Here is a 57,671-nt window from a genome sequence, read left to right on the forward strand (position 1 = left end):
TGGCGTGCACCCGCACGTGGCCGCGCACGCCGTCGGCGTATTCGCTGAGCTCGCCCTGCATCTTCTCGAGGCTGTAGAGCACCGAGCGGGCGTGGTGCAGCAGGCTTTCGCCGGCCGGCGTGAGGTCGACGCCGCGCGCATGGCGGTAGAGCAGGGCGGTGCCGAGCGTGGCTTCCAGGTCGGACAGCCGCTTGCTCACGGCCGAGGCCGCAATGAATTCACGCTCCGCCGCGCGCCCGATGCTGCCCAGCTCGCACACGGCCACGAACAGCTGCAGCGACGTGAGGTCGATGCGGCGGGCAAAGTTGCGTTCGGAGGTGCTCATGGGGGCTCGGGCATCGCGTTTGGCGATGAGTTGGCTATTTTCTTCCTGTTTTCTAGCCGTTGCCATCGCGATGCGCGATGACCTCGCTGCCGGCTGGCGAGGAGGGACATGCCGAACGGGCAATAAAAAAGCTGCCCGGAGGCAGCTTTTCAGGGAGCGGAGGTTCCGCGCTCGGTCGATCAGCGAGCCGAGATCGGCTTCACGTCACGCTTGGGCGAGCCTTCGAACAGCTGGCGCGGGCGGCCGATCTTGTACTCGGGGTCGCCGATCATTTCGTTCAGCTGGGCGATCCACCCGACCGTGCGGGCCAGCGCGAAGATCGCGGTGAACAGCGGCACCGGGATGCCGATGGCGCGCTGCACGATGCCCGAGTAGAAGTCGACATTCGGGTAGAGCTTGCGCGACACGAAGTACTCGTCTTCCAGGGCGATCTTTTCGAGTTCCTTGGCGAGCTTGAACAGCGGGTCGTTTTCCAGGCCCAGCTCGGTCAGCACTTCGTTGCAGGTTTCCTGCATGAGCTTGGCGCGCGGGTCGTAGTTCTTGTACACGCGATGGCCGAAGCCCATCAGCTTGACGTTCGAGTTCTTGTCCTTGACCTTCTTGATGAACTCGCCGATCTTTTCCACGCCGCCTTCGCGCTGGATGTCGTACAGCATGTTCAGCGCCGCTTCGTTGGCACCGCCGTGGGCCGGGCCCCACAGGCACGCCACACCGGCTGCAATGGCCGCGAAGGGGTTGGTGCCCGACGAGCCGCACAGGCGCACGGTCGAGGTCGAGGCGTTCTGCTCGTGGTCTGCGTGCAGGATGAAGATGCGGTCGAGCGCGCGCTCGAGCACCGGGTTCACCTTGTACTCTTCGCACGGCGTGGCGAACATCATGTGCAGGAAATTGCCTGCATAGCTCAGTTCGTTCTTCGGGTACATGTACGGCTGGCCGACGGTGTACTTGTAGGCCATGGCCACGAGCGTGGGCATCTTCGCGATCAGGCGGATCGCAGCGATCTCGCGGTGCTCGGGATTGTTGATGTCCGTGCTGTCGTGATAGAAGGCCGACAGGGCGCCCACGAGGCCGGTCATGATGGCCATCGGGTGGGCATCACGGCGGAAGCCGCGCAGGAAGAACTGCATCTGCTCGTTGACCATCGTGTGGTTCGTCACGAGCTTCGTGAAATTGGCCTTCTTGCCAGCATCGGGCAGCTCGCCGTACAGCAGCAGGTGGCAGGTCTCTAGGAAGTCGCAGTTGGTCGCGAGTTGCTCGATGGGGTAGCCGCGATACAGCAGCTCGCCCTTGTCGCCGTCGATGTACGTGATGGCCGACTGGCAGGCGGCGGTCGACATGAAGCCCGGGTCGTACGTGAACATGCCGGTCTGTGCATACAGCTTGCGGATGTCGATCACGTCAGGGCCGATGGTGCCCTTGTAGATCGGCAGTTCGACGTTGTCGCCGCCATTGCTGAACGACAGCGTGGCCTTGGTATCGGATGCTTTCATTTCGGTTTACTTTCAGAGGAGGATTCAGGACGAAGGAGAGATTGCGGGACGCTGCGCGCCATCGGTACGCATCAGATGCAGCAATGCGACCACCTCGGCGCCGGCCCATTCGGGCTCGGGCTCCTTTCTGCGCAGCAAAAGGTCCAGGAGGTCGTTGTCCGACAGGTCCATCAATGTCTCCATCGCTCCCGCCTGACCGTTGGTCATGTGGGATTCGTGCCGCTCGAAGAAGCGGGCGATGAACAGGTCGTTCTCGAGCAGGCCGCGCCGGCAACGCCATTTCAGTTTGCTCAGCGCACGTTCGCTGAGCGGCTGCTGGAGTTCGTCGGCGGTTTGCATGGTGGTGTCTTGAAAGAAGGTCAGATGGCGCGACGCACCATCAGTTCCTTGATCTTGCCGATGGCCTTGGTGGGGTTCAGGCTCTTCGGGCACACGTCGACGCAGTTCATGATCGTGTGGCAGCGGAACAGGCGGTACGGGTCTTCCAGGTTGTCCAGGCGCTCGGCGGTGGCTTCGTCGCGGCTGTCGGCGATGAAGCGGTAGGCCTGCAGCAGGCCGGCCGGGCCGACGAACTTGTCGGGGTTCCACCAGAAGCTCGGGCAGCTCGTGGAGCAGCTCGCGCACAGGATGCACTCGTACAGGCCGTCGAGCTCTTCGCGCTCTTCGGGCGACTGCAGGCGTTCCTTCTCGGGCGGCACGGTGTCGTTCTGCAGGTACGGCTTGATCGAGTTGTACTGCTTGAAGAACTGGGTCATGTCGACGATCAGGTCGCGGATGACGGGCAGGCCCGGCAGCGGCTTGAGCACGACGGTGCCCTTGAGCGTGTTCATGTTGGTCAGGCAGGCCAGACCGTTCTTGCCGTTGATGTTCATCGCGTCGGAGCCGCAGACGCCTTCGCGGCACGAGCGGCGGAACGACAGCGTGGGATCCTGCGCCTTGAGCTTCATCAGGGCGTCCAGCAGCATGCGTTCGTGGCCGTCGAGTTCGACCTCGACCGTCTGCATGTAGGGCTTGGCGTCCTTGTCCGGGTCGTAGCGGTAGATCTGGAATGTGCGCTTCATCGTATGGACCTTGTAAATATTCTTAGAACGTGCGGACCTTGGGTGGCACCGATGCCACCGTCAGCGGCTGCAGCTTGACGGGCTTGTACGAGAGGCGGTTGTCCGCGCTGTACCAGAGCGTGTGCTTCATCCAGTTGGCGTCGTCGCGGCCCAGCGGTGCGACCGGGTCGTCCGCGGGACGCTCGTAGTCTTCCACCGTGTGGGCGCCGCGGCATTCCTTGCGGGCGGCGGCCGAGACCATGGTGGCCTGCGCCACTTCGATCAGGTTGTCGACTTCCAGCGCTTCGATGCGGGCGGTGTTGAACACCTTGGACTTGTCCTTCAGGCCGATGCCCTTGACGCGCTCGCGCACGGCGGCGATCTTGACCACGCCTTCGTCCATCGAGGCCTGCTTGCGGAACACGGCGGCATGCTGCTGCATGACGGCGCGGATCTCGCCGGCCACGTCCTGGGCGTACTCGCCGCCGGTGGAGGCTTCGAGTTCGTTCAGGCGCTGCAGGGTGCGGTCGGCCGCATCCTTGGGCAGTTCCTTGTGTTCCTTGAGCTTGTCGTTGAACTCGACGATGTGATTGCCGGCCGCGCGGCCGAACACCAAGAGGTCGAGCAGCGAGTTGGTGCCCAGGCGGTTGGCGCCGTGCACGCTCACGCAGGAGCATTCGCCTACGGCGTAGAGGCCGTTCACGATGGCGCTGTTGTCTTCGCCCTTCTGGATGACGACCTGGCCGTTGATGTTCGTCGGAATGCCGCCCATCTGGTAGTGGATGGTGGGCACCACGGGAATCGGTTCCTTGGTGACGTCCACGTTGGCGAAGTTGATGCCGATCTCGTAGACCGACGGCAGTCGCTTGTGGATGGTGTCGGCGCCCAGGTGGTCCAGCTTCATGTGGATGTAGTCCTTGTTGGGACCACAGCCACGGCCTTCCTTGATTTCCTGGTCCATCGAGCGCGACACGAAGTCGCGCGGTGCCAGGTCCTTCAGGGTGGGCGCATAGCGCTCCATGAAGCGTTCGCCGTTGCTGTTCAGCAAGATGGCGCCTTCGCCGCGGCAGCCTTCGGTCAGCAGCACGCCCGCGCCGGCCACGCCGGTGGGGTGGAACTGCCAGAACTCCATGTCCTGCAGCGGGATGCCCGAACGTGCGGCCATGCCCAGGCCGTCGCCGGTGTTGATGAACGCGTTGGTGGACGCACCGAAGATGCGGCCTGCGCCGCCGGTGGCCAGCAGCACGGTCTTGGCCTGCAGGATGTGCAGGTCGCCGGTTTCCATTTCGAGAGCGGTCACGCCGACCACGTCGCCTTCGTCGTCGCGGATGAGGTCGAGCGCCATCCATTCGACGAAGAACTGGGTGCGGGCTTCCACGTTCTTCTGGTAGAGCGTGTGCAGCATCGCGTGGCCGGTGCGGTCGGCCGCGGCGCAGGCGCGTTGCACGGCCTTCTCGCCGTAGTTGGCCGTGTGGCCGCCGAACGGACGCTGGTAGATGGTGCCGTCGGGGTTGCGGTCGAAGGGCATGCCGAAGTGCTCGAGCTCGTACACGACCTTCGGGGCTTCACGGCACATGAACTCGATCGCGTCCTGGTCGCCGAGCCAGTCGGAACCCTTGATCGTGTCGTAGAAGTGGTAGTGCCAGTTGTCTTCGCTCATGTTGCCGAGCGAAGCGCCCACGCCGCCCTGGGCAGCCACGGTGTGCGAACGGGTCGGGAACACCTTGGAGAGCACGGCCACGTTGAGGCCGGCACGGGCGAGTTGCAGCGAGGCGCGCATGCCGGAGCCGCCGGCACCGACGATCACGACGTCGAACTTGCGCTTGGTGATGTTTTCTTTTGTGTAGGTCATGGTGGGTCAGATCTTCCAAAGCACTTGAATAGCCCAACCCGCACAACCGACAAGCCAGACGATGGTGAAAACTTGCAGCACGAGACGGATGGCGACAGGCTGGACGTAGTCCATCCACACGTCGCGCATGCCGACCCACACGTGATAGAGCAGGGCAACGATCACGGAGAAGGTCAGGACCTTCATCCACTGTGCGGCGAAGATGCCGGCCCACAGGTCGTAGCCGATGGGGCCGCGCGAGAAGACCACCTGCGCGAGCAGGATGATCGTGAAGAGCGCCATCAGGGCGCCGGTGATGCGTTGGCTGAGCCAGTCGCGCAGACCGTAATGTGCGCCGACGACGATGCGCTTGGAGCCGTAATTCACAGACATGGTTGGCTCCTTCTCAGTACAGGCCGAACAGCTTGGCGCCGAGCGCCAGCGTGAGGATGATGCTTGCAGCCAGCGTGAAGATGGCCGAGCTGTGACCGAATTCCTTGGTCACGGCGGAGTGGCTCACGTCCATCCAGAGGTGACGCAGGCCGGCGATGAAGTGGTGCAGGTAGGCCCAGATGAGCGCCAGTGCGACGAGCTTGAAGAACCATCCCGGAGCGAAGCCGACGCCGATGTTGAAAACGGACTTGAATTTCGCGAACGAATAGTCAGATGACAGCGAGGTGTCGAACATCCAGATGATGAAGGGCATCAGCAGGAACATGATCACGCCGCTCACGCGGTGCAGGATCGACACGATGCCGGCCGGCGGCAGCCGGTAGGTCGTGAGATCGGTGAAGGCATTGATGTTCCGGAATTCGCGACGCGGCGGCCGGGGAGGAGTTGCAAGCTCTGTCATAGGGAGATGGCTTTCGTGGCTTTTGTGACTTGTTGGCTTGTTCTGAGAGCGAACGCTTTTGTTTCTTCTGCGGAATGCAAACAACGCAAAATTCTATTGCAATGCACCATCGCGCACTGGACGCGCAGGAGTCAACGCACTGCGGCAGTCGGATGCTCGCGATGCGAGGCTGCGTTGCGCGGGCTGAGTGTGCGCGTTTGTGCCCGCGCGGGCGAGGTTCTTCGGCGCCATCGGATCAGCCCAGCTGGTTGCGGTAGTGGTGGGTGTCGGTGCGGTACAGGCCGCGTCGCAGTTCCATCGGCATGTCGTGGTACGTGTGCGCCACGCGCTCCACGCTCAGCAGCGGCATCTGCAACGGCACGTCGAGCAGCTGGGCCTGTTCGGCATCGGGCAACACGGCGCGGATCTTTTCTTCGGCACGCACCATGCGCACGCCGAATTCGGTTTCGAACATCGCGTACATCGGGCCGGGCCACGCGCGCAGCCGGTCGGCCGTGAGGCCCTTGAAGGGCGCGCCGGGCAGCCAGAGGTCTTCGAGGATGGTTGGCACGCCCGCGTAGGCGAGCACGCGGCGCACCTGCAGCACGGCGTCGCCGGTGCGCAGGCTCAGTGCGCGCGCCACGTCGGCCGAGGCGCGCAGGCGCTTGCAGTCGACGATGGTGCGCTCGGCCGGGCCTTCGGCGCTCGGGCTGCCGGCGTCGGGCACGAGCTTCAGAAAGCGGTACTGCACATGCTGCTCGGCATGCGTGGCCACGAAGGTGCCCTTGCCCTGGCGGCGCACCACCAGGTTTTCGGCCGACAGTTCGTCGATCGCCTTGCGCACCGTGCCCTGGCTCACGCGAAAGCGTACGGCCAGGTCCATCTCGCTGGGGATGGGCTCGCCCGGCTTCCACTCGCCGGCCTGCAGGCTCTGCAGGATCAGGGTCTTGATCTGCTGGTAGAGCGGACTGAAGGACGGCGTCGTGGGCTCGTCGAGGGTGGAGGGCGTGTTCATGGCAGCGGTGGGGTGCGCCGTGGCGGACCCCCAGAGGATATCTTATATAAGACATAAGACGGCCTTTGTCGATTCGGCTTAAAATGCGGGCCGGTCCCGCGCCGCGGGAAAGCTTCCCCCCGCAGGACCGCTGGCGCCCCACGAGAGCGCAGCCCCGTTTCACTACCTTCTGGAGTCTTCCCATGAGCAAAAAGCCTGTCCGCGTTGCCGTTACCGGTGCCGCCGGTCAAATCGGTTATGCCCTGTTGTTCCGTATCGCTTCCGGCGAAATGCTCGGCAAAGACCAGCCGGTCATCCTGCAACTGCTCGAAATCCCCGACGAGAAGGCCCAGAAGGCCCTCAAGGGCGTGATGATGGAGCTCGACGACTGCGCCTTCCCGCTGCTGGCTGGCATGGAAGCCCACGGCGACCCGATGACCGCCTTCAAGGACGCCGACTACGCCCTGCTGGTCGGCTCGCGCCCCCGCGGCCCCGGCATGGAACGTGCCGAACTGCTGGCCGTCAACGGCGCCATCTTCACGGCACAAGGCAAGGCGCTGAACGCCGTGGCCTCGCGCAACGTGAAGGTGCTGGTCGTCGGCAACCCTGCCAACACCAACGCCTACATCGCCATGAAGTCGGCACCGGACCTGCCGCGCAAGAACTTCACCGCCATGCTGCGCCTGGACCACAACCGCGCTGCCAGCCAGATCGCTGCCAAGACCGGCAAGGCCGTGGCCGACATCGAGAAGCTCACCGTCTGGGGCAACCACTCGCCCACGATGTACGCCGACTACCGTTTTGCGACCATCAACGGCGAAAGTGTCGCCAAGATGATCAACGACCAGGAATGGAACGCCAACACCTTCCTGCCGACCGTCGGCAAGCGCGGCGCGGCCATCATCGAAGCACGCGGCCTGTCGTCGGCTGCTTCGGCCGCCAACGCCGCCATCGACCACATGCGCGACTGGGCCCTGGGCACCAACGGCAAGTGGGTCACGATGGGCATCCCGTCGGACGGCCAGTACGGCATTCCGAAGGACGTGATGTTCGGCTTCCCGGTCACCTGCGAAAACGGTGAGTACAAGCTGGTCGAAGGCCTCGACATCGACGCATTCAGCCAGGAACGCATCAACAAGACGCTCGAAGAACTCGAAGGCGAACGCGCCGGCGTCGCCCACCTGCTGTAAGTCAAGCAAATCGCCCGCATGCTCGACTGGAACCCCGCGCTCTACCGTCGCTACGAGGACGAGCGCACCCGGCCCGCACAGGAACTCCTGGCGCGGGTCCCGCTTGCCGAGGCCGCCCATGTGGTCGACCTCGGATGCGGACCGGGCAATTCCACCGAGCTGCTGGCACATCGGTTCCCCAAGGCGAAAGTCACGGGCACCGACAACTCCGAAGCCATGCTGGTCAGCGCGCGCGAGCGCCTGCCGGCGGCGCGCTTCGAGTTGAACGACATCGCGACCTGGGCGCCGCGTGAAACAGAAGCGCCCGATCTCATTTATGCCAACGCGTCCCTGCAATGGGTGCCGGATCACGAGACGCTGATCCCCCGCCTGTTCGACGCGCTGGCTCCGGGCGGCGTGCTCGCCGTCCAGATGCCCGACAACCGGCAAGAGCCTACGCACCGCCTGATGCGGGCGGTGGCGGCCGAAGCGCCCTGGGCCGAGCCCATCGGCGACGCCGACAAGCTGCGCACCTTGCTGCTGCCGCTCGGCGGTTATTACGACCTGCTGGCCGCGCGTGCGGCCCATGTCGATGTCTGGCACACCATCTACCAGCACCCGATGGCGGACGCCGCGGCCATCGTCGAATGGGTGCGCAGCACCGGGCTGAAGCCTTTCGTCGACCGGCTGCCGCCCGACCTGCAGGCGAGCTACCTCGCTGAATACGAACGCCGGGTCAACGAGGCCTACCCCGTGCGCACCGACGGCAAGCGCCTGCTCGCCTTCCCGCGCATGTTCATCGTGGCGCACAAGAAAAAAGACGCATGACCACCCAGACCGTCGCTCATCCCGCGGACGTGCTGCTCGGCGCCCAGGCCGGCGCCGTGACCCTGCCGGTATGCGACCACTACAGCGGCGTCGAAGCCCGCATGAAGAAGAGTCTCGCGCTCCAGGCCGAGATGGCCGAGGAGTTCGGCGCCTGCGTGTTCGATGTCACCCTCGACTGCGAAGACGGCGCCCCGGTCGGCGGCGAGGCGGAGCATGCCGCGCTCGTCACCGAACTCGCGCTGGCCGCGAAGCCCGGCATGCGCGTCGGTGTGCGCGTGCACCCGGTCGATCACCCCGCATTCGCTGGCGACGTGATCACCATCGCCGGTCGTGCGGGCGATCGCCTGAGCCACCTGATGGTGCCGAAGGTCGAATCCGTGGCCGATGTGTTGCAGGCTGTTGCGGCGCTCGACGCGGCCGATGCCGGCGCGCTGCCGCTGCACGTGCTCATCGAATCGCCGCTTGCGGTGCACAACGCCTTCGAGATCGCCGCGCATCCGCGCGTGCAGTCGCTGAGCTTCGGTCTCATGGATTTCGTGTCGGCGCATGCCGGCGCCATTCCCGCCGACGGCATGGGCGCGGCGGGGCAGTTCAGCCATCCGCTGGTCGTGCGTGCCAAGCTGGCACTGGCTTCGGCCGCGCATGCCTACGGCAAGGTGCCTTCGCATTGCGTGGTCACCGAGTTCAACGACACCGATGCAATGCGCACCGCGGCCCGCAAGGCGGCCACCGAATTCGGCTACACGCGCATGTGGAGCATCCACCCGAACCAGATCCGTCCGATCCTCGAGGCCTTCGCGCCCGACGAGGCGCAGATTCAAATTGCCACAAAAATCATTACAAAAGCCGCCGACGCGGATTGGGCACCGACACAAATTGATGGCACATTGCACGACCGCGCGAGCTACCGCCACTTCTGGCAGGTCCTGACGCGTGCCCACGCAACAGGGCGCGCGTTGCCCTCCGAGGCGAAAGCCTGGTTTGCATCGCGGTCTCCTGAAACCCACTGAATCAGCCTGAAGGAACCCCGCACATGAAAAAAATTGCCCTGATCGCCGCCGTTGCGCTGGCCCTGCCGTTCGCCGCCGTGGCGCAAAACGCCACCGCCACCAAGCCGGCCGCCGCCAAGTCTGAAGCCAAGAAGGCCCCGCCGAAGCGCCAGGTGACCCGCAAGGCGGCCAAGGCCGTCGAAGAAGTCACGCCGATCGCCGACGACACGAACATCGTGCTGTCCGAGTCCGACCTGGCCGTGGCGCAGCGCGTGTCCATCGGCAAGGCCCAGTGCGAACTCGGCGCCGACGTCACCGTCACGCCCGACGAGAAGAAGCCCGGCTTCTTCAACGTGACCACCAAGGGCCTGAAGTACCGCATGCACCCGGTCGAAAGCCGCACCGGCGCCATCCGCCTCGAAGACCCGCGTGCCGGCGCCATGTGGCTCCAGCTGGGCAACAAGTCGATGCTGATGAACCAGAAGGCCGGCCTGCGCATCGCCGACGAATGCCAGACGGCAGCCCAGGTTGCCTTTGCCGACGAAATGAAGAAGAACCCCCCGAAGGCCCTTTTCGAAGGTGCCGACGCAGCCAAGAAGTAAGAAGAGCACCGAACCCGGGGTGCGGCGCGGCTCTTGCTTGGCCGCTCGAGCCCGTTCCGCACGTCCGATAGCCTAGTTTCCGGAGAAAAGAAGATGTTGCAAGCCTACGTTGATCATGTTGCCGAACGCGCCGCGCTCGGTATCCCGCCGCTGCCCCTGAGCGCGAAGCAGACCGCCGAAGCGATCGAGCTCCTGAAGAGCGCGAATGCCAAGGACGGCGCCTTCCTGCTGGACCTGCTCACCTACCGTGTGCCCGCCGGCGTCGACGACGCCGCCAAGGTCAAGGCGAGCTACCTCGCGGCCGTGGCCCACGGCACCGAGAAGAACGCGTTCATCTCGCGCGCCCGCGCCACCGAACTGCTCGGCACCATGCTCGGCGGCTACAACATCAGCCCCATGATCGACCTGCTGGACGACGCCGAAGTCGGCGCTGTCGCAGCCGAAGGCCTGAAGAAAACCCTGCTGATGTTCGACCAGTTCCACGACGTCAAGGAAAAAGCCGACAAGGGCAATGCCCACGCCAAGGGCGTGCTGCAAAGCTGGGCCGATGCCGAGTGGTTCACCAGCCGCCCCGAAGTGCCGCAAAGCATCACTGTCAGCATCTTCAAGGTGGCTGGCGAAATCAACACCGACGACCTGTCGCCCGCACCCGATGCCACCACGCGTCCCGACATTCCGATGCACGCCCTGGCGATGCACAAGAACGCGCGCCCCGGCATCGTTCCTGAAGAAGACGGCAAGCGCGGCCCGGTGAAGTTCATCGAAGACCTGCGCGCGCGCGGCCACCTCGTGGCCTACGCCGGCGACGTGGTCGGCACGGGTTCGTCGCGCAAGAGCGCCACCAACTCGGTGCTGTGGTTCACCGGCGAAGACATTCCCTTCGTGCCGAACAAGCGTTTCGGCGGCGTCTGCCTCGGCGGCAAGATCGCTCCCATCTTCTACAACACGATGGAAGACTCGGGCGCACTGCCCATCGAGCTCGACGTGACGCAGATGAACATGGGCGACGTGGTCGAGCTGCGTCCCTACGAAGGCAAGGCCCTGAAGGACGGCAAGGTCATTGCCGAGTTCACCGTCAAGAGCGACGTGCTGTTCGACGAAGTGCGTGCCGGCGGCCGCATTCCGCTGATCATCGGCCGCGGCCTCACGACCAAGGCGCGCGAAGCGCTGGGCCTGCCCGTCTCGACGCTGTTCCGCCTGCCGCAAAGCCCGGTCGACACCAAGAAGGGCTACTCGCTCGCACAGAAGATGGTCGGCCGCGCCTGCGGCCTGCCCGAAGGCACGGGCGTTCGCCCGGGCACGTACTGCGAACCCAAGATGACCTCGGTCGGCTCGCAGGACACCACCGGCCCGATGACCCGCGACGAGCTGAAGGACCTGGCCTGCCTGGGCTTCTCGGCCGACCTCGTCATGCAGTCGTTCTGCCACACGGCGGCGTACCCGAAGAAGGTCGACGTCAAGATGCACCACGAACTCCCCGAGTTCATGGCCAACCGCGGCGGTGTCTCGCTGCGTCCGGGCGACGGCGTGATCCACAGCTGGCTCAACCGCCTGCTGACGCCCGACACCGTGGGCACGGGCGGCGACAGCCACACCCGTTTCCCCATCGGCATCAGCTTCCCCGCAGGCTCCGGCCTCGTGGCCTTCGCGGCTGCCACCGGCGTCATGCCGCTGGACATGCCTGAGTCGGTGCTCGTACGCTTCAAGGGCAAGATGCAGCCCGGCGTCACGCTGCGTGACCTGGTCAACGCCATTCCGCTGTACGCCATCAAGTCGGGCCTGCTGACCGTGGCCAAGCAAGGCAAGAAGAACATCTTCTCGGGCCGCATCCTCGAAATCGAAGGCCTGCCCGACCTGAAGGTCGAACAAGCCTTCGAACTGAGCGACGCCTCGGCCGAACGCTCGGCCGCCGGCTGCACGGTGCACCTGAACAAGGAACCGATCCAGGAGTACATCAACAGCAACATCACGCTGATGAAGTGGATGATTGCCGAAGGCTACGCCGACGCCCGCACGCTGGCCCGCCGCATCGCCGCGCAGGAAGCCTGGCTCAAGGACCCGCAGCTGCTCAAGGGTGACGCTGACGCCGAATACGCCGCAGTCATCGAGATCGACCTGGCCGAGATCCACGAACCCATCGTGGCCTGCCCGAACGACCCCGACGACGTGAAGACGCTGAGCGACGTGGCCGGTGCGCAGATCGACGAAGTGTTCATCGGTTCGTGCATGACCAACATCGGCCACTTCCGTGCCGCATCGAAGCTGCTCGAAGGCAAGCGCGACATCCCGGTCAAGCTGTGGATTGCGCCGCCGACCAAGATGGACGCGCAGCAACTCACCGAAGAAGGCCACTACGGCGTGTTCGGCAACGCCGGCGCCCGCACCGAAATGCCGGGCTGCTCGCTCTGCATGGGCAACCAGGCCCAAGTGCGCGAAGGCGCCACGGTGATGTCGACCAGCACCCGCAACTTCCCGAACCGTCTGGGCAAGAACACGAACGTGTACCTGGGCTCGGCCGAACTGGCCGCCATCTGCTCGCGCCTGGGTCGCATCCCGACGCGCGAGGAGTACATGGCTGCCACGGGCGTGCTCGATGCTTCGAGCAGCCAGATCTACCAGTACCTGAACTTCGACAAGATCGAAGACTACAAGGGCGTGGCGGACACGGTTGCGGCCTGAAAGCGCGACAGCCGGCGAGCGATTGATCCGCCGGCCCCATGAAACGAGCCCCGCTTTTGGCGGGGCTTTTTCATGGGCGTTCGTTCGGTGGTGTCAGCCGTGCGGCGGATTGGGCTTCAGGTGCTCCTGGCCCTTCAACACCATCGCCATGCCGGCGGGCCCGCCGACCGCGTAAGGCAGCGACGCCTGCAGCGAGTGGGCGAAGTCCCCCCGGTACAGCTTGGCGCCCTGGTGGGTCAGGTTCGAACTGGCGTCGATGTAGATCGACTCGCCCAGGCCTGACCACAGGCGACAGAAGCCGTAGTCTTCCGACAGGTAGCGCCGCGTGACCGGGTCGACCATCACGTCGAAGAAGCGGTAGTGCAGCCCTCGGTCGGCTTCGCCGATGCTGTCGGGCACGTACTGCAGGTCGGGGTAGGCGGCCATGAGCCGTTCGAACACCTGGCGTCGGATCACCATGAAGCCTGTGGGTGCCTCGGTCATCTTCATGAAGCCGTCGGGCTGCACCTCGAGTTCGATCTGCGTCGCGCCTTCCTCGGCCTTGGCATTGACCGTGTAGCGCGTGAAGCCGGCCTCGAACTGTTGCTGCGTGGTGCCTGCGACCACGCCGTCCTCTGGCCAGTTCTCGCGCTTCAGCGGGTAGACGCCGGCGGCGATGTCGTAGCCCGACAGCAGCAGGCGAAAGGCCGCCTCGGCCGAGAACCCGATGTCGGCGTCGATCCAGAACAGGTGTGTCCACTCCGTGTTGGCCAGGAACTGGGCCACGCAGTTGTTGCGCGCGCGCGTGACCAGGCTCTCGCCCTGGTGCATCAGCACCTGCATCTTCATGCCGGCACGTTCGGCGTGGATGGTGAAGTTCAGCAGCGATGCCACGTAGTTCTGGAAGAACTTGCCGTCGTGGCTCGGCGTCACGATCACGGGATAGAAGTGCCGGAGTTCGGACGGGTCGAGCATGCGGGAGGGCTCCGTGTGTCTGGCTGACTAGCTAGCGGGCAGGGCGCTGCATCAGGCCCTGCAGCAGGGTGTCGTAAGTCTGTGTGGCCGCCGTGTCGCCGGGCAGGTACCGCGCAATGAGTGCGCGCTGCCGTTCGCGATAAGCGTCTGCCTGGACGTCGTGCCCGTCGATGGCCTCGAGCACGCGGGCGCTGCCTGCGGCCACGTCGTTCTCGGCGTAGTAGTAGCCCAGGTCCGCGCACAGGTGCGCGTTGTGGACCAGCGGATAGCCCTGCCAGCAGGTCTCGAGGTAGAAGTAGTTGAGCGGGTTCTCCCACTGGTGGGAGACCACGATGTCGGTGTTCTGCGCCAGGAACACCGGCGTTTCATGCCGGCCCAGGAAGACCGCCTTGTGCTGGCGCACCAGGTCGAGCTGGTTCATCAGCGTGATGAACTCCATGCTGTCCTTGGCCATGCGCTCCGCGTTCGTGACCTGCAGCAGCGCGACCGCGTCGGGCCGGGTGCGGTACGCCAGCTCGGCAATCAGGATCGGATAGACGCAGAACTTCACCACGTTGATGTTCGGCTCCATCACGCTGAGCCGCCGCGGGCCGCTGCGCGGCTGGTACGCGCCGCGCTCGGGCAGCGCGCGGGAGCGCTCTTCGAGGAACACCGGGCTCCAGACGAAGGGCACGGCGCGCGCCTCGGCGCGGCGCAGCACCTCGAAGTACGGCTGGCTGATGTGCGCCACCTGCGGAACCATCCAGATGTCGTCGTAGCGCTGGTTGACGAACAGGTTGCGGCCCCACAGCGGCTTGCCGAACAGCATCGACTCCATCGCGTGCACGTACTCGAAGCCGCAGCAGTACGACACCAGCCGCGCGCCGCGGCGCTTCAGGTGCTCGGTCTGGTCGGCATCGATCTGGCCGCCCAGTTCGATCAGCACGTCCACGCTGTCCTTGGCCGCCTCGAAGGTCACGGTCGGCCAGCGGGCCTGGTCCCAGGGCAGGGCGGGGGTGATGGGAGTGGCGGTGGTGTTGACCAGCACCACGGAGGCCACGCTGGGGCAGTGTTTCAGTGCCTCCGCCAGGAACACGGCGTTCTGCTTGATGCCGTTGTTCCAGAGCGTCTCGGCCTCGTGGTGGAGGCCGATCGTGATGCCGATGCGCAGGCCCGCACCCGAGGCGGTGGTCATTGGTTTTCGCGCGGGACGTAGCCCGTCAGCCGCCAGCCGTCGGGTTCGAGGCGGAAGCTGACTTTTTCGAAGACGGTCTTGTCGTTGGCAAGCCGGGTGGAGAAGTCGACGTTGGCATACAGGCCGGCCGGAATGCCGGCGCTGTCGTCCGGGTTACGGATCCGCGTGATGCCGGCCCAATCACGTCGAGCAACGGTGCCCACGGTCTGACGGGCGCGTTGTGTATTGGCGACAAAGTCAGCTCGTGGGTACCGGGTCTTGATGAAAGCCGAAGCGGTGTCCCAGATTTCCCCTGCCCGGCCTTCGTCGATTTGCTTCAGGGCGGTGAGGCCCGCCTGCACGAGTTCGTCGGCGGAAGAGCCGTCCTGTGCCAGGGCGCAGGAACTGGCGAGGGCCAGCGTGCATGCGGCCAGGAAACGGGAGAGGAACGGCTTCATTTTGGCAACCTTTGTGCGGAAAACCGCTGTGACAGACAGCGGCGGCGATTCTAGGCGGGGCGTTCGGATCGACGTTCCGCGCCGGGTTCGCCCGCTCCTAAATTGTCTCCAATCGTGAAATTTTGTGAACTAAATCATCATTTTCAAGTTTCCGATGCACACGAATGGCTCCAAATGTAAACGGCTGCGTACATTACCGCGTCCATTGTGAACGTCAGGGTAACTACGACCCTGGCGGGGGTGACGAACCGCGGGCGGTCGTTGCCTTCCTCCTCCGTTGATACCGCGCCCGCCTTTGTGAACCGAGCTCGAAGAATATGAACAAGTCTTATCGAAGTATCTGGAATGAAGCCTTGGGGGCCTGGGTTGCGGCGTCTGAATTGACTTCGGCGCGAGGGAAGAAGAGCAAGTCGCGAGTGGCGACTGTGGCTGCTTTGGTGGTGGCGGAGCGGCGGCGGGGTATGGGGTGGGGCGTTGGCTCAATACGCGCTCAACGGGAGTACGGCAACAGATGAATCGATAGCTATCGGCAGCAGTAACGCCAATGGTGACCGGGCCACTGCGTCGGGCAACGGGGCTGTTGCGATAGGGCAAAACGCGAAAGCAACCGGTGGCGTTGCCATCGGCGGCAGTGCCAATGCCAATGGCACAGGGGCTGTCGCGATGGGGCAATCTGCGCTCGCCAACGGCACCCACGCCGTTGCCATCGGGCAGCAGGCCACTGCGGTCAGCGGTGGCGTCGCCCTTGGATACAACGCTCAGGCACCCCAGGACGCGGCGGTCGCGATCGGATGGGGCGCGAATGCGACCGGGTCGGCCTCGGGCATCGCCATCGGCGATCGTTCCAACGCCACGGGCACCAATGCGATTGCGATCGGCGGCAATGCTGGCGCGACGGCCACGTCGGCAAACGGCGCCGGCGCCCTTGCGGTGGGTTCTGGCGCGCAGGCTAGCGGGACGGGCGCGGTGGCGTTCGGCGGTCTGGGCGGTACCGTCGGTGGCTCCCGCGCCACCAACACGTATGCCGTTGCCATCGGCGCTGCGGCCCAGGCGACAGGCTCCGGTGCTGTCGCACTGGGTGGCGACGCCACCAGTGCCGCAGTCGCGGCCGGCACCAATTCCCTGGCTTTCGGTGCGGGCGCCACAACGAACACAGGTACGTCTGGTGCCGTAGCCATGGGCGCCAACGCTCAGGCCACGGCTTCCGACGCGTTCGCCATGGGCACGGGGGCCAAGGCCAACGTTGCCGGCGCGATGGCATTGGGCTTGAACGCGCAGGCGATTGCGGCCAACGCGGTTGCCATCGGCGCCAATGCGATTGCCAGCACTGCCACTGCGACGTCCAGCGCGACGATCGGCTCGGTGACCTACTCGGGCTTCGCCGGCACTGCGCCCATTGGCGTGGTCAGCGTGGGCACGGCCGGTGGCGAGCGGCAGATCACCAACGTGGCGGCTGGACGGATCACGGCGACCAGCACCGATGCAATCAACGGCAGCCAGTTGTACTCGACGCTGAGCACGACCAACAGCAGCATCGGCAGCCTGTCCACCGGCCTGAGCACCACCAACAGCAGCGTCAGCAGCCTGTCGACGTCTGCATCGTCGGGCCTGAGTACGGCCACCAGTCGCATCACCAGCCTGTCGACGTCGACGTCGTCCGGGCTGAGCACGGCCACCAGCGGCATCTCGAGCCTGTCTACGGGCCTGAGCACGACGAACAGCAATGTCAGCAGCCTCTCGACGTCCACGTCGAGCGGGTTGAGCACTGCCAACAGCAATGTGAGCAGCCTGTCGACCTCGACGTCGTCGGGGCTGAGCACGACCAACAGCCGCGTCGACAGCCTGTCAACGTCGACGTCGTCCGGACTGAGCACGGCGACCAGCGGTATCTCAAGCCTGTCCACGAGCCTGAGCACAACGAATAGCAACCTCGGCAGCTTGTCGACGTCTACTTCGTCGGGGCTGAGCACGGCGAGCAGTCGAATCAACAGCCTGTCGACCTCGACGTCGTCCGGCCTGAGCACGGCGACCAGTGGCATCTCCAGCCTGTCTACGGGCCTGAGCACGACGAACAGCAATGTGAGCAGCTTGTCGACCTCGATGTCGTCGGGCCTGAGCACAGCGACCAGTGGCATCTCCAGTCTGTCGACCGGGTTGAGTACCACCAACAGCAACGTCAGCAGCCTCTCGACCTCGACCTCCTCGGGCCTGAGCACGGCCGCCAGCGGTATTTCCAGTCTTTCGACCTCGACGTCGTCTGGCCTGAGCACGACCAACAGTCGTGTCGACAGCCTCTCGACGTCCACGTCTTCTGGTTTGAGCACAGCCACCAGTGGCATCTCCAGCCTGTCGACAGGTTTGAGCACCACGAACAGCAACGTCAGCAGCCTGTCGACGTCGACATCGTCCGGCTTGAGCACCGCAACGAGCGGCATCTCCAGCCTGTCCACGGGCCTGAGCACCACGAACAGCAACGTCAGCAGCCTGTCGACCTCGACGTCGTCGGGCCTCAGTACAGCCACCAGCGGTATCGCGAGCCTGTCCACTGGCCTGAGCACTACCAATAGCAACGTCAGCAGTCTTTCGACCTCCACCTCGAGCGGTCTGAGCACGGCCACCAGCGGCATCTCCAGCCTGTCCACGGGCCTGAGCACCACGAACAGCAATGTGGGCAGTCTGTCGACGTCCACGTCGACTGGCCTCAGCACGACCAACAGCCGCATCGACAGCCTGTCGACGTCGACGTCGAGCGGCCTGAGCACCGCCACGAGCGGTCTCTCGAGCCTGTCCACCGGCCTGAGCACAACGAACAGCAATGTCAGCAGCCTGTCGACTTCCACGTCGTCGGGTTTGAGTACGGCTACCAGCGGCATCTCCAGCTTGTCGACAGGTCTGAGCACCACGAACAGCAACGTCAGCAGCCTGTCGACCTCGACATCGTCTGGTCTGAGCACGGCGACGAGCAGCATCGACAGTCTGTCGACGTCCACTTCGAGTGGTCTGAGCACGGCGGCCAGTGGCATCTCGAGCCTGTCTACGGGTCTGAGCACGGCAAACAGCAACGTCAGCAGCCTGTCGACTTCGACGTCGTCGGGTTTGAGTACGGCTACTAGTGGTATCTCCAGCCTGTCCACCGGCCTGAGCACCACCAACAGCAACGTCGGCAGCCTGTCGACCTCAACATCGAGCGGCTTGAGTACGACCAACAGCCGCATCGATAGCCTCTCGACGTCGACGTCGTCGGGCCTGAGCACTGCCACGAGCAGCATCGACAGCCTGTCGACTTCTACGTCGAGTGGACTGAGCACCGCAACCAGCGGCATCTCGAGTCTGTCCACTGGCTTGAGCACGACGAACAGCAATGTCAGCAGCCTGTCGACTTCGACGTCCTCGGGTCTGAGCACGGCTACGAGCAGCATCGACAGTTTGTCGACGTCCACATCGTCCGGCCTGAGCACCGCAACCAGCGGTATTTCCAGCCTCTCCACGGGCCTGAGCACGACGAACAGCAATGTCAGCAGTCTCTCGACCTCCACGTCGTCCGGATTGAGCACGGCCACGAGCAGCATTGACAGTCTGTCGACGTCCACCTCGAATGGTCTGAGCACGGCGACCAGTGGTATCTCCAGCCTGTCCACGGGCCTGAGCACGACGAACAGCAATGTCAGCAGTCTCTCGACCTCCACGTCGTCCGGATTGAGCACGGCCACGAGCAGCATTGACAGTCTGTCGACGTCCACCTCGAATGGTCTGAGCACGGCGACCAGTGGTATCTCCAGCCTGTCCACAGGTCTGAGCACGACCAACAGCAATGTCAGCAGTCTCTCGACTTCGACATCGTCCGGTCTGAGCACGGCAACGAGCAGCATCGATAGCCTGTCGACGTCTACGTCGTCTGGCCTGAGTACCGCGACCAGCGGCATCTCGAGCTTGTCCACCGGCCTGAGCACCACGAACAGCAATGTCGGCAGTCTGTCGACGTCGACGTCGTCGGGCTTGAGCACGGCGACGAGCAGCATCGACAGCTTGTCGACGTCCACTTCGAGCGGTCTGAGCACGGCGACCAGTGGCATCTCGAGCCTGTCCACGGGCTTGAGCACGACGAACAGCAACGTCAGCAGTCTGTCGACTTCAACGTCGTCGGGCCTGAGCACGGCTACGAGCAGCATCGACAGTCTCTCGACTTCGACCTCCTCGGGCTTGAGCACTGCGACCAGTGGCATATCGAGCTTGTCCACCGGCCTGAGCACCACCAACAGCAATGTCAGCAGTCTCTCGACCTCGACGTCCTCGGGTCTGAGTACGGCCACGAGCAGCATCGACAGCCTCTCGACTTCGACCTCGTCTGGCCTGAGCACTGCCACCAGCAGCATCGATAGTCTGTCGACGTCCACTTCGAGTGGCCTGAGCACGGCGACCAGTGGCATCTCGAGCCTGTCCACGGGGCTGAGCACCACGAACAGCAACGTCAGCAGCCTCTCGACTTCCACATCGAGCGGTCTGAGCACTGCGACCAGTGGCATCTCCAGCTTGTCCACTGGCTTGAGCACCACCAACAGCAACCTGGACAGCCTGTCGACGTCCACGTCGTCCGGCCTGAGCACCACCACCAGCGGCATTGCCAGCCTGTCGACTTCGACGTCGTCTGGCCTGAGTACGACCAACAGCCGTATCGACAGCCTCTCGACTTCCACATCGTCGGGCCTGAGTACCGCGACCAGTGGCATCTCGAGCCTGTCCACGGGCTTGAGCACGACGAATAGCAACGTCAGCAGCCTCTCGACCTCGACGTCCTCGGGCCTGAGCACGGCCACGAGCAGCATCGATAGCTTGTCGACGTCCACTTCGAGCGGTCTGAGCACCGCAACGAGCGGGATCTCCAGCCTGTCGACTGGCCTGAGCACCACCAACAGCAACGTCAGCAGCTTGTCGACCTCGACATCGTCGGGTCTGAGCACGGCTACAAGCAGCATCGATAGTCTCTCGACCTCGACGTCCTCCGGATTGAGCACGGCGACCAGTGGTATTTCGAGTCTGTCTACGGGCCTGAGCACGACGAACAGCAATGTCAGCAGTCTCTCGACCTCCACGTCGTCCGGATTGAGCACGGCCACGAGCAGCATCGATAGTCTCTCGACGTCGACTTCGAGTGGCTTGAGCACGGCGGCCAGCGGTATCTCGAGCCTTTCCACAGGCTTGAGCACCACCAACAGCAACGTGAGCAGCCTGTCGACCTCGACGTCGTCGGGTCTGAGCACGGCTACCAGCAGCATCGATAGCTTGTCGACGTCCACCTCGTCTGGGCTAAGCACTGCCACCAGTGGCATCTCCAGTCTTTCGACTGGCCTGAGCACCACCAACAGCAATGTGAGCAGCCTGTCGACCTCGACGTCGACGGGCTTGAGCACGGCGACGAGCAGCATTGACAGCCTGTCGACGTCCACCTCGAGTGGTCTGAGCACAGCGACCAGTGGCATCTCCAGTCTGTCGACGGGCTTGAGCACGACCAACAGCAATGTGAGCAGCCTGTCGACTTCCACGTCGTCGGGTTTGAGCACCGCCACGAGCAGCATTGACAGTCTGTCGACGTCCACTTCGAGTGGTCTGAGCACGGCGACCAGTGGTATCTCCAGCCTGTCCACAGGTCTGAGCACGACCAACAGCAATGTCAGCAGTCTCTCGACTTCGACATCGTCCGGTCTGAGCACGGCAACGAGCAGCATCGATAGCCTGTCGACGTCTACGTCGTCTGGCCTGAGTACCGCGACCAGCGGCATCTCGAGCTTGTCCACCGGCCTGAGCACCACGAACAGCAATGTCGGCAGTCTGTCGACGTCGACGTCGTCCGGTCTGAGCACGGCCACGAGCAGTATTGACAGTCTGTCGACCTCGACATCGTCTGGCCTGAGCACGGCTACCAGCGGCATCTCCAGCCTGTCCACGGGCTTGAGCACGACGAACAGCAATGTGAGCAGCCTGTCGACGTCCACGTCGAGTGGTTTGAGCACAGCGACCAGTGGCATCTCCAGTTTGTCCACCGGCCTGAGCACTACAAACAGCAACCTGGACAGCCTGTCGACCTCGACTTCGTCCGGTTTGAGCACGGCGACCAGTGGTATCTCCAGCCTGTCTACTGGCTTGAGCACGACGAACAGCAACGTGAGCAGCCTGTCGACTTCGACGTCGTCGGGTCTGAGCACGGCTACCAGCAGCATCGACAGCTTGTCGACGTCCACTTCGAGCGGCCTGAGCACTGCGACCAGTGGTATTTCGAGCCTGTCCACGGGCTTGAGCACGACGAACAGCAACGTCAGCAGTCTGTCGACATCAACGTCGTCTGGCCTGAGTACCGCAACGAGCGGGATCTCCAGCCTGTCTACCGGCTTGAGCACGACGAACAGCAATGTGAGCAGCTTGTCGACTTCGACGTCGTCCGGGCTGAGCACTGCGACCAGTGGCATCTCCAGCCTGTCCACTGGCTTGAGCACCACGAACAGCAATATCAGCAGCCTGTCGACCTCGACGTCGTCTGGTCTGAGCACGGCTACGAGCAGCATCGATAGCCTCTCGACTTCGACCTCTTCGGGCTTGAGCACTGCGACCAGTGGCATCTCCAGCTTGTCCACTGGCTTGAGCACCACCAACAGCAACCTGGACAGCCTGTCGACGTCCACGTCGTCCGGCCTTAGCACCACCACCAGCGGCATTGCCAGCCTGTCGACTTCGACGTCGTCTGGCCTGAGTACGACCAACAGCCGTATCGACAGCCTCTCGACTTCCACATCGTCGGGCCTGAGTACCGCAACCAGCGGCATCTCGAGTCTGTCCACAGGCTTGAGCACCACGAACAGCAATGTCAGCAGCCTGTCGACTTCGACGTCCTCGGGTCTGAGCACGGCTACGAGCAGCATCGACAGTTTGTCGACGTCCACATCGTCCGGCCTGAGCACCGCAACCAGCGGTATTTCCAGCCTCTCCACGGGCCTGAGCACGACGAACAGCAATGTCAGCAGTCTCTCGACCTCCACGTCGTCCGGATTGAGCACGGCCACGAGCAGCATTGACAGCCTGTCGACGTCCACCTCGAGTGGTCTGAGCACAGCGACCAGTGGCATCTCCAGTCTGTCGACGGGCTTGAGCACGACCAACAGCAATGTGAGCAGCCTGTCGACTTCCACGTCGTCGGGTTTGAGCACCGCCACGAGCAGCATTGACAGTCTGTCGACGTCCACTTCGAGTGGTCTGAGCACGGCGACCAGTGGTATCTCCAGCCTGTCCACAGGTCTGAGCACGACCAACAGCAATGTCAGCAGTCTCTCGACTTCGACATCGTCCGGTCTGAGCACGGCAACGAGCAGCATCGATAGCCTGTCGACGTCTACGTCGTCTGGCCTGAGTACCGCGACCAGCGGCATCTCGAGCTTGTCCACCGGCCTGAGCACCACGAACAGCAATGTCGGCAGTCTGTCGACGTCGACGTCGTCCGGTCTGAGCACGGCCACGAGCAGTATTGACAGTCTGTCGACCTCGACATCGTCTGGCCTGAGCACGGCTACCAGCGGCATCTCCAGCCTGTCCACGGGCTTGAGCACGACGAACAGCAATGTGAGCAGCCTGTCGACGTCCACGTCGAGTGGTTTGAGCACAGCGACCAGTGGCATCTCCAGTTTGTCCACCGGCCTGAGCACTACAAACAGCAACCTGGACAGCCTGTCGACCTCGACTTCGTCCGGTTTGAGCACGGCGACCAGTGGTATCTCCAGCCTGTCTACTGGCTTGAGCACGACGAACAGCAACGTGAGCAGCCTGTCGACTTCGACGTCGTCGGGTCTGAGCACAGTCACGAGCAGCATCGACAGCTTGTCGACGTCTACTTCGAGCGGTCTGAGCACTGCCACCAGTGGTATCTCGAGCCTGTCCACGGGCCTGAGCACGACGAACAGCAGCCTGGACAGCTTGTCGACCTCGACGTCCTCGGGTCTGAGCACCGCCACCAGCGGTATCTCCAGCCTGTCTACGGGCCTGAGCACGACAAACAGCAACGTCAGCAGTCTGTCGACTTCGACGTCGTCGGGTCTGAGCACCGCCACCAGCAGCATCGACAGCCTGTCGACGTCGACTTCGAGTGGTCTGAGCACCGCCACCAGTGGAATCTCGAGTCTCTCGACCGGCCTGAGCACGACGAACAGCAATGTCAGCAGCCTCTCAACCTCGACGTCCTCGGGCCTGAGCACAGCCACGAGCAGCATCGATAGCCTCTCGACATCGACGTCTTCCGGGCTGAGCACAGCGACCAGCGGTATCTCCAGCCTGTCCACTGGCCTGAGCACCACGAACAGCAATGTGAGCAGTCTCTCGACCTCGACATCATCGGGTCTGAGTACGGCCACGAGCAGCATCGACAGCTTGTCGACGTCTACGTCGAGCGGCCTGAGCACGGCGACCAGCGGCATCTCGAGTCTGTCCACTGGCCTGAGCACGACGAACAGCAACGTGAGCAGCCTGTCGACCTCCACGTCGTCGGGTCTGAGTACGGCTACGAGCAGTATCGACAGCTTGTCGACGTCTACTTCGAGCGGTCTGAGCACCGCGACGAGCGGGATTTCCAGCCTGTCGACTGGCCTGAGCACGACGAACAGCAACGTGAGCAGCTTGTCGACTTCTACGTCGTCTGGTCTGAGCACGGTGACCAGTGGTATTTCGAGTCTGTCCACTGGCTTGAGCACGACGAATAGCAACGTCAGCAGCTTGTCGACCTCGACGTCGTCCGGCCTGAGCACCGCGACGAGCGGGATTTCCAGCCTGTCGACTGGCCTGAGCACGACGAACAGCAACGTCAGCAGCCTGTCGACTTCCACGTCGTCCGGCCTGAGTACGGCCACGAGCAGCATCGATAGCTTGTCGACGTCTACTTCGAGCGGTCTGAGCACGGCGACCAGTGGCATATCGAGCTTGTCCACGGGGCTGAGCACCACGAACAGCAACGTGAGTAGCCTGTCGACCTCGACGTCTTCTGGATTGAGCACGGCTACGAGCAGCATCGATAGCTTGTCGACGTCTACTTCGAGTGGTTTGAGTACCGCGACCAGCGGTATCTCGAGCCTGTCCACGGGGCTGAGCACCACGAACAGCAACGTCAGCAGCCTCTCGACCTCGACGTCTTCTGGATTGAGCACGGCTACGAGCAGCATCGATAGCTTGTCGACGTCTACTTCGAGTGGTTTGAGTACCGCGACCAGCGGTATCTCGAGCCTGTCCACGGGGCTGAGCACCACGAACAGCAACGTCAGCAGCCTCTCAACATCGACGTCGTCCGGTTTGAGCACTGCCGCCAGTGGCATATCGAGCTTGTCCACGGGCCTGAGCACGACAAACAGCAACGTCAGCAGTCTGTCGACTTCGACGTCGTCGGGCCTGAGCACGGCCACGAGCAGCATCGACAGCCTGTCGACGTCGACTTCGAGTGGTCTGAGCACCGCCACCAGTGGAATCTCGAGTCTCTCGACCGGCCTGAGCACGACGAACAGCAACGTGAGCAGCCTGTCGACTTCGACGTCGTCGGGTCTTAGCACCGCCACCAGCAGCATCGATAGTCTGTCGACGTCCACCTCGAGTGGCCTGAGCACGGCGACCAGTGGCATCTCGAGCCTTTCCACCGGCTTGAGCACCACGAACAGCAATGTGAGCAGCCTGTCGACTTCGACGTCGTCCGGTTTGAGCACGGCTACAAGCAGCATCGATAGTCTCTCGACCTCGACGTCCTCCGGATTGAGCACGGCGACCAGCGGCATCTCGAGTCTGTCCACCGGCCTGAGCACCACGAACAGCAACGTCGGCAGCCTGTCGACCTCGACGTCGTCGGGATTGAGCACGGCCACGAGCAGCATCGACAGCCTCTCGACGTCCACGTCGAGTGGCTTGAGCACGGCGACCAGTGGCATCTCGAGCTTGTCCACCGGTCTGAGCACCACGAACAGCAACGTCAGCAGCTTGTCGACCTCTACGTCGTCGGGCCTGAGTACGGCCACGAGCAGCATCGACAGCCTGTCGACATCTACTTCGAGTGGCCTGAGCACGGCGACCAGTGGCATCTCCAGCCTGTCCACGGGCCTGAGCACCACCAACAGCAACGTCAGCAGCCTGTCGACCTCGACGTCGTCGGGCTTGAGCACAGCGACCAGCGGCATCTCGAGCCTGTCCACCGGCCTGAGCACGACGAACAGCAATGTGAGCAGCCTGTCGACTTCGACGTCGTCGGGTCTGAGTACGGCCACGAGCAGCATCGACAGCTTGTCGACGTCTACTTCGAGCGGTTTGAGCACAGCGACCAGCGGCATCTCAAGTCTGTCCTCCGGCTTGAGCACCACGAACAGCAACGTCAGCAGCCTTTCGACTTCGACGTCGACGGGTCTGAGCACCACTAATAGCAACCTGGACAGCCTCTCGACGTCTACGTCGAGCGGCCTGAGCACTGCCACCAGTGGTATCTCGAGCCTGTCCACGGGCCTGAGCACGACGAACAGCAACGTCAGCAGCCTGTCGACCTCTACGTCGTCGGGTTTGAGTACGGCCACGAGCAGCATCGACAGTCTGTCGACGTCCACTTCGAGCGGTCTGAGCACCGCAACGAGCGGGATCTCCAGCCTGTCGACTGGCCTGAGCACCACGAACAGCAACGTCAGCAGCCTGTCGACTTCAACGTCATCGGGTCTGAGCACGGCTACCAGTGGTATTTCGAGCCTGTCGACTGGGCTGAGCACGACGAACAGCAACGTGAGCAGTCTCTCGACCGGCCTGAGCACCGCCACCAGTGGCATCTCCAGCCTGTCCACTGGCCTGAGCACCACCAACAGCAACGTCGGCAGTCTGTCGACCTCTACGTCGTCTGGCTTGAGCACGGCCACGAGCAGCATCGACAGCTTGTCGACGTCTACTTCGAGCGGCCTGAGCACTGCGACCAGTGGCATCTCGAGCCTGTCCACCGGCCTGAGCACGACGAACAGCAACGTCAGCAGTCTGTCGACGTCCACATCGAGTGGTCTGAGCACTGCAACCAGTGGCATCTCGAGCTTGTCCACAGGCCTCAGCACCACGAACAGCAATGTGAGCAGCCTCTCGACGTCCACGTCGTCGGGTCTGAGCACTGCCACGAGCAGCATCGACAGCTTGTCGACATCTACGTCGAGCGGCCTGAGCACTGCGACCAGCGGGATATCGAGCCTGTCCACCGGCCTGAGCACGACGAATAGCAACGTCAGCAGCCTGTCGACTTCCACGTCGTCGGGTCTGAGTACGGCTACCAGTGGTATTTCGAGCCTGTCCACTGGGCTGAGCACGACGAACAGCAACGTCGGCAGCCTGTCGACTTCGACGTCGTCGGGTCTGAGCACAACCAACAGCAACCTGGACAGCCTCTCGACGTCTACGTCGAGCGGCCTTAGCACGGCGACCAGTGGCATCTCCAGCCTGTCCACAGGCCTGAGCACCACGAACAGCAATGTGACCAGCCTGTCGACTTCGACGTCGAGCGGCCTGAGCACCGCCACCAGCGGCATCTCCAGCCTGTCCACAGGCCTGAGCACCACGAACAGCAACGTCAGCAGTCTGTCGACCTCCACGTCGTCGGGCCTGAGCACTACCACGAGCAGCATCGGCAGCCTCTCGACCGGCCTGAGCACCGCCACCAGCGGCATCTCCAGCCTGTCCACCGGCCTGAGCACCACCAACAGCAACGTCGACAGCCTCTCGACCTCCACATCGACCGGCCTGAGCACCACCACCAGCAACATCGACAGCCTGTCGACCGGCCTGAGCACGACGAACAGCAACGTCAGCAGTCTCTCGACCTCGTTCTCGACCGGCCTGAGTACCGCCACCAGCGGCATCTTCAGCCTGTCGACGGGCCTGAGCACGACGAACAGCAACGTGAGCAGCCTGTCGACGTCGACGTCGAGCGGCCTGAGCACGGCGAACAGTGGCATCGGCAGCCTGTCGAGTGGCCTGAGCACCGCCACCAGCGGCATCTCGAGCCTCTCGACCGGCCTGAGCACGACGAACAGCAACGTGAGCAGCCTGTCGTCGGGCCTGAGCACGACGAACAGCAACGTGAGCAGCCTGTCGACGTCCACGTCGTCCGCCCTCAGCACGACGAACAGCAATGTGAGCAGCCTGTCGAGCTCGGTGTCCACCGGCCTGAGCACGGTCAACAGCAATGTCGACAGCCTGTCCACCGGCCTGAGCACGACCAACAGCAACGTGAGCAGCCTGTCGACGGGACTGAGCACCACGAACAGCAACGTCAACAGCCTCTCGACGTCGACGTCGGCGGGCCTGAGCACGGCGACGAGCGGCATCAACAGCCTGTCGACGGGCCTGAGCACGACGAACAGCAACCTGGACAGCCTGTCCACCAGCGTGGGCGGTGCGGCCAGCGGCCTGGCCAGCCTGTCGACCTCGACGTCGAGCGGCCTGAGCACGGCCACGAGCAGCATCAGCAGCCTGAGCACGACGGTCAGCTCGATCTACAACGGGGGCACGAAGTACTTCCACGCGAACTCGACGAACACGGACTCCAAGGCCAGCGGCCAGGAAGCCGTGGCGATCGGGCCGCGTACCGAGGCCAGCGGCGCGAACGCCTTCGCCGCCGGCAACGGCGCGAAGGCCACGGCCGACGGCGCGGTGGCGGTGGGCTTCGGGGCGCAGGCCACGGGCACCAACGCGATTGCCATCGGCACCGGGGCGCTGGCCACGGGCTCGCAGGCCTTCGGCGCGAACTCCCGTGCCGGCGGCGGCGGCGCGGCCTTCGGCGACAGTGCCGACGCCGGCGGCACGCCGCTGAGCGCCGCGAAGAACATCTCGCAAGGCACGGCCATCGGCTTCGGCGCGGTGGTGCAGCAGACCGGCGGCGTGGCGCTGGGTGCGAACTCGGTGGCCTCGACGGCGGCGGGCGTGGCCGGCTACGTGCCGGGCAGCGCGAACGCGGAGCAGGCCGCGGCCATCCGGGCGACGACCGGCACGCAGGGCGCGGTGTCGGTGGGCGATGCGGCCAACGGTCAGTTCCGCCAGATCACGGGCGTGGCCGCCGGCTCGGCCGACAGCGACGCGACCAACGTGGCGCAGCTGAAGGCAGCGTCGGCAGCGTCGAAGGCCAGCAGCGTGCAGTACGCGACCAACCCCGACGGGTCGGTCAACTACAACCAGATCACGCTGGGCGCCGGCGAAGCGGCGGGCGGCACGCGCATCAGCAACGTGGCGCCGGGCGTGCTGCCGGGCGATGCGGTCAACCTGGGCCAGTTGCAGCAGGTGCAAAAGCAGGTGGGCGACGTGGCGCGCATCGCCTACTCGGGCACGGCGATGGCCTTCGCGATGTCGGGCACCTACCTGCCGACGCTGTACCCGGGCGAGAAGACGATCGGCGTCGGCCTGGGCTCGTACCAGGGTTACAGCGCCGTGGCGCTGACCTTCAAGGCCCTGTCGGACGACGGCAAGATGTCCTGGGGCGCGGGCCTGACCTCCACCGGCAAGGAGTGGGGCGTGAACGCAGGCATCGGCTGGAAGTGGAAGTAAGCCGCTGAGCGAGCAAGCGCCAGGCTGACGCCCGGCCCCGGTGGCTCCCGCGCCCTGTGCGCGGGAGCCCTTGTTTTTTGGTACACACTTCGGCCATGCGCATCGGTATTTCAGTCCTCTCCCACGCGGGGCAGAACATCTGGGAAAACGGCATGGGACAGAACGTCCTGTTCCTGGCCCGGCTGCTGCAACGCATCGAATTCGTCGAATCCGTCACGCTCATCGACGCGGGCGACCAGCACGCCATGCCGCCGCAGGTCGACCTGTCGGGCATGGGGCTCACGCTGGGCCGAGCGCGCGAACTGACCGACGCGCTCGACGTGGTCATCGAAATGGCGGGTGCGCTCGACGTGCAGTGGCTGTCGTACTTCCGCGCCTGCGGCGGGCGCGTGGCCTTCCACGGCGTGGGGCAGCCCTTCGCGGCGCTGGCCGAGCCGATCATCTTCAGTGACAAGGGGCACTTCGGCGCCACCGACCGCTGCGACGAGATCTGGCTGCTGCCCAAGGACGCGGGCTTTGCGCCGATGATGCGCACGCTGCACCGCTGCCCGGTGCATGAGGTGCCGTACCTCTGGTCACCGCAGTTCCTGGCGCAGCGCGTCGACGAGGTGCAGGCACAGGGCTTCCGTTTCGGCTACCAGCCGCGCACGGCGGAGCAACCGGGCTTTCGGGTGGCGATCTTCGAGCCGAACATCTCGGTCGTGAAGTCGTGCAGCATCCCGATGCTGATCTGCGACGAGGCCTGCCGCGCGAACCCGGAGCATGTCGCGGCGATGCACGTGCTCAACACGCTGCACCTGAAAGACCACCCGACGATGCTCTACCTGGCGAACTCGCTGGACATCGTGCGCCAGCACAAGGCCACCTTCCACGGGCGCCACGACTTCGCCGGCTTCATGGTGCAGAACGCCGACGCGGTGGTGTCGCACCAGTGGCAGAACGACCAGAACTACAGCTACCTCGACGCGCTGTACGGCAACTACCCGCTGGTGCACAACTCGCCGTGGCTGCGCGACGCGGGCTACTACTACCCCGAGTTCGACATCGCCGTCGGCGCCGAGCAACTGGCTGCGGCCGTGCGCGGCCACGATGCGCAGCTCGACGACTACCGCGCGCGCAGCCAGCGCGTGTTCGACGCGATCGATCCGATGCACCCCGCCAACATCGACGGCTATGCGCAGCGGTTGCTGAACCTGGTCGGTGGCGATCCGGCGTTCCGTGCCGGCAACGCGAAGGTTGCCCAATGAGCGAAGCGCAGAACAACACAGGACCGCGCGCAGCCGTCACACCCACCAAGCTGAAAGTCGGCGTCTCCATCTTCATCCGCAAGGGCGAGCAGAGCCTGTGGGAGAACGGCGTTTATCAAAACTGCCTGTTCCTCGTGATGCTGCTGCTGCGCTCGCCCTGCGTCGAGCGCACGGTGCTGGTGGCTGGCGGCGGCGATGGCGGTCCGGCCGACGCCACCCATTTCCTGGCCGATTCGCCGGTGCCGATCATCGACATGGCCACCGCCGCGCATGAGCTCGACCTCATGATCGAGATGAGCGCGCAGCTCGGTCGCGACTGGTCGGTGGCGTTCCGCGAACGCGGCGGCAAAATCGTTTCGATGCGCGTGGGCAACGACTACGTGATCGACATCGAGCGCATGACCTTCAACAAGCCGCACGGCATGCTGGTCAGTGGTGCGCCGTACGACGAGGTGTGGACGCTGCCCGAGTACGAAACCTCCTGCAAGCCGTACTTCGCGAGCACCTTCCGCGCGCCCACCAAGCTCATGCCGCACCTGTGGAGCCCGATGGTGATCGAGAAGGCCATGGCGCGCGGCACCGAGGGCAAGCGCTTTGCCTACGAACCGGGCCGCACGCAATGGCGCGTGGCCATCTTCGAGCCCAACATCTGCATGGTGAAGACCAGCTTCATTCCGATGCTGGGCTGCGAGTCGGCGCACCGCGCGCAGCCGCGTCTCATCGAGAAGATGTGGGTCTACAACAGCTTCCACCTGAAAGAGAAGCCGAACTTCATCGCTTTTGCCCAGAGCCTCGATCTCGTGCGCCACGGCCTGGCGACTTTCGAGGGGCGTTTTCCGCTGTACCAGGTGCTGCCGGGCGCGATCGACGCGGTCTTTGCGCACCACTGGGAGAACGCGCAGAACTACCTCTACTACGAGGCGCTTTACGGCGGCTGGCCGCTCATCCACAACTCGCACCTGATCGGCGACTGCGGCTACCGCTACCACGGCTTCGACTGCGAGGAGGGCGGGCAGGCGCTGCGGCGTGCGTTCGCCGAGCACGACGCCAACCTGCCGGCCTACCGCGCGCGCGCCCGCGCACTCATCGCGAAGCTCGACCCGGAAGGCGAGGAGAACGTGCGCCTCTACTCGGCGGCCATCGAGAGCCTCTACGCGTGAAGGCGACACCGATGAACGTCCTTGCCCGATCCACCGTTGCAGCATGCATGCTCGCGATCGCCGGCAGCGCGCTCGCGCAAGGCGTGCTGGCCCCGCCCGCCCAGCCGCAAGACACGCTCACGCGCGCCGCCGCCAGCGTCGGCATCCAGCGCTGCCTGCCCGCCATCACGCGGCTGGCCTCGCTCACCGTGCAGGGCAGCCGCGCGCACGACGTGCTGCTCGACTGGGACCGCAAGCGCCCCGACGCCGGCCCGGTGTTCTCGCTGGTGGGCATCCAGTACCCGAACGCCGGCGTGGCCGCGTCGATCACCGCGATTCCTGACGACAGCGGTGCCTGCACCGTGGCGGCCGAGCGCATCTCGGTCGCGCCCTTCACCTGCGCCAGCGTGGCCGAGCAGGAACTGAAGAACTACAAGCGCACGCCGCTGCTGCCGATCTACACGGTCTACACCGACGACAAGGAGCCGACCTCGTCGGTCTCGCTGATCGATTCGCCGCCGGGCTGCCTCGTGATCCGCCGCTACGTCGAGTACGGCTGGCGCGATCCGAATGCGCCGATGCCCGCTGCTGCACCGGCAGCACCGGCCGGGCAGGCGCCCAAGCGCCGCTGATCCGGCGCCGGTTCACGGGCTTGCGCGGGCCCGTCTCCGACACGCGCGAACGCCCTTGACCGGCCCGGTGCGAGGCGGTGCGGTCCAACAATGGACGCACGCCGCGCTGTGCTTTTGCGCTTGTCTTGTGGGCGCGGCCTCACAAGGAGACCCCATGTCACTCGCGTCCCTGATCGGCCGATGGGCGATGCAGCCTTTCTCCCACGCCCTGCCACCGCTGGGCGACACCGAGCGTGCCGCGCTCGAGGCCGGCACGGTCGGGTTCGAGGGCCGGCTCTTCGCCGGGCGCCCCGATTTCGATGTGCTCACGGCCGTCGGTCCCAACCAGCTCAGGGCGCGCGAAGAAGCCTTTTTTTCGAACGAGGTGCCCGCGCTGTGCCGCATGCTCGACGACCACGCCATCGACCAGGCGCGCGACCTGCCGCCCGAGGTGTGGCGCTTCCTGCGCGAGAAGCGCTTCTTCGGGATGATCATTCCCGAGGCATTCGGCGGCCTGGGTTTCGGCCACTTCGCGCATGCCTCGGTGGTGGCGCGCATCGCGAGCGTCAACGTCGCAACCGCCGTCACGGTGATGGTGCCCAACTCGCTCGGGCCGGCCGAGCTGCTGCTGCGCTACGGCACCGACGCACAGAAAGACCACTACCTGCCGCGCCTGGCCGACGGCCGCGAGCTGCCGTGCTTCGGCCTGACCTCGCCCTACGCGGGCTCCGACGCCGCCGCCATTCCTGACCGCGGCGTGCTCGTCGAGCGCGAGTTCCAGGGCCGGCGCACGCGCGGCTTCCTGGTCGATTTCGACAAGCGCTACATCACGCTCGCACCGGTCGCCACCGTGGTCGGCCTCGCGTTCCATGCCATCGACGAGAGCCGACCCGAAGGCCAGCGCGAACTGGGCATCACCTGCGCGCTGATTCCCGTGCCGCACGAGGGCATGGAGATCGGCCGGCGCCACCGTCCGATGGACAGCGCCTTCATGAACGGCCCGATCCGCGGCCGGCAGGTGTTCGTGCCGATGGACTGGGTCATCGGCGGCGAGCCGCAGGTGGGCCAAGGCTGGCGCATGCTGATGGAGTGCCTGGCCGCGGGCCGCGCCATCTCGCTGCCCGCGCTGGGCTCGGCGATGCAGCAGACGGCGCTGTACGTGAGCAATGCCTACGGCCAGATCCGCGAGCAGTTCGGCCTGCCGGTGGGCAAGTTCCATGCGGTGGCGGGGCTGATCGCGCAGATGTCGGCCGAGCTGTACGCGAGCGATGCCGCACGCCGCTTCACGGCCGCCGCGCTCGACGCGGGCGAGCGGCCCAGCGTGGCCAGCGCGATCCTCAAGGTGCAGCTCACCGAGGCCGGGCGCCGCGCGGTCAACCATGGCATGGACATCCTCGGCGGCAAGGGAATCATCTCGGGGCCATCCAACCTGCTCGGCGTGGCCTACCGGCAGGCGCCGATCGCGATCACGGTGGAGGGCGCGAACATCCTCACGCGCGCGCTCATCGTGTTCGGGCAGGGCGCGGTGCGCTGCCATCCGCACGTGCTCGACGAAATGGCGGCGGTGCAGGCGAAAGACGAAACGGCACTGGGCCAGGCGCTCATCGCGCACGGCAAGCATGTGGCGGTGAACCTGTGGCACAGCCTCTTCGGCGCGCCGGTGCTCGGCGATCCGCCCGAGGCGCTGGCGGCTGAAGCGCGGCTCATCGCGCGCATGAGCGCCAAGTACGCGCTCACGGCCGACCTGGCGATGGGGCTGCTCGGCGGCAAGCTCAAGCGCATGGAGCTGCTGTCGGCGCGGCTGGGCGACGTGCTGGCCCACCTCTACCTGGCGAGCGCCTGCGTGTGGCGCTACCGCGTCGATGCGGCGCCCGAGCTGTTGCCCTTTGCGCAGGCGGCGATCCGGCTGCAGCTGGACGAGGCCGGCAAGATCCTGCGCGACCTGTACGCCAACCTGCCGACACCGGGGCGGCGCCTGCTCGGCGCGCTGGTGTTGCGGCGCACCGCGCATCTGGCGCCGCTGCGCGACGTGCAGCTGATGGCGCTGGCCGAGCTGCTGCGCACGCGGCCGGACGTGGTCGCGCGTCTCGTGCCCGACTTGGCCGAGCCCGGCCCGGGCGGCCTGCGCGACCTGATGCAGGCCATGGCGCTCGGCGCGCAACTGGGTGACGAGACCGCCGCGCTCAACAAGGTGCTGCGCCGCACGCGCTCGCTCGACGAGGCCGCGCGCTCGGCCACCGACCCCGCGCTGGCGCTGGCCTACCTGCAGGCGGCCGACAAGGTGATCCAGGTGGACGACTTCGAGGGGCCGGCGCGTGAGCCGGAGGCGGCCGACCTCAGCCGCGCGCCTGCTGTGCAGCCAGCGCCGTCAGGGCCGCCGCCGTCTGCTCGTCCGCCGGAAAGAACGATTCCACCGCGAGTTCCTGCAACGTGACGTCCACCGGCGTGCCGAAGATCGTGATGGTGCTGATGAAGCTCAGCACGCCGCTCGGCATGACCACCTGGAACGGCACGGCCACCGCCGACAGGGCGGTATCGAGCAGCGGTGCGTCGTGGCTCACGGCCGGCGGCGGGTAGCCCTCCAGCTCGTCGTGCAGCGCCTGCAGCACGGTGTCGCCGGTGGCGGCGATCTGCTGCTGCAGCCGCTCGAGCAGGTGGGTGCGCCATTGCGCCAGGTTCGCGATGCGTGGCGCCACGCCGTCGGGGTGCAGGCTCAGGCGCAGCACGTTGATCGGCGGCTTCAGCAGCTCGGCCGAGCAGCCTTCCATGAGCAGCGGCACCAGCGCGTTGTGCGCCACCAGGTTCCAGTGGCGGTCCACGGCCAGCGCGGGGAAGGGCTCGTGGCCCTTCAGCACCAGGTCGATGGCGCGGCGCGCCGAGGCCATGGCGGGGTCGTCGAGCGAGCGCTGGCGGTACATGGGCGCGAAGCCGGCGGCCACCAGCAGCGCATTGCGCTCGCGCAGCGGCACGTCGAGCCGTTCGGCCAGGCGCAGCACCATCTCGCGGCTGGGCGCGGCGCGGCCGGTTTCCACGTAGCTCAGGTGGCGGGTCGAGACCTCGGCCTCCTGCGCCAAGTCGAGCTGGCTCAGGCGGCGGTGGGTGCGCCAGTGCCGCAGGTGGGCGCCGAACGGGTCGCGTGCGCCGGGAAGGCCGGCGGCGGCGGCCTTGGACGAATGGGTGCGGGGGGTGTTCATGGAGCCGCATTCTGGCGCGACGGCGGCGCCGCGCCATGACCTCCCAGGTCATCGACGCGATCCACGCCCGGCGGAATCATCGACCCCAACGCAGCAGGACTGGCCTGCAGCGTACCCACCCAGGAGATTCACATGTCTGTTTTCGCTTCCCCCCGCTTCCTGTCGAACGTGATGTGGGCCGACGCCGCTTCGTGCGCTGCGACCGGCGCGCTGCAGGTCGCGTTCACCGACGTTCTCGCTTCCCTGACTGGTCTCCCGGCCTGGCTGCTCATGGGCACCGGCGTGTTCCTGCTGGCCTATGCGGCGGCAGCCGCCTTCATGGCCAGCCGCGCCACGCCGCCGCGCACGCTGATCGGCCTCGTGGTCGTCGGCAACTTCGCCTGGGCCGTGGCCTGCGTGGCGCTGCTGGTGAGCGGCGTGTTCGCGGTCACCGCGCTCGGCACCGCCTGGGTGCTGGCGCAGGCGCTGTGCGTGGTCGTGCTGGCCGAGCTGCAATGGACCGGGCTGCGCCGTTCCCGGGGCGCTACCCGCATGGCGATGGCCTGAGCGCCTGACCGTCCGCTGCACGCTCGCCCAGCGCCCGCCGCACCCCGTGCGGCGGGCGTTTTTGCTATGAGAACCATAGTTTTGAGAGAGCCCGACAAGGAAGACTGACTACAGCGATTGACATTGATCCCCGCTATCCTTGAGGAGCTTCCACGAACACACAGGAGTCCTCTCATGGCCAAAGCCCCGGCGCACGCGTTTGCGTCCACCCTCAAGACCTTCAAGACCGCGTCGGGAAAGTCCGGCAAGTACTGGTCGCTGAAGGAACTGGCCAAGCAGTACCCGTCCGTGGAGCGTCTGCCGGTGTCGATCCGCATCGTGCTCGAGTCGGTGCTGCGCAACTGCGACGGCCAGAAGGTGTCGGCCAAGCACGTCGAAGAGCTGGCCCACTGGGCGCCCAATGCCGAGCGCACCGACGAAATTCCGTTTGTCGTCACCCGCGTGGTGCTGCAGGACTTCACCGGCGTGCCGCTGCTGGCCGACCTGGCCGCCATGCGCAGCGTGGCCGCCAAGCTGGGCAAGTCGCCCAAGACCATCGAGCCGCTGGTGCCCGTCGACCTGGTGGTCGACCACTCGGTGATGGTCGACTACTACGGCACGCCCAAGGCGCTCGACCTGAACATGAAGCTGGAGTTCCAGCGCAACAACGAGCGCTACCAGTTCATGAAGTGGGGCATGCAGGCCTTCGACACCTTCGGCGTCGTGCCGCCGGGCTTCGGCATCGTGCACCAGGTCAACCTCGAGTACTTTGCGCGCGGCGTCTACAAGAGCCCGGCCGACAAGAGCGACACGCCGGTGTACTACCCCGACTCGCTGGTGGGCACCGACAGCCACACCACCATGATCAACGGCGTGGGCGTGGTCGGCTGGGGCGTGGGCGGTATCGAGGCCGAGGCCGCCATGCTGGGCCAGCCGGTCTACATGCTCACGCCCGACGTGGTGGGCTTCGAGCTCACCGGCAAGCTGCGCGAAGGCGTCACGGCCACCGACCTGGTGCTGTACGTCACGGCCATCCTGCGCGGTGAAAAGGTGGTGGGCAAGTTCGTCGAGTTCTTCGGCCCCGGTGCCGCATCGATCGCCGTGCCCGACCGCGCCACCATCGGCAACATGGCGCCCGAATACGGCGCCACCATGGGCTTCTTCCCGGTCGACGAGATGACCGTGGCGTACTTCGAAGGCACCGGCCGCACCAAGGAAGAGGTCGAGCGCTTCGCCGCCTACTACAAGGCGCAGGGCCTGTTCGGCATGCCCGCGCCGGGCGACATCGACTACACCAAGATCGTCAAGCTCGACCTGGGCACCGTCTCGCCCAGCCTGGCCGGCCCCAAGCGCCCGCAGGACCGCATCAACCTGGGCGACCTCTCGACCAAGTTCGCCGAGCTGTACAGCAAGCCCAACGACGCCAACGGCTTCAACCAGCCGGCCGACAAGCTCAAGCAGCGCTACCCGCTGGTCGCCGCCGGCCAGGGCGGCGACGAAGAAGCGGCGCCGCCGCCCGCCGGCGCGCCGCGCGAGGTGGTCGAGATGGTCGCCAACCGGTCGACCAAGGCCGCGGCCCACACGAGCGCTTCGGCACCGCCCGCGCCCAAGGGGCAGGTCACCATCGGCAACGGCGACGTGCTCATTGCCGCCATCACCTCGTGCACCAACACCTCCAACCCGAGCGTGATGCTCGCGGCCGGCCTGCTGGCCAAGAAGGCGGTGGAAGCGGGCCTGAAGGTGCAGCCGCACATCAAGACCTCGCTCGCGCCGGGCTCGCGCATCGTCACCGAATACCTCGAGAAAGCGGGCCTGCTGCCGTACCTCGAAAAGCTGGGCTTCTACCTCGCGGGCTACGGCTGCACCACCTGCATCGGCAATGCCGGCGACCTCACGCCCGAGATCAACGACGCCATCACGAAGAACGACCTCATCGGCGCGGCCGTGCTGTCGGGCAACCGCAACTTCGAGGCGCGCATCCACCCGAACCTGAAGGCCAACTTCCTGGCCTCGCCGCCGCTGGTGGTGGCCTTTGCCATCGCGGGCAACGTGCTGACTGACCTCATGACCCAGCCCGTGGGCAAGGGCAAGGGCGGCAAGGACGTGTACCTGGGCGACATCTGGCCCACGCCGAAGGAGATCGACGACAACCTGCGCTTCGCGATGAACGCCAAGTCGTTCCGTGCGAACTACGAGAAGGTGAAGTCCGATCCGGGCAAGTTCTGGACGAGCATCAAGGGCACGACCGGCCAGGTGTACGACTGGCCCACCTCGACCTACATCGCCGAGCCGCCGTTCTTCGAAGGCTTCCAGATGCAGCCGCACGCGTCGGATGCCGGCATCCAGGGCGCGCGCGTCATGGCGCTGTTCGGCGACTCGATCACCACCGACCACATCTCGCCGGCCGGCTCCATCAAGGAAAGCTCGCCCGCGGGCATCTGGCTCAAGGCGAACGGCGTGGCCAAGGCCGACTTCAACAGCTACGGTTCGCGCCGTGGCAACCACGACGTGATGGTGCGCGGCACCTTCGCCAACGTGCGCATCAAGAACCTGATGATTCCGCCGGACGCCAACGGCACGCAGGAAGAGGGCGGCGTCACGCTGTTCCAGCCGGGCGGCGAGAAGATGTTCATCTACGACGCCGCCATGAAGTACATGGAAGCGGGCACGCCGACCATCGTGTTCGGCGGCGAGGAGTACGGCACGGGCTCGTCGCGCGACTGGGCCGCCAAGGGCACGCAGCTGCTGGGCATCAAGGCCGTGGTGGCGCGCAGCTTCGAGCGCATCCACCGCGCCAACCTGGTCGGCATGGGCGTGCTGCCGCTGCAGTTCCGCGGCGCCGATTCGTGGCAGACGCTGGGCCTCACGGGCGAGGAAAAGATCGACGTCGTGATCGGCGGCGAACTCAAGCCGCAGATGGACGTGAAGCTGGTCGTGCACCGCGCCGACGGCACGCACCAGGAGGTGACGGTGCGCCTGCGCATCGACACGCCGATCGAGGTCGATTACTACAAGCACGGCGGCATCCTGCCGTTCGTGCTGCGGCAGCTGCTGGCGGCCTGACGGATTGGGCTTGATCCGCGTCGGGCTCATCTCCGACACCCACGGCCTGCTGCGCCCGCAGGCCGTGGCGGCCTTGCAAGGCTGCGACTTCATCGTGCATGGCGGGGACATCGGCGACGCCGGCATCCTCGACGCACTCGCCGCGATCGCGCCGCTGACGGTGGTGCGCGGCAACAACGACCGCGAGGAATGGGCCGAGGCCATTCCGGAGACGGCTCTGCTGCAGCTTGGGAGCGTGCGGCTGCTGGCGATCCACGATCTTTCCGGACTGAGCGGCAAGCCGCTGGGGGAGGGCGTGCGCGTGGTCGTCTCCGGCCATTCGCACCAACCCAAGGTCGAAGAGCGCGACGGCGTGCTCTACGTCAACCCCGGCAGCGCCGGCCCGCGCCGATTCAAACTGCCTATCGCGGTGGCGGAGCTGATCGTCGACGGCGACACCGTCAGCGCGCGCATCGTCGAACTGCCCCTGTGAGCGGGGCGGGGTCGAATACCCCTAATTGAGAATAAATCTTATTTGATGGGGTATCCTCGGGCCGTTCTTTGAAAAATGCACCACATCGGGGCATTTTCAAAGAACTTTCTTCTGTTCCGAGATGCTCATTCCCTTCCTCATCATGCTGCGCGAAGGCATCGAAGCCGCGCTGATCGTCGGCATCGTTGCCAGTTACCTGAAACAAAGCGGACGCGGTGTGCTGATGCCCGCGGTGTGGGTCGGCGTGTTGCTGGCCACCGCGCTGTCGCTGTTCGCCGGCGCCGGCCTGCAACTGCTGGCGGCCGAGTTTCCGCAGAAGCAGCAGGAGCTGTTCGAGGGCGTGGTGGGGCTCATTGCCGTGGTCATGCTGACCACGATGGTGTTCTGGATGCGCAAGGCGGCCCGCTCCATCAAGGGCGAGCTGCACGCATCCATCGACAAGGCGCTGGCGCGGCATGCCGACGGGCAGGGCTGGGCGCTCATCGGCATGGTGTTTCTCGCGGTCGCGCGCGAGGGGCTGGAGTCGGTTTTCTTCCTGCTGGCCGTGTTCCAGCAGAGCACCGGCTGGGAAGCACCCGTGGGCGCGCTCGCGGGCATTGCCGTGTCGGTGGTGGTCGGCTGGGGCATCTATTCGGGCGGCGTGCGGCTCGACCTGCGCCGCTTCTTCCGCTTCACGGGCCTGTTCATCCTGCTGGTCGCAGCCGGGTTGCTGGCCGGCGTGCTGCGCAAGCTGCACGAGGCCGGCGTATGGAACCAGCTGCAGACCGTGGTGTTCGACATGAGCGAAACCCTGCCGATGGACAGCCCCGTGGGCGCCGTGCTGTCGGGCCTGCTGGGCTACCAGGCCGCGCCCGTGGTGGGCGAGGTGATCGTCTACCTGGCCTTCCTAACCGTGGCCCTGTTCTTCTTCCTGCGCCCGGCGGCTGCTGCGGCGCCGCGCACGGCGACTGCCGGCTGATCTTTTTTTCCGATGTCTTCTTCCTCTTCTTCTTCGTCATCGACGCTCATGCGCGTCGCCGTGGGCGCCTCGGCGCTGCTGGTCGTTGCCGGCCTTGCGGCCTTCTGGTACGCCTCGAACCAGGCGCGCAAGGCACCGCCCAAGGCGACCGACCACGCCGTCACCGTCACCATTCGCGGCAACGCCTGCGACCCGAACGACATCACCGTGCCTGCGGGCCGCACGACCTTCACCATCGTCAACCAGTCGAACCGCGCGCTCGAGTGGGAAATTCTCGACGGCGTGATGGTGGTCGAAGAGCGCGAGAACATCGCGCCCGGCTTCTCGCAGACCATGACGGTCAAGCTCTCGCCGGGCGATTTCGCCATCACCTGCGGGCTGCTGAGCAACCCGCGCGGCAAGCTGCATGTCACGCCGTCGGCGGCCTCGCTGGCCGAGGAGGCACGGCCCTCGCTCGTCAACTACGTGGGCGCGCTGGCCGAGTACCAGGTGTTCCTGCGGCTGGAGGCCGCCACGCTCGACGACGCGGTGCGCGCGCTGGCCGATGCCGTCAAGGCCGGCGACCTGGCGCAGGCGCGCGCGCTCTACGCGCCGGCCCACCAGGCCTACAAGCGCATCGAGCCGATGGCCGAGCTGTTCGCCGACCTCGACGCGCGCATCAACGCCCGCGCCGACTACTTCGAGAAGCGCGAGGCCGACCCGGGCTTCAGCGGCTTCCACCGCATCGAGTACGCGCTGTACGGGCAGGGCGACGCGAAGGCGCTGGCACCGGTCCTCGACCAACTGCTGGCCGACGTCGAGACGCTGCAGACGCGCCTGCGCGCACTGAGCGTGCCGCCCGAGCGGCTCGCGAGCGCCGCCTCGAAGTTGCTGCGCCGCGTGGCCGACAACCTGCCGGCCGGCGGCGAAGACCACTACGGCCATGCCGAGCTGGTGAACCTGCAGGGCAGCTACGAAGGCACCAAGAAGATCGCCGACCTGCTGCAGCCGCTGCTCGTCAAAGCCGCGCCCGCGCAGCAGAAGGCCGTGGATGAACGCTTCGCCGCCTTCGACGCCGCATTGGCGCCGTACCGCGCGGGCGAAGGCTTCAAGCCTGCGCCGCTGGACGAGGCGCAGCGCCAGGCGTTGGCTGGGCCCGTGCGCGCTCTGGCCGAGGAACTGGGCAAGGTGAACGCCGCGCTCGGGTTGGAATGAGTTGAGAGAGAACGACGATCCCATGGAACCGACGAAGAAGAACGACGTCCCCGTCGCGGGACATCCCGCCTCGCCGCACCGCCGCCGCATGCTCGGCGCCGCGGGCGTGGCCTTTGCCGGGCTCGCGGCCACCGCGCGTGCCGGCGCGGCCATGCCGGGCCCGCCCGACACCGGCGCGCAGGTCACCGACGCCCCGCAGAGCACCCACACGCAAGACCGCGTGCCCTTCCGCGGCAAGCACCAGGCGGGCGTGGTCACGCCGCGCCCCACGGCCGGCATGATCGCTTCGTTCTACGTGCTGGCCGAGAACCGCGCCGACCTGGAGCGGCTGATGCGCACGCTCACCGAGCGCATCGCCTTTCTCACGCAGGGCGGTCCGCAGACCGACCCCGACCCCAAGCTGCCGCCCGCGGGCTCCGGCATCCTCGGCCCGGTGGTGCAGCCCGACGGGCTCACCGTGACCGTGTCGGTCGGCGCGTCGCTGTTCGACGAGCGCTTCGGCCTCGTCAAGAAAAAGCCGCTGCGCCTGAACCCGATGCAGCGCCATCCGAACGACGCGCTCGATGCCGCGCTATGCCACGGCGACCTGTCGATCCAGTTCTGCGCCAACACGCCCGACACCAACATCCACGCGCTGCGCGACATCATCAAGAACACGCCCGACCTGCTGGTGCTGCACTGGAAGCAGGAAGGCTCCGTGCCGCCGATTCCGGCCGTGGCGGGCCAGCCCGCGGAGAGCGCGCGCAACTTCCTCGGTTTTCGCGACGGCTCGGCCAACCCCGACTCGGCGGACGACACGCTCATGAACAAGCACGTCTGGGTGCAGCCGAACGGCGACGAGCCCGCGTGGGCCGTGGGCGGCAGCTACCAGGCGGTGCGGATCATCCGCAACTTCGTCGAGCGCTGGGACCGCACGCCGCTGCAGGAGCAGGAGGCCATCATGGGCCGCCTCAAGCCCAGCGGCGCGCCGCTGGACGGCGGCAAGACCGAGCACGACGTGCCCGACTACGCGAAAGATCCCGAAGGCAAGGCGACGCCGATGGACGCGCACATCCGCCTGGCGAACCCGCGTACCAAGGCTTCGGACGCCAACCTGATGCTGCGTCGGCCCTTCAACTATTCGAACGGCGTCACCAAGTCGGGCCAGCTCGAGATGGGCCTGCTGTTCATCTGCTATCAGGCCGACCTCGAGAAGGGTTTTGTCGCCGTGCAGACCCGCCTCGATGGCGAGCCGCTCGAGGAATACATCAAGCCCATCGGCGGCGGCTTCTTCTTCACGCTGCCCGGCGTGCAGGGCGCCGACGACTGGCTCGGGCGCAGCCTGCTGGCCGCCTGATCTCTCACTCACTTTTCATCACCACCGCATCGCACCCAAGGAGATCCATGACCGTGCTGTTCCGCCGCCGCTTCCTCGCCGCTTTCGTCGCAGGCTTTGCCGGCCTTCATGCCGTGGGCGCGCAGGCCGCCGTGTCGCCGCTCGAGCTGGTCGGTCCGATCTCGGACTACAAGATTTACGTGACGCAGAACGTGCGCAAGCTGGCCGCCGACGTGCGCGTGTTCACCGCCGCCGTGAAGGCCGGCGACATGGAGAAAGCCAAGAAGCTCTACGCACCCACCCGCACCAGCTACGAGCGCGTCGAGCCCGTGGCGGAGCTGTTCACCGACCTTGACCAGTCGATCGACTCGCGCGCGGACGACCATGAAAAGGCTGAAAAAGACCCGGCCTTCATCGGCTTTCACCGCATCGAGTACGGCCTGTGGACGCTCAAGAGCACCAAGGACCTGAACCCCGTGGCCGACAAGCTGCTGGCCGACGTGCTCGAGCTGCAAAAGCGCCTGGGCGCGCTGACCTTCCCGCCCGAGAAGGTCGTGGGCGGCGCCGCCGTGCTGATGGAAGAAGTGGCCGCCACCAAGATCTCCGGCGAAGAAAACCGCTACAGCCACACCGACCTGTGGGATTTCCAGTCGAACTTCGAGGGCGCCTACAAGATCGTCGAGCTGCTGCGCCCGCTGGTCGTGAAGCAGGACAAGCCCTTCGCCGAGAAGGCCGACGCCAACTTCAAGGTGGTGTTCGACACGCTGGCCAAGTACCGCACGGCCGACGGCGGCTTCGAAACCTATTCGAAGCTCACCGAGCGCGACCGCAAGATGCTGGCCGGGCGGGTGAATACGCTGGCGGAAGACCTGTCGAAGCTGCGCGGCATGCTCGGATTGAACTGAGTCTGGCCCAGAGGGAGGCACTCATTTCCGCCTGACCCACCACTTTTTGGGGTTGGTCAGGTTTTCGCGAGTGAGAATTGCTAGCATCTGGCTTTTGCTTACTGGCGTGCCCCGGTGTTTCCGGGGGGCGCAACCCCCACCGTGCGAAACAACGACCTCGGCGCAGCGCCGACCACCACCGCGCTGAGCCTCGACCAGCTTCCGTCCCATCAGTGGGCCACCGTGCTCGACGTGGCCCGCCCCGACAGCGCGGACGACCGCGAGCTCGTGCTGCGCCTGACCGAAATCGGCTTCGTGCCGGGCGAGGCCGTGCGCATCGTCGCCACCGGCACCCCGGGCCGCGAGCCGCTGGCCGTGCGCCTGGGCCACACCACCTTCGCGCTGCGCCGCCACGAGGCCGCGCTGATCCACGTCACGCCGGGAGCCGCGAACCATGGTTGAAGCCGTCATCCAGGGGCCGGGCCGCCTCGGCGCCACCGCACAGCCCGGGCGCATCGCGCTGCTGGGCAACCCGAACTGCGGCAAGACCGCGCTCTTCAACCTGCTGACCGGCAGCCGCCAGAAGGTGGCCAACTACGCCGGCGTGACCGTCGAGCGCAAGGAAGGCACGCTGCGCACGCCCACCGGCCGCCGCGTGTTCGTGCTCGATCTGCCGGGCGCCTACAGCCTGAACGCGCTGAGCGCCGACGAGGCCGTCACGCGCGACATCGTCACCGGCCAGGCGCAGGAGGCGCTGCCCGACCTGCTCGTGTGCGTGACCGACGCCACGAACCTGCGCCTGAACCTGCGCCTGGTGCTCGAAGCGCGCCAGCTCGGCCTGCCGATGGTGGTGGCGCTCAACATGACCGACATGGCCAAGAAGCAGGGCATCACGGTCGACACGGCCGTGCTCTCGCGCGAGCTCGGCGTGCCGGTGATCGAGACCGTGGGCGTCCACAGCGGCGGCGCGAAGCATCTGCTCGAAGCCCTCGACCAGCCCGTGGCCGCCGCTGCGCCGCAGCCCTGGAAGGCGCCGGGCCTGGACGACGTGCTCGCCACGCAGCGCGAGGTGCGCCGCATCCTCGGCCTGGCCGTGAAGGAGCCCGTGGGCAGCCTGGACACCAGCGACCGCATCGACCGCGTCGTGATGCACCCGGTGTGGGGCATGCTGGTGCTGGCCGTCACCATGTTCCTGATGTTCCAGGCCGTGTTCAGCTGGGCCAACGTGCCGATGGACGCCATCAAGGCGGCCACCGAAGGGCTGGGCAACGTCATCAAGACGCACATGCCCGAAGGCATGCTGCAGAGCCTGCTGGTCGACGGTGTCATTGCCGGTGTGGGCGGCGTGATCGTGTTCCTGCCGCAGATCCTGATCCTGTTCCTCTTCATCCTCGCGCTCGAAGACTCCGGCTACCTGCCGCGCGCCGCGTTCCTGCTCGACCGCATGATGGGCACCGTGGGCCTGTCGGGCCGCTCGTTCATTCCGCTGCTGTCGAGCTTTGCCTGCGCCATTCCGGGCGTGATGGCCACGCGCACCATCAGCAACTGGCGCGACCGCATCACGACCATCATGATCGCGCCGCTCATGACCTGCTCGGCGCGGCTGCCGGTGTATGCGCTGCTGATCGCGGCCTTCATTCCGGCGCGCACCGTGGGCGGCATCTTCAACCTGCAGGGCGTGGTGCTGTTCGCGCTGTATGTGTTCGGCATCGTCTCGGCGATGGCCGTGGCCTGGGTCATGAAGCGCTTCCGCGACAGCACGCGGCGCTCGCCGCTGTTGATGGAACTGCCGGCCTACCGCTGGCCCAGCCCTCGAAACCTGGTCGTGGGACTCTATGAACGAGCGTGGATCTTCCTCCAGCGCGTCGGCACGATCATCCTCACGCTCACGATCCTGCTGTGGTTCCTGTCGACCTTCCCGTCGCCGCCCGAAGGCGCGACCGGCCCCGCCATCCAGTACAGCCTGGCCGGCATCATCGGGCGCGGGCTGGAGCACATCTTTGCGCCCATCGGTTTCAACTGGCAGATTTCGATCGCGCTGGTGCCGGGCATGGCCGCACGCGAAGTCGCGGTGGGCGCGCTGGGCACGGTGTACGCGCTCTCGGCCACCGGCGACGACGTGGCCGGCGCGCTGGAGCCGCTCATCGCCGGCAGCTGGTCGCTCGCGACCGCGCTGTCGCTGCTGGTCTGGTATGTGTTTGCGCCGCAATGCATCTCGACGCTCGCGGCCGTCAAGCGCGAAACCGGCTCGTGGAAATACGTGTGGATCATGGCGGGCTACTTATTCGCCCTGGCATACGTGGCATGCTTCTTGACCTATCGCATTGCACTCGCTTTCGGAGCGGGGTAAAACCACAGGGACACAGGGAAAAGGTTGAAGAAGACATGACACAGCAACTGATCGTCGGATTGATCGTCGCGGCCGCCGCGCTCTACGCGGTCTGGCGCTGGATGCCCGCCGGCTGGCGCCGCGGTGCCGCCCGCAAGCTCGCGGCCGGCACGCAGCGCGCGGGCCTCATCGATCAGACCCGCGCCGATCAGCTCGCCGCTTCGCTGGCCAAGACCTCGGGCTGCGGCTCGTGCGACAGCTGCGGCAGCTGTGCCCCCAAGAAACCCGCCGGCGCCGAGCCGGCCGACAGCCACAGCCCCACGCCGAGCACCGGACGCTGAGTCCGATGCCCGCGCACATCCTCGTCGCAGGCGGCGGGATCGGAGGGCTGGCCACGGCGCTGGCGCTGTCCCGCGCCCACCACCGCGCCGACGTTTTCGAACAGGCCGCCGACTTCGGCGAAATTGGCGCCGGCGTGCAGCTCGGCCCCAACGCCACCCGCCGCCTTCACCAACTCGACCTCGGCCGCGGCCTCGCGGCCATCGCGGCGCGCCCCGATGCGCTCGTGGTTCACAGCGCCGGCAGCGGCGCCGAACTGGCCCGCATGCCGCTGGGCGACGCCATGCAGCAGCGCTACGGCGCGCCGTATTGCTGCGTGCACCGCGCCGACCTTCACACGCTGCTGCTCGATGCCGTGCGCGCGCAAGGCACGGGCTCGCTGGTGACGGCCGCGCGCATCCGCCAGGTCGAGACCAGCGACGACCTCGTCTGCGTCTCGAGCACCGACGCGCGCGCCTGGGAGGGCGAGGCGCTGGTGGGCGCCGACGGCCTCTGGAGCCTGGTGCGTGCGCAGCTCGAATCCGAATCCGCCGAAGCGCCGCCGCGCGTGACCGGCCACACGGCGTGGCGTGCGTTGGTGCGGCAGGCCGACCTGCCTGCGGCGCTGCGTCGTTCGCGCGTCGATGTGTGGCTCGGGCCGCGTTTGCACGCGGTCGCGTACCCGGTGCGCGCGGGCGATGCGCTCAACGTCGTGGTGATTGCCGAATCTGCACCGGCTGGCGATGCGCGCGATTGGGACCAAGCCAGCAGCCTTGCGGCGCTGAAGAGTGCCATGGGTCGCAGCTGTGCGAGCCTTCAGTCATTGCTCGATGCAATGCCGAGCTGGCGCGCGTGGACGCTGAGTGATCGCGTGCCCGTGGCCGGTCCTGGCGATATGGCGCATGAGCGTGTGGCGCTGGTGGGTGACGCTGCGCATCCGATGGTGCCGTACCTTGCGCAAGGCGCTGGCATGGCGATCGAAGATGCGGTCGCATTGGCGCACGCGTTGGGCGACACCTCCGCTCTGGGTGTGCCGGCTGCGTTCGCACGCTATGCCGAGGCGCGATGGGAACGCAACGCGCAGGTGCAGGCACGGGCGCGTCGCAACGGCGAAATCTTTCATGCCACCGGTGCCGTGCGTTTCGGGCGCGACATGGCGATGCGTGTGTTGGGCTCCCGGTTGCTCGATCAGCCCTGGTTGTACGGCGGCTGATTCAGGGCGCGTGCCCAGGCCACCGGGTACTTCCCTCCGCGAATGTCCCCCGCTTCGCTCCTCCTTGATTTCGCTGCGGGAAGCACCCAGTGTCCTGAGCACAAGAAGCGGCGCTGGTGTGCGGCCGATCAACGACTGCACTGAACACGCTCACGTCGATGGGGTGCCTTGCGCAGCGAAATCAAGGGGGAGGCCGCAGGCCGGAGGACATTCGCGGAGCAAGGCTCCCCGTCGGCGGGAGCGTCGCCCTGAAAGAACGTCAGAGCCGAAACGTCTGCAGATGCTCGATGCGCTCAGCCAGACCTTCCTGCCCCAGGTAATGCCCCTGCGTCCCATCGCGCATCTGCGCGAGCGTGGTTTCCAGTTCGACCAGCATCGCGTCGCGATCGGCCACGAAGGCCGGCGGCACGTCGATGCCGATCTGCGTGCAGGCGTCGGCGATCAGGTGCGCGCTGGCGGGGGCACCGCAGGCCGCGCATTTCACGATGGCCGCGACGGTCGGCTCGGCGCCGTTGTCCAGCAGGGCGCGCGTGAGTTCGGGCGAAATCTGGCCGTCGATGTTGCGCAGCACGTCGGATGCCACCGGCGCGCCTGCACGCACCAGCGCTGCCGCGGCGGCGAAGGCGCTGTGTCCCACGGCCACGTCGGTGGCGAGTGCGCTGCCTTCATGCGGGCCTTCGAAGTTCAGGCCCGCGGCGGCGAGGTCGGCGACCAGCGCGGCGTCGTCGGCGGCGATGGCGTGGCGCAGCGCCGCGCGTGCGAGCGCCGGGTGATGGCGCAGCGTGCCGTCGGCGAGCGGCGTGCGCCAGTCGACGATGGCGCGGCAATAGAAGGTGACCAGCTTGTCCATCAGGTCGAGGTCGAGCCCGTAGCCTTCGTGGCGGTCGTCGAGGTAGGCGAGCAGTGCTTGCCCCGAGAAGTAGTCGCTCGTGGGCGCCAACGGGTCTTCGTCGAGATGCAGCGCCGCGAAGGCGCCGTCCAGATCGGCGGCGACGGGGCTCAGGCCGTCTTCGTGCAGCGCGTGGGTCCAGGCCGGCGGCAGGCCTTGCTTCCACGCGATGATCTGGCCGTGCGTGGCGCCGGGCTCGACCACCGCGTAGACGCGGTCGCAGTACTCGAAGCCGCCGAAGGGCAGGTGCGTGAGCTTGCCGCTCCAGGGCGTGCCGCTGTCTTCGGCCGCTTCTTCGGCGAGTTCCTGCTCGTGTTCGATCCAGCCCTGCAGGTCGCGGTAGCCATCGCTGCCGTCCCAGAACAATTCTGACCAGCTGACGCTTTCGACGTTGCCGTTCATCGGCAGCGCCAGGTCGTAGTCGAGGCGCCCGCCCGCCGTGTGCCGCCACAGCGCGACCAGCGGCTCGGGCAGCGGGCCCGCGCACAGCGCCTGCACCGCATCGATCTGCTGCTGAGGCATCGGCGGCTGCGCGTCGAAGATCACGCGGTCGGCGAAGAGCACGACGCCATGTTCGCGCAGGGTGGAGAGCTCGTCGGGTGTGAACCGGATGTCGTTCATGGCAGTGGTCTCCGTTGTTTCCAAAATGTAGCGCTTTGCGCAGATGGAACAACCCATGCCAGCCCTATTTCATGAAGGTGGTTGTGCGGCGTCCGGCCAGTCGATGCGATCGAAGAGGCGCATCAACCGGACCTTGCGGGTCGGGCTGAACTGGCCGATCCACGCGATGTGGCCCAGGAGGTGGCCGCGAAAGTCATCCAGCTTCGCGTGGTTCTGGGCCGCAGGACCATGCATCACGCACCGATGCAGTACGGCCTTCAGCCGGTCGAAATCTTCGCGCGGTGCGTTGGCCTTGTCGTTGACCACCACGCCGGTCACGCGCTGCTGGCGGTGCTGCGGCATGCAGCGCACCTTGCGCGGATGCAGCGCGAAGCCTTCGTCGGCCGCAATGCCGCTCACCCAGGCCCGCAACGCGGTGAACTGCGCGCGCAGCGTGGCCGGCCCCGAGAACACGAGGTCGTCGGCATAGCGCGTGTAGGTCGCGCCGAAGACCCATGCCAGGCCTTCGAGCCGCAGGTCGAGCCGGAAGGCGCAGAGATTCGCCAGCGCGGGCGAGCAGGGTGAGCCTTGCGGCAGATGCGGCGCGGCCAGCCGCTTGGCGCCGAGCCAGTCGAGCCCGCCGTCGTCGCGCAGGCGTTCGATCACGGCGCTGTCGGTGCGGTGCGTGCACAGGGCCGTGAGGGCGCGCGCCACGCCCTCGGGGTAGCCCAGCGTGCGCCACATCGCATGCACGCGCGACGCACGAACGCTGGGAAAGAAATCGCGCAGGTCGAAGCCGATCACCACGTCCTTGCCTGCATGGGCGGCGGCATGGCTGGCGACCGAGCGGCCTTGCACGAAACCGTGTGCGGCCTCGTGCACCGGCACGTGCTGCAGCAGGTCGTCGAGGATGCGGCGCTGCGCACGCTTCAGGTCGGCCTTGGGAATTTCGAGCAGGCGCAGGCCGCCGAGGCGCTTGGGCTGCAACTGGTAGCGGTAGTGAGACGCGGGGCAAGGGCTGGATGCATCGGGCTCGCGAAAGACCTGCGTCGCTGACGTGAGCCATGCCAGGCGATCGGGTTCGAGTTCCAGCCACCGTGCGAGGTCGGCCAGCGTGGGAACCTCGGGCAAGGCGAAGTGGTCCAGGCCCAGCGGGCGCGGCAGCATCTGCGCGGGCCGCAGGATGATGCGGCGCACGTGGGGCAGCTCGTCCTGCGCGAAGGCCAGGTCCAGCTCGGGCATGTCGTGGATCGCCTTCGCCAGCGCGGGCAGGTCGGTGCGCTGCCATGTCGCTTGCGAGCGCTTGCCAAGTACTTCGGCCAACGGCTTCAGCCATGCCGCATCGGTGCCCAGCGTTGCGGCGGCCCGTGCGTGCAGGGCGTCGGGCGCGGTACCGCCGGGCTGCCGTGCATCGGCCAGCAAGGCGCGCGCGAGGCTGCGAGACAGCCATTCCCTGTAGCTCAATTCGCGCGTCATGAAGGTGATGAGGCCGATCGACGAAGGTGGTGGTGGCAACCAGCCCTTCAACCTGCCGGTGATGCGCCAGCTGGGCTGCGCGTTAGCGCAGATCCGCTTGCGCGCCGGAACGGGTAGCCATCCATCCACCGCGGGGTTTCCCCGCAGCACAAGGTCAAACGACGAATCGCATCACCTTGTCGAGTCTTGAAGTGCTGGTGCCGCGCGGATTGTAGGAGCGGGCGGTGCGCACGGTCTTCCGCACTACAGATCGGTGCGCAACTTCCAGATCTCAGGGAACAGCACCACGTCGAGCATCTTGCGCAGGTAGCTCACGCCGCCCGTACCGCCGGTGCCGCGCTTGAAGCCGATCACGCGTTCGACCGTGGTCACGTGGCGGAAGCGCCAGAGGCGGAAGGCGTCTTCGAGATCGGTGAGTTTTTCGCCGAGCTGGTACAGGTCCCAGTGGTCGTGCGGATTGCGATAGACGACGAGCCACGCCGCCTCGACGCCGTCGCTCGATTCATACGGTTGCGTCCAGTCGCGCTCGAGCCGGTCGGCGGGCACGGGCAGGCCGTGGCGTGCGAGCAGGCGCAGCGATTCGTCGTACAGCGAGGGCGCGCGGTAGGCGGCATCGACCTGCGCGAGCAGGTCGGCGCGGTGCGCGTGCGGCTTGAGCATGGCGGCGTTCTTGTTGCCGAGCAGGAACTCGATGCAGCGGTACTGCGCACTCTGAAAACCGCTGGAGTTGGCGAGGTAGGGGCGCATCGCCGTGTACTCGGGCGGCGTCATGGTCGAGAGCACGGTCCACGCGCTCACGAGCTGTTCCATGATGCGGCTCACGCGCGCGAGCATCTTGAAGGCGTCGGGCAGGCGCTCTTGCGCGATGCACTGCACGGCGGCGTGCAGCTCGTGCAGCATGAGCTTCATCCAGAGCTCGCTGGTCTGGTGCTGCACGATGAACAGCATCTCGTCGTGCGCGGGCGACAGCGGATGTTGCGCATTCAGGATTTCGTCGAGATGCAGGTAGTCGCCGTAGCTCATCGACGCGCTGAAATCCAGCTGCGCCTTTTCTTCGTGGACGATGGACTCGGGGGTCTTGTTGTTGTTGTCGTTGTCGGTGCTCATGTCACTGCGTTCTTGCGGTTGAATTCAGCGCGTCGCCACTCGCCGGTTTCGAGCACCTGCACGAGGTGTTCGACCGAGTGCCACACATCCTCGAAGCCGACATACAGCGGCGTGAAGCCGAAGCGCAGGATGTCGGGCATCTGCGAATCGCCGGCGCGGTAGTCGCCGATCACGCCGCGTGCGATCAGCGCCTGCACGATGGCGTAGGCGCCTTCCTCGCGGCTGAGGCACACCTGCGAGCCGCGTTGCGCATGGTCGCGCGGCGTGACGAGCGAGAGGCCTTGTCCTGCGCAGCGTTGCTCGACCAGTTGGATGAACAGGTCGGTGAGCGCGAGCGACTTGGTGCGCAGCGCGGCCATCGCACCGCCGGTGCCGTTGAAGGCTTCGGCAGCGAGCACGGTGTCGAGACCGCACTCGAGGCCGGCCAGCGCGATGACCGGCTGCGTGCCGCACAGGTAGCGGCCGACGCCCGGGGCGGGGCGGTAGTGCGGCGTGAACTCGAAGGGCGCCGCGTGGCCCCACCAGCCCGACAGCGGTTGCTCGAACTGGCCTGCGTGCCTGGTGTTCACCCAGGCGAAGGCCGGCGCGCCGGGGCCGCCGTTGAGGTACTTGTAGCCGCAGCCGATCGCGTAGTCGGCGTCGCTGTCGTTGAGCGCCACGGGCACGGCGCCCGCGCTGTGTGCGAGGTCCCACACGGTGAGCGCGCCCACGGCGTGTGCGGCGGCGGTGACGGCCTTCATGTCGTGCATGGCGCCGGTGCGGTAGTTGACGTGCGTGAGCATGAGCACGGCGACTTCGTCGGTCAGCGCCGTGGGCAACTCGCTCGCGTCGATCAGCTTCAACGTGAAGCCACGCTCGCGGCACAGCGATTCGGCGATGTACAGGTCGGTCGGGAAGTTGCTGCGCTCGCTGACCACCAGCTTGCGGCGGGACTGTGAGCCCCCAGGACTCGGCACGCCGAGTCCGTCCCCCGAGGGGAGCGAGGAAGCTTGGGAGCGGCCCGGCGCTTCCTCGGCCTTCTGCTGCGAGAGCGCCGCGAACAGCACCTTGTAGAGGTTGACCGACGTGCTGTCGGTGCACACCACTTCGCCGGGCGCGGCACCGATCAGGCGGGCCACCTTGTCGCCCAGGCGCTGCGGCAGGTCGAACCAGCTCGCGGTGTTCCAGGAGCGGATCAGGCCTTCGCCCCATTCCTTGGCGACCACTTCGGCGATGCGCGCGGGCGCGGCCGTGGGCAGCACGCCGAGCGAGTTGCCGTCGAGGTAGAGCACGCCCTCGGGCAGGGTGAATTGGTTGCGCAAGGTGCGCAGCGGGTCTTGCGCGTCGAGGGCGCGGCAGTCGGCGAGGGTCGTCGTCATGGAAGGGGTGGTTTCAGCGGGGAAGTTCGCGCAGCACGGCGCGCACGGGGGAGGCATCGGCGCTCGTCAGCTTCAGCGGCAGCGCGATGAGTTCGTAGTCGCCCTCGGGCACGGTGTCGAGCACGAGGTTCTCGAGCACGCGCAGGTCGAGGTGGCGGATGCGCTGGTGGCTGTCGAGCGTCTTGCTGTCGGCCGGGTCGATGCTGGCGGTGTCGATGCCGATGAGCTTCACGCCCATGGCCGCCAGGCGCTCGACGGTGGCGGGCTCGTAGGCCGCGAGCTGCGGGTCCCAGCGGTCGACGGGCATGGACTGGTAGGTGCGCACGAGCACGCGCGGGGGCAGCGTGTCGGTCACGGCATGCGCGATGTGCGCCCAGGTGACCAACGGGCCGCGGCCGATCGCGTGGATCACGCGGCAGGGGCCGAGAAAGGGCGTGAGGTCGACCTGGCCGATGGTCTGGCCTTCGGGGGCGTAGTGCAGCGGCGCGTCGGCATGGGTGCCCACGTGCGGCGACAGCGTGATCGCGCTCACGTTGACCGGGCAGCCGGGGCCGATGGTGGCGCACCACTGCTGAGAGTACGGCGTGTCGCCCGGGAACACCGGGCTGCCAGCGTGCACGGGGGCGGAGATGTCCCAGAGTCGGAGCGGGGCGGTCATGGCGGGCGGCAAGGCGAAGGAAGAAAAAAGGCAGTGTGGGCCGGTTGGAGGCGCTCCACAAGGGGCCGGCGGGTGCCGAATGCTATGCGCAGTGGCTGCCTTGAGTCGAGAAGTTATCCATCAATCATCGAAAGATTGAATAATCTATTCATTCAACGGGAATTGGAGAACAGATCATGCAAGCCGACCTCGACCGAACCGACCTTCAGCTGCTGCGCGCGCTGCAGGACAACGCCCGCCTGACCTCGGGCGAGCTGGCGCAGATGGCGCACCTGTCGCAGTCGCCGTGCTGGCGGCGGGTGAAGAAGCTGGAAGACGACGGCGTGATCGGCGGCTACCACGCGGGCCTGAACCGGCGCGCGCTGGGCTTCGGCGTGCTGGCCTTCGTGATGGTCGGCATCGACCACCAGACCGAGATTTCGTCGCGCGCCTTCGAAGACGCGGTGTGCGCGATTCCGGAGGTGGTGATGTTCCACGGCATCTCGGGGCCGGCGGACTTCATCCTCGTGGTGGTCGCGAAGGACCTCGACGCCTATTCCGACCTGCTGCAGCGCAAGCTGCACCGCCTGCCGGGCGTGCGCCACGTGCAGACGCATTTCTCGCTGCAGGAGTTCAAGGGGCAGTTGGGGGGATTGCCAGTGCCCGTGGCCTGAGCGGTCAGTGCAGCTCGTCGGACAGCATCGCGAGCCCATGCCGCAGGCGCGCACGCTGGCAGGCGTCGCTGCCGGCCTGCAGCTCGTGGCAGGGGTTCGGCCGCCATTCGTAGATGCCGCAGGCCACCGACTGGCCGATCTTGCCGATGAGCGCGGCGCAGCGCGGCGGCGTGTGGTCGGTGCCGCGCATGCGGCACAGGGCGTCGTTCACATCGACCGCCAGGCCCGAGGGAACGCGGCCCCCGTTGTCGTCGAGCTCGTGGACGCTGAAGTCGACGCGGTAGGCGGCGCAGCAGGCGCCGCAGGTCTGGCAGGGATTCATGAGGCGAGCAGCGCGGCGTCGCGCACGCGCTGCAGCATGCGGCGGCGGATCAGCCCGCTCGCGGGGCGGATCAGCAGCCAGTAGGCGGTGAAGCGGCGTTGCGCGGCGGCATCGCCGCACCAGACCCGGGTGCGGGTGGTGAGGCGCGTGCCCGAGCCTTCGGGCTCGGCCGTGAAATGGAGCACCAGCTTGGCGAGGCCCGTGGCATCGAGCGCCGCGAAGGCCGGGCCGTCGGCCAGAGGGACCAGGCCGTAGTCGAAGCGCCAGAAGCGGCCGGCCAGCCCAAAGGCCAGTTCGCGTTCGCCGTCGCGCCCCAGCGGCGTGAAGTCGGCGAAGCTGAAGGCCTCGCGCTGGCGCAGCGTGGGGGCGGCGAGGCCCAGCCGGCTGGCCAACCGGTTCGGCAGTTCGCGCAGCGCGATGAGGCTGCGCGCCACGGGGTCGTCGGTGATCTCGGGCCGGGCCGCCACGTCGAGCACGCGCGCGGGCGACGCGGGCACATGGAGGCTGTGCGTCTCCGCGAACTGGTAGCGCGGCAGGTAGCGGTTCATCAGCTCCATGCGGCGCCTCGTGGGTTCAGCGGTTCGATGTCTGTCAGAGCCTGCCGAGCAGCAGGAACTCCATCAGCGCCTTCTGTGCGTGCAGCCGGTTCTCGGCCTCGTCCCACACCACCGACTGCGGACCGTCGATGACCTCGGCCTGCACTTCCTCGCCGCGGTGCGCGGGGAGGCAGTGCATGAAGAGGGCGTCGGGCTGGGCGATGCGCATCATGTCCTCGTCGACGCACCAGTCGGCGAAGGCCTTGCGGCGCGCCTCGTTCTCGGCCTCGTAGCCCATGCTGGTCCAGACGTCGGTGGTGACGAGGTCGGCGCCGCGGCAGGCTTCCATCGGGTCCTTGAAGACCTTGTAGCTGTCGCCCGAGCGGATGCCGGCGATCGACTGGTCGACCTCGTAGCCGCTGGGCGTGCTCACGTGCACGGTGAAGCCCAGAATTTCAGCGGCCTGCAGCCAGGTGTTGGCCATGTTGTTGCCGTCGCCGACCCACGCCACGGTCTTCCCCTGGATGGAGCCGCGGTGTTCGATGTACGTGAAGATGTCCGCGAGGATCTGGCAGGGGTGGAACTCGTTGGTCAGGCCGTTGATGACGGGCACGCGCGAGTGCGCGGCGAAGTTGTCGATCTTGGTCTGCTCGTAGGTGCGGATCATCACCAGGTCGACCATGCGGCTGATGACCTTGGCGCTGTCCTCGATGGGCTCTGCGCGGCCCAGTTGGCTGTCGCCCGTGGTCAGGTGCACCACGCTGCCGCCGAGCTGGTACATGCCGGCCTCGAAGCTCACGCGGGTGCGCGTGCTGGCCTTCTCGAAGATCATGGCCAGCGTGCGGTCGGTCAGCGGCTGGTGCTTTTCGTAGGTCTTGAACTTCTTCTTGATGATCGCCATGCGATCGAAGAGGTAGACGTATTCGTCGGCCGTGAGGTCCGAGAACTGCAGGTAGTGGCGCAGGGCGTTCGGTGCGGCGGCGGTCGTCATTGCGCAACGGGCTCCGAAAGGAAGGCTTTGACGATCGGCGCGAGGATCGCAACGATCTCGTCGGCTTCGGCAATGCTCAGGATGAGCGGCGGCACGAGGCGGATCACCTTGTCGGCCGTGACGCTCAGCAGCAGGCCGGCGTCGCAGGCGCGGTTCAGGATCACGCCGCAGGGACGGTCGAGCTCGATGCCCAGCATCAGGCCCTGGCCGCGGATTTCTTTCACGCCCGTCAGGCCGCCGATTTCGCGTTCCAGCGCGGCCTTCAGGTGTGCGCCCACGGTGGCGGCGTTCTCGAGCAGCTTGTGCTCTTCCATGATGCGGATGGTTTCCACACCGGCGCGCATCGCCAGCGGATTGCCGCCGAAGGTGGTGCCGTGGTTGCCCGGGCCGAAGATGTTGGCGGCCTTGGGGCCGGCGACGACGGCACCGATCGGCACGCCCGAGCCCAGGCCCTTGGCCAGCGGCATCACGTCGGGCAGGATGCCCGCCCACTGGTGCGCAAACCACTTGCCGGTGCGGCCCATGCCGCACTGCACTTCGTCGATCATCATGAGCCAGTCGCGCTCGTCGCACAGGGCGCGCACCTGCTTGAGGTAGTCGACGCGCATCGGGTTGATGCCGCCTTCGCCCTGGATGGTTTCGAAGAACACGGCGACCACGTTCGGGTTGCCTTCGGTGGCCTTCTTCAGCGCCTCGATGTCGTTCAGCGGCACGCGGATGAAGCCTTCGACCAGCGGGCCGAAACCGGCCTGCACCTTGGGATTGCCGGTGGCCGACAGCGTGGCGATGCTGCGACCGTGGAAGGCCGCTTCGTAGACGACGATTTCGGGGCGCTCGATGCCCTTGTCATGGCCGAACTTGCGGGCCAGCTTCAGGGCGGCTTCGTTGGCTTCCAGGCCGGTGCAGCAGAAGAAGGCGTTGGTCAGGCCCGACAGCTCGGTGAGCTTGGTGGCGAGCTGTTCCTGTCCGGTCACGTGGTAGTAGTTGGAGCTGTGGATCAGCTTGGTCAGCTGGTCCTGCAGCGCGGGCACCAGCTCGGGGTGGTTGTGGCCCAGCGTGTTGACGGCAATGCCGCCCAGGCCGTCGAGGTACGCCTTGCCCGTGGTGTCCCAGACTCGGCAGCCCTGGCCGTGCGACAGCGCGATCGGCAGGCGACCGTAGGTGTTCATGACGTGGGGCGAGGTGGGTTGCTGGGCGGTGGCGCTCATTCGGTACTCCAGATAGGGAACACGAATTCTAGGCGTGCGATTTGACGGCTTCGTTGAGGATTCCGCATCACAGCAATGCCCCCCATTCAGGATGCAAAAAGAGCCCCGGATAGAATTGCTTGCTGCACCGCAGCACCCGTTCCGGTCGCCTCACTTCACGATGATTTCCCCCAACGCCAAAGAAATCTTCATCCAGGGCATCACCCACGATGGCCGCAGTTTTCGCCCCAGCGACTGGGCCGAACGCCTCGCCGGCGTCATGTGCTCCTTCCGCCCCGGCGGCGCCTACCCGGGCAGCCACCTGAGCTACTCGCCCTGGTGCATTCCCACGACCATCAACGGCGTGAAATGCGTGGTGGTGAACCGTGCCCTGCGCGACGCCGAACCCATGGCCTGGGACTTCTGCGTGAACTTCGCGAAAGACAACAACCTCCAAGTGGCCGAGGCCTGCCTGGTGCCCGATCCGGCGGACACGCCGCCCCCTCCCAAAAAGACCTGACT

General features: G+C 66.2%; 45 protein-coding genes and 1 pseudogene (1 of these 46 running past the window's edge). 25 read left to right on the forward strand and 21 right to left on the reverse strand.

The window, feature by feature from the left end; all coding sequences use genetic code 11:
• The 8 genes from GFK26_RS14100 to GFK26_RS14135 form a co-directional block, all read right to left on the reverse strand.
• On the reverse strand, nucleotides 1–325 hold the start of the coding sequence (locus tag GFK26_RS14100; RefSeq protein WP_153282494.1) for a LysR substrate-binding domain-containing protein. The gene continues 629 nt to the left of window position 1, outside the view; 325 of the gene's 954 nt are visible here — the first part of the coding sequence; the start codon lies at nucleotides 323–325; its stop codon lies off the left edge, out of view.
• A gap of 179 nt (nucleotides 326–504) precedes the next feature.
• Nucleotides 505–1,815, reverse strand: a complete 1,311-nt coding sequence (gltA, locus tag GFK26_RS14105) for a citrate synthase (RefSeq protein WP_056572035.1) — start codon at nucleotides 1,813–1,815, stop codon at nucleotides 505–507.
• A 24-nt stretch (nucleotides 1,816–1,839) separates the two neighbouring features.
• On the reverse strand, nucleotides 1,840–2,154 hold the full coding sequence (locus tag GFK26_RS14110; RefSeq protein WP_099795593.1) for a succinate dehydrogenase assembly factor 2: 315 nt from the start codon (nucleotides 2,152–2,154) through the stop codon (nucleotides 1,840–1,842).
• Between the two features lie 20 nt (nucleotides 2,155–2,174).
• Nucleotides 2,175–2,876 (reverse strand): succinate dehydrogenase iron-sulfur subunit, encoded by a 702-nt coding sequence (locus GFK26_RS14115; protein WP_062479706.1) that lies wholly within the window; start codon nucleotides 2,874–2,876, stop codon nucleotides 2,175–2,177.
• 22 nt (nucleotides 2,877–2,898) lie between these two features.
• Complete coding sequence (gene sdhA, locus GFK26_RS14120) at nucleotides 2,899–4,707, reverse strand: succinate dehydrogenase flavoprotein subunit (RefSeq protein ID WP_153282495.1); 1,809 nt, start codon at nucleotides 4,705–4,707, stop codon at nucleotides 2,899–2,901.
• A 6-nt stretch (nucleotides 4,708–4,713) separates the two neighbouring features.
• Nucleotides 4,714–5,079, reverse strand: a complete 366-nt coding sequence (gene sdhD / locus GFK26_RS14125; RefSeq protein ID WP_099795596.1) for a succinate dehydrogenase, hydrophobic membrane anchor protein — start codon at nucleotides 5,077–5,079, stop codon at nucleotides 4,714–4,716.
• Nucleotides 5,080–5,092: 13 nt separating this feature from the next.
• Nucleotides 5,093–5,539, reverse strand: coding sequence for a succinate dehydrogenase, cytochrome b556 subunit (gene sdhC / locus GFK26_RS14130; protein WP_153282496.1), 447 nt, complete (start codon nucleotides 5,537–5,539; stop codon nucleotides 5,093–5,095).
• 235 nt (nucleotides 5,540–5,774) lie between these two features.
• A complete protein-coding gene (locus GFK26_RS14135; RefSeq protein WP_153282497.1) occupies nucleotides 5,775–6,533 on the reverse strand; it encodes a GntR family transcriptional regulator in 759 nt (252 codons plus the stop codon).
• Between the two features lie 182 nt (nucleotides 6,534–6,715).
• Here GFK26_RS14135 and GFK26_RS14140 point away from each other — a divergent pair, with 182 nt between their 5' ends.
• The 5 genes from GFK26_RS14140 to GFK26_RS14160 all read left to right on the forward strand — a co-directional run bounded on the left by GFK26_RS14140 (nucleotide 6,716) and on the right by GFK26_RS14160 (nucleotide 12,779).
• Nucleotides 6,716–7,702: a malate dehydrogenase gene (locus tag GFK26_RS14140; protein ID WP_093124159.1), complete on the forward strand. Its 987-nt coding sequence runs from the start codon at nucleotides 6,716–6,718 to the stop codon at nucleotides 7,700–7,702.
• A gap of 18 nt (nucleotides 7,703–7,720) precedes the next feature.
• Nucleotides 7,721–8,509 carry a trans-aconitate 2-methyltransferase gene (gene tam / locus GFK26_RS14145; RefSeq protein WP_153282498.1) on the forward strand — a complete coding sequence of 263 codons (789 nt, stop codon included), beginning with the start codon at nucleotides 7,721–7,723 and terminating at the stop codon, nucleotides 8,507–8,509.
• Complete coding sequence (locus GFK26_RS14150; protein ID WP_153282499.1) at nucleotides 8,506–9,519, forward strand: HpcH/HpaI aldolase/citrate lyase family protein; 1,014 nt, start codon at nucleotides 8,506–8,508, stop codon at nucleotides 9,517–9,519. The genes tam and GFK26_RS14150 overlap by 4 nt, the downstream gene beginning before the upstream one ends.
• A gap of 23 nt (nucleotides 9,520–9,542) precedes the next feature.
• Nucleotides 9,543–10,100 carry a hypothetical protein gene (locus GFK26_RS14155; protein WP_153282500.1) on the forward strand — a complete coding sequence of 186 codons (558 nt, stop codon included), beginning with the start codon at nucleotides 9,543–9,545 and terminating at the stop codon, nucleotides 10,098–10,100.
• Nucleotides 10,101–10,193: 93 nt separating this feature from the next.
• Nucleotides 10,194–12,779, forward strand: a complete 2,586-nt coding sequence (locus GFK26_RS14160) for a bifunctional aconitate hydratase 2/2-methylisocitrate dehydratase (RefSeq protein WP_153282501.1) — start codon at nucleotides 10,194–10,196, stop codon at nucleotides 12,777–12,779.
• Nucleotides 12,780–12,872: 93 nt separating this feature from the next.
• On the opposite strand, the gene GFK26_RS14165 is transcribed toward GFK26_RS14160, so the two are convergent.
• Genes GFK26_RS14165 through GFK26_RS14175 form a run of 3 tightly spaced genes read right to left on the reverse strand, consistent with a single transcriptional unit; the run spans nucleotide 12,873 to nucleotide 15,344 of the window.
• Complete coding sequence (locus tag GFK26_RS14165) at nucleotides 12,873–13,733, reverse strand: hypothetical protein (protein ID WP_153282502.1); 861 nt, start codon at nucleotides 13,731–13,733, stop codon at nucleotides 12,873–12,875.
• Between the two features lie 31 nt (nucleotides 13,734–13,764).
• Entirely contained in the window at nucleotides 13,765–14,907 is a 1,143-nt protein-coding gene (locus tag GFK26_RS14170; RefSeq protein ID WP_153282503.1) for a DUF2827 domain-containing protein, read from the reverse strand.
• Nucleotides 14,904–15,344 (reverse strand): DUF4019 domain-containing protein, encoded by a 441-nt coding sequence (locus GFK26_RS14175; protein ID WP_153282504.1) that lies wholly within the window; start codon nucleotides 15,342–15,344, stop codon nucleotides 14,904–14,906. The genes GFK26_RS14170 and GFK26_RS14175 overlap by 4 nt, the downstream gene beginning before the upstream one ends.
• A 317-nt stretch (nucleotides 15,345–15,661) precedes the next feature.
• Here GFK26_RS14175 and GFK26_RS14180 point away from each other — a divergent pair, with 317 nt between their 5' ends.
• The 7 genes and pseudogenes from GFK26_RS14180 to GFK26_RS14210 all read left to right on the forward strand — a co-directional run bounded on the left by GFK26_RS14180 (nucleotide 15,662) and on the right by GFK26_RS14210 (nucleotide 34,341).
• Entirely contained in the window at nucleotides 15,662–15,859 is a 198-nt protein-coding gene (locus GFK26_RS14180) for an ESPR domain-containing protein (RefSeq protein ID WP_153282505.1), read from the forward strand.
• A 661-nt stretch (nucleotides 15,860–16,520) separates the two neighbouring features.
• Nucleotides 16,521–25,280 (forward strand): annotated as a pseudogene (locus GFK26_RS34675) (beta strand repeat-containing protein); the annotation flags it as partial.
• Nucleotides 25,281–26,843: 1,563 nt separating this feature from the next.
• Nucleotides 26,844–28,910: a YadA family autotransporter adhesin gene (locus GFK26_RS34680; protein ID WP_416222568.1), complete on the forward strand. Its 2,067-nt coding sequence runs from the start codon at nucleotides 26,844–26,846 to the stop codon at nucleotides 28,908–28,910.
• Nucleotides 28,911–29,005: 95 nt separating this feature from the next.
• Entirely contained in the window at nucleotides 29,006–30,157 is a 1,152-nt protein-coding gene (locus GFK26_RS14195; RefSeq protein WP_153282506.1) for a DUF2827 domain-containing protein, read from the forward strand.
• A complete protein-coding gene (locus tag GFK26_RS14200) occupies nucleotides 30,154–31,317 on the forward strand; it encodes a DUF2827 domain-containing protein (RefSeq protein WP_153282507.1) in 1,164 nt (387 codons plus the stop codon). Before GFK26_RS14195 ends, GFK26_RS14200 begins: the two co-directional genes overlap by 4 nt.
• Nucleotides 31,318–31,328: 11 nt before the next feature.
• Nucleotides 31,329–31,928 (forward strand): hypothetical protein, encoded by a 600-nt coding sequence (locus tag GFK26_RS14205; protein ID WP_153282508.1) that lies wholly within the window; start codon nucleotides 31,329–31,331, stop codon nucleotides 31,926–31,928.
• A 154-nt stretch (nucleotides 31,929–32,082) separates the two neighbouring features.
• Entirely contained in the window at nucleotides 32,083–34,341 is a 2,259-nt protein-coding gene (locus GFK26_RS14210; protein WP_153282509.1) for an acyl-CoA dehydrogenase, read from the forward strand.
• On the opposite strand, the gene GFK26_RS14215 is transcribed toward GFK26_RS14210, so the two are convergent.
• Complete coding sequence (locus GFK26_RS14215) at nucleotides 34,244–35,101, reverse strand: helix-turn-helix domain-containing protein (RefSeq protein WP_153282510.1); 858 nt, start codon at nucleotides 35,099–35,101, stop codon at nucleotides 34,244–34,246. The two genes, GFK26_RS14210 and GFK26_RS14215, sit on opposite strands and share 98 nt — an antisense overlap.
• A 132-nt stretch (nucleotides 35,102–35,233) precedes the next feature.
• Here GFK26_RS14215 and GFK26_RS14220 point away from each other — a divergent pair, with 132 nt between their 5' ends.
• The 11 genes from GFK26_RS14220 (at nucleotide 35,234) to GFK26_RS14270 (ending at nucleotide 47,372) form a co-directional block, all read left to right on the forward strand.
• On the forward strand, nucleotides 35,234–35,647 hold the full coding sequence (locus GFK26_RS14220) for a hypothetical protein (RefSeq protein WP_153282511.1): 414 nt from the start codon (nucleotides 35,234–35,236) through the stop codon (nucleotides 35,645–35,647).
• Nucleotides 35,648–35,821: 174 nt separating this feature from the next.
• The gene (locus GFK26_RS14225) at nucleotides 35,822–38,689 is read left to right on the forward strand and encodes an aconitate hydratase (protein ID WP_153282512.1); all 2,868 of its coding nucleotides are present in this window, start codon (nucleotides 35,822–35,824) and stop codon (nucleotides 38,687–38,689) included.
• A 10-nt stretch (nucleotides 38,690–38,699) separates the two neighbouring features.
• Nucleotides 38,700–39,161 (forward strand): metallophosphoesterase family protein, encoded by a 462-nt coding sequence (locus GFK26_RS14230; RefSeq protein WP_153282513.1) that lies wholly within the window; start codon nucleotides 38,700–38,702, stop codon nucleotides 39,159–39,161.
• 121 nt (nucleotides 39,162–39,282) lie between these two features.
• Nucleotides 39,283–40,119, forward strand: coding sequence for an iron uptake transporter permease EfeU (gene efeU / locus GFK26_RS14235; RefSeq protein WP_153282514.1), 837 nt, complete (start codon nucleotides 39,283–39,285; stop codon nucleotides 40,117–40,119).
• 12 nt (nucleotides 40,120–40,131) lie between these two features.
• Nucleotides 40,132–41,313 (forward strand): iron uptake system protein EfeO, encoded by a 1,182-nt coding sequence (efeO, locus tag GFK26_RS14240; RefSeq protein ID WP_153282515.1) that lies wholly within the window; start codon nucleotides 40,132–40,134, stop codon nucleotides 41,311–41,313.
• Nucleotides 41,314–41,335: 22 nt separating this feature from the next.
• On the forward strand, nucleotides 41,336–42,649 hold the full coding sequence (gene efeB / locus GFK26_RS14245; protein WP_153282516.1) for an iron uptake transporter deferrochelatase/peroxidase subunit: 1,314 nt from the start codon (nucleotides 41,336–41,338) through the stop codon (nucleotides 42,647–42,649).
• Nucleotides 42,650–42,696: 47 nt separating this feature from the next.
• Nucleotides 42,697–43,533 (forward strand): iron uptake system protein EfeO, encoded by an 837-nt coding sequence (efeO, locus tag GFK26_RS14250; protein WP_153282517.1) that lies wholly within the window; start codon nucleotides 42,697–42,699, stop codon nucleotides 43,531–43,533.
• A 141-nt stretch (nucleotides 43,534–43,674) separates the two neighbouring features.
• On the forward strand, nucleotides 43,675–43,974 hold the full coding sequence (locus GFK26_RS14255; protein WP_070062301.1) for a FeoA family protein: 300 nt from the start codon (nucleotides 43,675–43,677) through the stop codon (nucleotides 43,972–43,974).
• Nucleotides 43,967–45,862, forward strand: coding sequence for a ferrous iron transporter B (gene feoB, locus GFK26_RS14260; RefSeq protein WP_153282518.1), 1,896 nt, complete (start codon nucleotides 43,967–43,969; stop codon nucleotides 45,860–45,862). The genes GFK26_RS14255 and feoB overlap by 8 nt, the downstream gene beginning before the upstream one ends.
• A gap of 35 nt (nucleotides 45,863–45,897) precedes the next feature.
• Nucleotides 45,898–46,182, forward strand: coding sequence for a DUF6587 family protein (locus GFK26_RS14265; protein WP_153282519.1), 285 nt, complete (start codon nucleotides 45,898–45,900; stop codon nucleotides 46,180–46,182).
• Between the two features lie 5 nt (nucleotides 46,183–46,187).
• Nucleotides 46,188–47,372: an FAD-dependent monooxygenase gene (locus GFK26_RS14270; RefSeq protein WP_153282520.1), complete on the forward strand. Its 1,185-nt coding sequence runs from the start codon at nucleotides 46,188–46,190 to the stop codon at nucleotides 47,370–47,372.
• A gap of 259 nt (nucleotides 47,373–47,631) precedes the next feature.
• On the opposite strand, the gene GFK26_RS14275 is transcribed toward GFK26_RS14270, so the two are convergent.
• The 5 genes from GFK26_RS14275 to kynB form a co-directional block, all read right to left on the reverse strand.
• On the reverse strand, nucleotides 47,632–48,882 hold the full coding sequence (locus GFK26_RS14275) for an SMI1/KNR4 family protein (RefSeq protein ID WP_153282521.1): 1,251 nt from the start codon (nucleotides 48,880–48,882) through the stop codon (nucleotides 47,632–47,634).
• Between the two features lie 69 nt (nucleotides 48,883–48,951).
• Nucleotides 48,952–50,376 (reverse strand): reverse transcriptase family protein, encoded by a 1,425-nt coding sequence (locus GFK26_RS14280; RefSeq protein ID WP_153282522.1) that lies wholly within the window; start codon nucleotides 50,374–50,376, stop codon nucleotides 48,952–48,954.
• A 204-nt stretch (nucleotides 50,377–50,580) separates the two neighbouring features.
• A complete protein-coding gene (gene kynA / locus GFK26_RS14285) occupies nucleotides 50,581–51,444 on the reverse strand; it encodes a tryptophan 2,3-dioxygenase (RefSeq protein WP_153282523.1) in 864 nt (287 codons plus the stop codon).
• A complete protein-coding gene (gene kynU / locus GFK26_RS14290) occupies nucleotides 51,441–52,802 on the reverse strand; it encodes a kynureninase (RefSeq protein WP_153282524.1) in 1,362 nt (453 codons plus the stop codon). The genes kynA and kynU overlap by 4 nt, the downstream gene beginning before the upstream one ends.
• Nucleotides 52,803–52,815: 13 nt before the next feature.
• Nucleotides 52,816–53,460: an arylformamidase gene (gene kynB / locus GFK26_RS14295; RefSeq protein WP_153282525.1), complete on the reverse strand. Its 645-nt coding sequence runs from the start codon at nucleotides 53,458–53,460 to the stop codon at nucleotides 52,816–52,818.
• A gap of 176 nt (nucleotides 53,461–53,636) precedes the next feature.
• Here kynB and GFK26_RS14300 point away from each other — a divergent pair, with 176 nt between their 5' ends.
• Nucleotides 53,637–54,113 carry an Lrp/AsnC family transcriptional regulator gene (locus tag GFK26_RS14300; RefSeq protein ID WP_062477192.1) on the forward strand — a complete coding sequence of 159 codons (477 nt, stop codon included), beginning with the start codon at nucleotides 53,637–53,639 and terminating at the stop codon, nucleotides 54,111–54,113.
• 4 nt (nucleotides 54,114–54,117) lie between these two features.
• On the opposite strand, the gene GFK26_RS14305 is transcribed toward GFK26_RS14300, so the two are convergent.
• Genes GFK26_RS14305 through GFK26_RS14320 form a run of 4 tightly spaced genes read right to left on the reverse strand, consistent with a single transcriptional unit; the run spans nucleotide 54,118 to nucleotide 57,170 of the window.
• On the reverse strand, nucleotides 54,118–54,435 hold the full coding sequence (locus tag GFK26_RS14305) for a YkgJ family cysteine cluster protein (RefSeq protein WP_153282526.1): 318 nt from the start codon (nucleotides 54,433–54,435) through the stop codon (nucleotides 54,118–54,120).
• The gene (locus tag GFK26_RS14310) at nucleotides 54,432–54,992 is read right to left on the reverse strand and encodes a DUF2867 domain-containing protein (RefSeq protein ID WP_153282527.1); all 561 of its coding nucleotides are present in this window, start codon (nucleotides 54,990–54,992) and stop codon (nucleotides 54,432–54,434) included. The genes GFK26_RS14305 and GFK26_RS14310 overlap by 4 nt, the downstream gene beginning before the upstream one ends.
• A 34-nt stretch (nucleotides 54,993–55,026) precedes the next feature.
• Complete coding sequence (gene argF / locus GFK26_RS14315) at nucleotides 55,027–55,962, reverse strand: ornithine carbamoyltransferase (RefSeq protein ID WP_153282528.1); 936 nt, start codon at nucleotides 55,960–55,962, stop codon at nucleotides 55,027–55,029.
• Nucleotides 55,959–57,170, reverse strand: coding sequence for an aspartate aminotransferase family protein (locus GFK26_RS14320; protein WP_153282529.1), 1,212 nt, complete (start codon nucleotides 57,168–57,170; stop codon nucleotides 55,959–55,961). The genes argF and GFK26_RS14320 overlap by 4 nt, the downstream gene beginning before the upstream one ends.
• 160 nt (nucleotides 57,171–57,330) lie before the next feature.
• Here GFK26_RS14320 and GFK26_RS14325 point away from each other — a divergent pair, with 160 nt between their 5' ends.
• Entirely contained in the window at nucleotides 57,331–57,669 is a 339-nt protein-coding gene (locus tag GFK26_RS14325) for a DUF3579 domain-containing protein (RefSeq protein WP_153282530.1), read from the forward strand.
• The last annotated feature ends 2 nt before the right edge of the window (nucleotides 57,670–57,671 follow it).

It is taken from the genome of Variovorax paradoxus (genome assembly GCF_009498455.1).
In the GTDB taxonomy this organism is placed as follows: domain Bacteria; phylum Pseudomonadota; class Gammaproteobacteria; order Burkholderiales; family Burkholderiaceae_C; genus Variovorax; species Variovorax paradoxus_H.

Coding starts and splice junctions, on each gene's coding strand:
- gltA (WP_056572035.1), bottom strand. CDS start 1,815: ATGAAAGCATCCGATACCAAGGCCACGCTGTCGTTCAGCAATGGCGGC.
- GFK26_RS14110 (WP_099795593.1), bottom strand. CDS start 2,154: ATGCAAACCGCCGACGAACTCCAGCAGCCGCTCAGCGAACGTGCGCTG.
- GFK26_RS14115 (WP_062479706.1), bottom strand. CDS start 2,876: ATGAAGCGCACATTCCAGATCTACCGCTACGACCCGGACAAGGACGCC.
- sdhA (WP_153282495.1), bottom strand. CDS start 4,707: ATGACCTACACAAAAGAAAACATCACCAAGCGCAAGTTCGACGTCGTG.
- sdhD (WP_099795596.1), bottom strand. CDS start 5,079: ATGTCTGTGAATTACGGCTCCAAGCGCATCGTCGTCGGCGCACATTAC.
- sdhC (WP_153282496.1), bottom strand. CDS start 5,539: ATGACAGAGCTTGCAACTCCTCCCCGGCCGCCGCGTCGCGAATTCCGG.
- GFK26_RS14135 (WP_153282497.1), bottom strand. CDS start 6,533: ATGAACACGCCCTCCACCCTCGACGAGCCCACGACGCCGTCCTTCAGT.
- GFK26_RS14140 (WP_093124159.1), top strand. CDS start 6,716: ATGAGCAAAAAGCCTGTCCGCGTTGCCGTTACCGGTGCCGCCGGTCAA.
- tam (WP_153282498.1), top strand. CDS start 7,721: ATGCTCGACTGGAACCCCGCGCTCTACCGTCGCTACGAGGACGAGCGC.
- GFK26_RS14150 (WP_153282499.1), top strand. CDS start 8,506: ATGACCACCCAGACCGTCGCTCATCCCGCGGACGTGCTGCTCGGCGCC.
- GFK26_RS14155 (WP_153282500.1), top strand. CDS start 9,543: ATGAAAAAAATTGCCCTGATCGCCGCCGTTGCGCTGGCCCTGCCGTTC.
- GFK26_RS14160 (WP_153282501.1), top strand. CDS start 10,194: ATGTTGCAAGCCTACGTTGATCATGTTGCCGAACGCGCCGCGCTCGGT.
- GFK26_RS14165 (WP_153282502.1), bottom strand. CDS start 13,733: ATGCTCGACCCGTCCGAACTCCGGCACTTCTATCCCGTGATCGTGACG.
- GFK26_RS14170 (WP_153282503.1), bottom strand. CDS start 14,907: ATGACCACCGCCTCGGGTGCGGGCCTGCGCATCGGCATCACGATCGGC.
- GFK26_RS14175 (WP_153282504.1), bottom strand. CDS start 15,344: ATGAAGCCGTTCCTCTCCCGTTTCCTGGCCGCATGCACGCTGGCCCTC.
- GFK26_RS14180 (WP_153282505.1), top strand. CDS start 15,662: ATGAACAAGTCTTATCGAAGTATCTGGAATGAAGCCTTGGGGGCCTGG.
- GFK26_RS14195 (WP_153282506.1), top strand. CDS start 29,006: ATGCGCATCGGTATTTCAGTCCTCTCCCACGCGGGGCAGAACATCTGG.
- GFK26_RS14200 (WP_153282507.1), top strand. CDS start 30,154: ATGAGCGAAGCGCAGAACAACACAGGACCGCGCGCAGCCGTCACACCC.
- GFK26_RS14205 (WP_153282508.1), top strand. CDS start 31,329: ATGAACGTCCTTGCCCGATCCACCGTTGCAGCATGCATGCTCGCGATC.
- GFK26_RS14210 (WP_153282509.1), top strand. CDS start 32,083: ATGTCACTCGCGTCCCTGATCGGCCGATGGGCGATGCAGCCTTTCTCC.
- GFK26_RS14215 (WP_153282510.1), bottom strand. CDS start 35,101: ATGAACACCCCCCGCACCCATTCGTCCAAGGCCGCCGCCGCCGGCCTT.
- GFK26_RS14220 (WP_153282511.1), top strand. CDS start 35,234: ATGTCTGTTTTCGCTTCCCCCCGCTTCCTGTCGAACGTGATGTGGGCC.
- GFK26_RS14225 (WP_153282512.1), top strand. CDS start 35,822: ATGGCCAAAGCCCCGGCGCACGCGTTTGCGTCCACCCTCAAGACCTTC.
- efeU (WP_153282514.1), top strand. CDS start 39,283: ATGCTCATTCCCTTCCTCATCATGCTGCGCGAAGGCATCGAAGCCGCG.
- efeO (WP_153282515.1), top strand. CDS start 40,132: ATGTCTTCTTCCTCTTCTTCTTCGTCATCGACGCTCATGCGCGTCGCC.
- efeB (WP_153282516.1), top strand. CDS start 41,336: ATGGAACCGACGAAGAAGAACGACGTCCCCGTCGCGGGACATCCCGCC.
- efeO (WP_153282517.1), top strand. CDS start 42,697: ATGACCGTGCTGTTCCGCCGCCGCTTCCTCGCCGCTTTCGTCGCAGGC.
- feoB (WP_153282518.1), top strand. CDS start 43,967: ATGGTTGAAGCCGTCATCCAGGGGCCGGGCCGCCTCGGCGCCACCGCA.
- GFK26_RS14265 (WP_153282519.1), top strand. CDS start 45,898: ATGACACAGCAACTGATCGTCGGATTGATCGTCGCGGCCGCCGCGCTC.
- GFK26_RS14270 (WP_153282520.1), top strand. CDS start 46,188: ATGCCCGCGCACATCCTCGTCGCAGGCGGCGGGATCGGAGGGCTGGCC.
- GFK26_RS14275 (WP_153282521.1), bottom strand. CDS start 48,882: ATGAACGACATCCGGTTCACACCCGACGAGCTCTCCACCCTGCGCGAA.
- kynA (WP_153282523.1), bottom strand. CDS start 51,444: ATGAGCACCGACAACGACAACAACAACAAGACCCCCGAGTCCATCGTC.
- kynU (WP_153282524.1), bottom strand. CDS start 52,802: ATGACGACGACCCTCGCCGACTGCCGCGCCCTCGACGCGCAAGACCCG.
- kynB (WP_153282525.1), bottom strand. CDS start 53,460: ATGACCGCCCCGCTCCGACTCTGGGACATCTCCGCCCCCGTGCACGCT.
- GFK26_RS14300 (WP_062477192.1), top strand. CDS start 53,637: ATGCAAGCCGACCTCGACCGAACCGACCTTCAGCTGCTGCGCGCGCTG.
- GFK26_RS14305 (WP_153282526.1), bottom strand. CDS start 54,435: ATGAATCCCTGCCAGACCTGCGGCGCCTGCTGCGCCGCCTACCGCGTC.
- GFK26_RS14310 (WP_153282527.1), bottom strand. CDS start 54,992: ATGGAGCTGATGAACCGCTACCTGCCGCGCTACCAGTTCGCGGAGACG.
- argF (WP_153282528.1), bottom strand. CDS start 55,962: ATGACGACCGCCGCCGCACCGAACGCCCTGCGCCACTACCTGCAGTTC.
- GFK26_RS14320 (WP_153282529.1), bottom strand. CDS start 57,170: ATGAGCGCCACCGCCCAGCAACCCACCTCGCCCCACGTCATGAACACC.
- GFK26_RS14325 (WP_153282530.1), top strand. CDS start 57,331: ATGATTTCCCCCAACGCCAAAGAAATCTTCATCCAGGGCATCACCCAC.